Below are 57,671 nucleotides of genomic sequence, written 5' to 3' on the forward strand. Positions count from 1 at the left end.
GAAAGCATCCAAGTTCGTCGCTTTGTCCGGTATATACTAGGCGAAGATATTGAGTAATTACTGTAGGGTGCGTTAGGCGCGGCATTTAATGTTGCTACTTTGGCAAAAAATGAAAATCCGCGCCGTAACGCACCAACCTACATGGTGCGTTACACTTCGTTAACGCACCCTACTTAATAAAATAGTAAAATAGCAGCCGCAAGTTAAACCAATGATACTCTACCGTCCAGTCGGATTAAAAGAACTCGAATTAATCGCTCAATCCGACTTTAAAGCATTTCCCCCTCGACTTCCCGAACAGCCCATTTTTTATCCAGTCCTCAATTTTGAATATGCCGAGCAGATAGCAAGAAACTGGAATACAAAAAGCAATAGTTTTGCTGGCTTCGTGACTAAGTTTGAAGTCGAATCCGACTACGCCAACAAATTTGAAGTTCAAACCGTTGGTAGCCGAATTCATCAGGAATTGTGGATACCTGCTGAAGAATTGGCAGAATTTAACCGTCACATCATTGGTAGAATTACAGTTGAAGCAGCTTACTACGGCGAGAATTTTCACGGGGAGATAGACCCAGAAACAAATTTACCGACAACCATCAAACTAGCATAAAGCTTTTCCCACGGAAACGCCAATCAATTTGGAGGTAATGTTATGAGCGAACTGAAAGAAGTTTATCAAGCGATCGCGCAAGCAGTCCAACAGCAACTTGCCCAAGAATATCCCGCTGAAAAAACCTACGTATCGCCCCAAGAAATAGCAAAAAAAATCCAAACAAAAAACCAGCAAAAGCCGGATAAAACATAAAATAACTCTGGCAAAAATAACTGGGTCAGGCAGGATGCCCACCCCACAAAAATAGAAAATTTCTTGTGGGGTGGGCGTCCCGCCCGCCCTTCAAACGATCTGAACAGAACTTTTGCCAGAGGTCTAAAAATTAAGGAGGTGAACGCCATGATCGACATGCAAACCGCTTACAAATTAGCCGCAACAGCCGTGCGCCAACGGTTCTGTCCAACCTTCTGTTCATCAGGCAACCAGACACCATGGTTACTTCTAATAGCTACAATAAAATTCAGTTTTAATTCTTCTAAGCATCCTAAAAAAGTCGTTTCACTTTCTCCGGACAAACTATCTGCTAGTATCAATTCTATTTCAAATCCCATTTGCTCAGATATCATCCCTATATGCAGATGTTTAAAAGCCTCAAAACTTCTGACATCTGAAAACAGATTTCAGATGTCAGCGCCATATACATCTACAAAATTGAGGGTTGGTCGAGCTGGACGTGGCTTATCCATAAGCTGTTTTCCCTAATTATACTCTCATCAGAGTGACAGAAGAGCGATAATTACGCCCAACGTGGCTCCAATTCCTGGAATTGCATCAAGCACACCAACAACAATCGCTAGAACCAGAGAAAACTTGACCCCTAACAAAGAGAACTAATTTAACCCGGCATTACTTTCAGTATTTTTGGCATTGGCAAATCTCCATCGCTGCCCCTATAAGTGCCATTTTTTTGGAAATATTCGACAAATTCACCGATATTTTCGGATCCACTTTGTTGTAAAGCTATTAATAAATCGCTACTTTGTACAATTAATTCTTCTACATTTATATCAGCATAAATTGGCTGGTAATACCGCAATCGATTAATACCTTCTCCTAATAAAATTGCGGATCCCCGCCAGTTTTTGTTACCTAAATGATAGAGGGCAACTGCTATTTGCAAGATGCCCTGATAAAAGGTTTTATCTGGCTCTGTAGATTCCATCCACAGAGCCTCAAGTGTATCGTGACAGGCGTAGAATTCGCCTTGGTTAAATTGTTCTACGCCTTCGGAGAATTGTTGCGGCACGGTTTCGCTCATAATGAAAATTTCAGATTTCAGATTTCAGATTTCAGATTTAACATTGGCTCAATTTATTCAATCCAAAATCTAAAATCTAAAATCTAAAATTATGTCAAGGTTATCCCATGTTGCCTCTTACTTCTTTGATTGTTGCGATGCTAATTTCCTGGATTTCACCAGCGAAGTCGTTGTCTGGAGTGAGGAATAACATGCAGTGACATTCTTTGCGTTCGCGCATGGGAACGCAAGGACAGTTCCAGAAGGCGGCTTTGACTTCGGCTTCTTTGTCTTCGTAGTGACGACAGGGACAAAGGGGTGACCCAAGTTCGTCTTTGTGCTTCGCCAGTCCTTCAATTACCACCGCTGTGACGGCGGGGTCAACGCAGAAATATGTTCCGGTACTTTTGGCGTACTGTTCGGAGAATTTCCGCATTGCTTCTAGGTTTTTGTCCGTTGATACGTTGCTTTCGGTTTCGGCAGTGTTCATGGCGATCGCTTTCTCTCTCGATATCTTGAATTTTATCGTAGTACTTTTGGTTTATCTAGACCGGCCTATAGTTCGTAGGTTTAGTTACTGTTAAATAACACTTACATATTTGATTAAATTTACTAATTAAATTTCCCTGATTTTTTGTTGGTTTATGGGGGTCTACTTAGTGTATTGTGTCACACTCATAATTTTTTGGTCTTTAGCTATACTCTTGAAGCCTTTGCAGGCAAAGGTCTCTAAATATATCTGGTTAAAAAAATATTTTTTCCTACTATACCATATTCTCGGTTTTATGTAAATATGATTATAGATATTGAGTCACCAATCTACTTGCTTCAGTTTTTTTTGGTGTTTGCACAGTTGTATTTTATGGTAAAGAACAAAGAAAACGCTCTGGGTCTGCGCGCGCTACTCCTTGCGAATGATTGCAATCCTGACTGGCCTTCTATACCAGCCTGGACTTACAAGTTTGCCCGCACCATCGCTAATTACATTGATGTTGTGGTTGTTACGCAAATTCGGAATAAGCCAAACATCGACCGAGACGGAATGGGCAAGGCCAGAGTCGTTTATCTAGATACAGAAAAGATCGCTGCCCCCCTTTACAAGCTAGCGGAAGCGATGAGTGGTGGTGCGAACATGGGCATGACAATTAAAACGGCGATGGGTTATCCCAGCTATCTAGCCTTCGAGTGGGCGGCCTGGAAACACTTTCGCCAAGATTTGCGAAATGGGCAATTCGATGTCGTTCACCGGGTCAGCCCACTGTCACCAACGATACCGAGTCCGATAGCAAGCTGGAGCAGGGTTCCTTTCTTGATCGGGCCGATTAACGGCGGTCTGCCTTGGCCTGAAGAGTTCAAAGCTGAGATCGATCGCGGGCGGGAATGGCTGAGATACTTCCGCAAAGCTTACAAATTGATGCCTTACTATCAGTCCACGTATAAATGTTCGGCTGCTATTCTTGCGGGTTTCGATCACAGCATCGCCGAATTGCCGACTGTGGCGAAATTGAAGACAATCAACTTTCCCGACCCCGGCCTCGATCCAGATCTGTTTACCCTGACTTCCAGACCCAAGCAGGAGCAGATGACCATCCTGTTTGTCGGGCGGCTAGTTCCCTACAAATTGCCAGAAGTCGTTATTCGCGCTTTCGCTGGCAGCTCAATTCTGCGGCAACACAGACTTCTCATCGTTGGCTCTGGACCTGCGCGTCCAAGACTTGAGCAGATGATTGAAGCGCAAGGTCTGGGGAGGTGCGTTGAGTTACTGGGTCAAAAAACCCAAGCCGAGGTCGGAGTACTGATGCGCCAAGCTGATATCTTTGCCTTTCCTTCTATTTGTGAATTGGGCGCTGGGGTGGTTGTTGAAGCAATGGCCTGCGGCATGGCTTGCGTTGTGGTTGACTACGGCGGACCTGCGACGCTGGTGCAGCCAGATCGGGGGGTTAAAATCCCTATGGCAGACTTGAACCATCTTGTGTTGCGTTTTACAGAAGAACTAGAACACCTCGTCAAAGATCCCGACCGCGTTGCACACTTAGGACGCGCAGCACACCACCACGCCATAACCTACTATTCATGGGATGCCAAGGCTCGCAAGACTTTAGAAATCTACAATTGGGTCACTGGTCGCCAGCAGGTCAAACCTGATTTCTGGGACCAGCCTCATCTCTCTTAGGACCCAGGCAAAGAAACAAGGGTGATATGAAAAATCCTTGGTTTGGCAACCAGAGATATGCATACCCGACGCTTCGCGAACGACGGTCGAAACCGGGTTTCTGGCAATGCCCTTGCATAAGTCCTGTCTCTGTGTCAGCCTCAGCGTGAATCCCTCAGGACTTACGCAAACACCAAAGTTTCTTGGAAAAATCGTGGCTTTGTCAGCTAAAGATCTACGCAGAAACCCGGTTTCTAGGATCGTCCTCCGTAAGTCCTAGAAATATCTCGTGGTTCCACTCAGTGGTTGGTAAAACCCGCCCCTACTACCGGACGTGATATTACACCTTAAATTTTCTCTCCTCAGGGGAGAAAGACTCCCCTCTCCTTGCAGGAGAGGGTTTGGGGGAGAGGTCTTTCTGTCCCAGCTTGGGTTGGTAGCCTGTCCAAATGCTTCGCCCTTTGGGTGTATTCCACTAAGTGGCAAACCGCGATAATGGGGATTGCAATTGCAGTTGCAGCGATCGTTCTGGATCGATCGTGTAGCCAGATCGGTCTTGATGGAAGCTATTTTTATCCTGAGTTAATACTCGTGAAGGCCAAAGGATATATCGACTCCCGGCGGGAAGAGATTTAAGGGTTTGCGGGGTTTGCGTCAGCCAAATTAAGGGTTGATTGGGTAAATTATTTGCCGTTGCTTCTTCTGGTGCTTCCACAGATGCCAATGCTTCTAAAACGACGCGGTTACCATGTACTAAACCAGTTCCTGCTGTCCAGAGTTTAGCGTTTAACTGACAGCGACTGGCGTAGAAGTAAAGCGAAGCGGCGGCGATGACGGCGCTTTCAAAGTCTTCTTTCTGCCAAGCGAATGCACTATCGAGACAGATAATAGGTTCTTGTCCGCCGGTAAAGACTTCTAATTCGCGCACCCTTAATTCGCCGTAACGGGCGCTGGTTTTCCAATGGACGAGGCGGATGGGGTCGCCCCAACGGTAGGGTCTGAGCGATCGCGTCAAGTCTTCGGTGGTAGATTTAGAGCGGCGATCGCGGCTTTCATATTGCGGCGTTTCTTGTTGTCCCATTTCATCCATCAGCGGACAGCTCGTCAAGGACAATACGGTAGGATAAACGATCGCCGTCGCTGCAACTTGGCGCTGTCGCCGACACCAAAATAAACCTAAAGGCGTTGCAGTTCTTAACTGTACTGTATGCCAGCGATATACGCCCCGGCGGGTGGTGGGGTGATGGTAAACCCAGCGGTAACTTTCTTGGGGTGCTATGGTTTCGATGACTTGTTGTACCGGCTGACCCAGGATAAAAGGTATCGTATCTTGGACTTGCAGCAGGGTTTTCGGTTGGTTGCTCTGATTTTTGATTTCTAATTCAATGTTGAGGTGGTCGCCAGCGCTGATGGGTTGGATGGGATACCGTTGGATAGATATGCCTTTGAGCGATCGCGCGGGTAACACTGCCGCCATTATCAACAGCGCAAAACTAATCCCGCTGATAACATAAAGCCATCCAGCCATTGTATTGATCGCAGAACCAAAGAAGCTCAGCGCGAACCCTAAAAACACCCAACCGTTGTAAGCGGGGTTCACCCAGCGGGTTTCTAACCAGTCTGCCATCCGAGCAACGATTTTCATAGCAGATAATCAGATATAAATCTGTAATTTTTGTAACAAAATTTTTGAATAAAATGCAAAAGAAAATGCCACAACCGTGTAAACACTGAATAGAATTTGAATAGAGTTACGACTGGCCTGTGCATTGGTGCTTGAACTTTTTAGTAAGCATTACCGTTTTTATAGCTCCTCCAGGCAGGTCTACCAGTTTCAGTTTACATGCTAGCCAAAACAAAAAGACTATGAACGGTTCAACAACACCTCGCACCCGGTTTAACGAATCTGAGCCACCACCAGTACCGCCTGCTCAAGCACAGCCACAACCACCCCGCCAGCGCCAGATGGTTCCATCTATTGAACGGATGGTGAGACACGCAGCTAGTCAGCAAGCTTCTGACATTCACATCCGGGTGGGAGAAGTGCCTAGATATCGGATACGCGGTCAGATGATGCCGCTGGGAAATCACGATAAAGTGACGCCAGAGTTGTTTGAACAGTATCTAGCTGAAATTTTGACGCCTAAGCAAAGACAAACCTTTGCCGACACCCACGAACTGGATACGGCGATTTACTACCCCGGTTTGGTGCGCTGTCGGGTGAATTGTTTTGAAGCGCTGTTGGGTGGCGCGCTGGTGCTGCGGTTAATCCCGTTGGATGTGCCTTCGATTGATAGCTTGGGATTGCCGTTGGTGATGAAGGATATCGTACAGCGCCCCCAGGGACTGATTCTGGTAACGGGACCGACGGGTTCGGGGAAATCAACTTCGATTGCGGCGATGATTCGCTACATGAACGAGACGATGAGTAAACACATCGTTACAATTGAAGACCCGATCGAGTTTGTACACACGTCGCAAAAGTGCCTAATTTCTCAGCGGGAAGTAGGTTTGCACACCCACGATTTCCACGATGCGCTGCGGGCGGTGTTGCGGGAAGACCCGGATGTGATATTGATTGGGGAAATGCGCGATCGGATCACGATTGACACCGCGCTCAAAGCTGCCCAAACAGGTCACTTGGTATTCGGAACCCTGCACACCAACAGCGCCATCAATACCGTTAATCGTTTGCTCAACGTCTATAATCCAGATGAACAGCAATCGAAGCGGATCATGATTGCCGAGGCTTTGATAGCAGTCGTTGCCCAAATCTTGCTTCAGACAACCGATGGTCGGCGCTGTGCGGCGCACGAAATCTTAATCAATACCCCGGCGATGCAAGATTTCCTCGCTAAGGGTAACGATGAAGAAGCTTTCCACTTAATCGAAAACGGTTCCGATGAGGGAATGCAAGTTCTCAACCAAGCACTGTGCGATTTGGTGCTAATGGGCAAGATTAGCGGCGATGAAGCAGTGAAAGCATCTCCAGATATCGGTGACTTGCGGCGTCGGGTTCGCAACGAAGGGGTCGATCCGGCGCGCGCCAGTCGCGATTATATTCAGGATACTGGTTACAGACCTAGATAGTCAGTGTCCTGTATTCTTGACCAAATTTAGACCCCATCGGATGCTTGGGCATCGGGTGGGGCTTAAATTTGGAGATGATCCCAAATGATGTTAATTTTCGCGCCCCAGATTGGGCAATATAGTCGTATATTCATCCATCCCCAATCCCCAATGCTCTACTTTATTTTTGCTTGGACCTTACTGATTATTGCTTGCTGTTCGATAGGAACGGCTTTGCTAAATTTGTTGCGAGCAGACTGTTTTGAGCGAGTAGGCGATCGCTTTACAATTTCAGTTTGGCTGGGAGTAGTTATCCTGGCAATTTCCCTGCTGGCAACATCCCTAGTTTTTCCCTTATCTCCCTCGGTGGGGGGAATAATTATTTTGTCTCTTATTTTAGGGTCTTTTTTATTACAAAAAACCTGGAATGAACTTTTCGCGCTTATATCCAACCTATCTCCCCGGTTAATTTTCGGATATTTGATTTCAGCCCTCGGTGTCGCTGCTTTAACCACTCGACAGGTAACGTGGATTGACACGGGTCTTTACCATTATGGTGCGATTAAATGGTTAGCTCAATTTGGCGCTGTTCCAGGGTTAGCGCTGGTTCATAGCAACCTGGGTTTTACCTCATCCTGGTTTGCCTTCGCCGCCCCTTGGAATGCTGATATTTTCGATTCTCGCGTCACTGCGATCGCCAATGGTTTTGTCTTTTTAATCGCTTTATTGCATTTCCTAATTTGTCTAGCGCAAACTTTCACAAATCAAGCCCAAATCAGCGATTGTTTCGTAGTAATTTATTCGGGTATTATTTTACCATTCGTCGCTACAAATAATCTGATGGCGGTGATTTTGGTATCGCCTTCTCCCGATTTACCTATCCTTTTTTTCACTCTAGTTATAGCTTGGGCAATTTTGATAATTTCCCATCCCATAACGTTGCCATTACAGGAAGTGAAAAATATTTTAGATGCTAAAACGATACCAATAATTCTTGCAGCTGGGGCAGTGACAATGAAGCCAACTGCCCTACCTTTATTATTGATATCAGGGATTTTTTATGTTGTCGGCAAGGGATTGAATTTCCGACGAATTTTGATGGGTGTTGCTCTAACTGTTTTGCTGCTTTTACCCATGTTTAGTTTCGGAATTATTACCTCTGGATGCCCGGTTTTTCCCGCAACTTTTTTGTGCGTCGATTTACCTTGGTCTTTAACAGCAAAAGCAGCCAAGGGTGCTGCCAAAGGTACTCATGAGTGGACAAGTTGGTATGCATCACAACAACCAGAAAAAAATTCTATTTTCTGGTTGTTGTGGCAGTGGTTTAATGATGCCAAATTACACCAAGTCATGGCTTTGCTAATTATCATCTCAATTATATGTTCTATCTACATCGTGCGAAGCGCAAATCATCAAAATCGCGGACAACTTTGGTTAATAGCATTAGCCGCTTCAGGAATTACATTTTTAATGTTCACAGCGCCTTTTTTCAGATTTGCACTGGGGTATTTAATTATTCTGCCTGCTTTATCAATGGCTATCTATTGCCGAAAAAAGTTGGGTCAGATTTGGCATCAAATTGCCGAGAGATTTACTGCTTATTATCAAAGCAGAGATTTTAGGAAAGTTTTTCTGGGAGTTACTCTTTCTTTAGCGACCCTGACTAGCATTTTATTGTTTAATAAAGCAACTCAATCGCAACTTCTTTTACCACCTCAGCTACCCGAAGGAGAATTATTACGAAAACAAGTAAACGGTATAACCTATTTTTCTCCCAAGCCTGGGAGTCTATGTTGGAGATCAGAATTACCTTGTGGGTTTAAGATTGAAGACTATGTAAAACTGCGCGATCCAGAGCAGGGAATTAAAGCCGGGTTTGTGCGGAAAAACGAGAATTGATCCGACAGGACTTACGTGAAAAAGAAGCAATTAAAACTTACATTCCGCACCCTCAAGTGTCATACTACAGATTTTTAGGCAAAAGCTCATCTGGCAACAGGCAACAGGAAGAATATTTTCTAGGTTAAACAGTCTCAAAAGTTACGCGGTTCTTGCCTATAATTCCGAAAAAACCGATTGTGACAGTTGAGGGTGCGGCATGTGGGTTAGATGACACAAATCATTTTTGTATCCGCCCAACGGCCATGTGCAGGCTACTTCCAAGTATCTTCATGGTGTTATTTCTGGTTTGACAGCTCTAACTACGATTGAAACTTGGTAACTAGGGTCGCGGTAATCCAACGCTTGTTTTTTCAGTTCCTTAGCTGCCATTCCTTGCAAAAAGGCAGTAGCTGCCAGCACATTTCCATAAGTTTCCACCTGAACGTTATCCTTGGGAAAAACTTCTTCAAACAGCCGCTGTGCAGATACACTTGTGAAACCCCAGTGCCAGCAATAATTCCATTGAGAATCGCAGAGTTGGGTAATGCTTGGAAGAGTTACTAGCGCAACTCCCCCTGGTTTTAGGATGCGATAGATCGTCTTCAAAGTAGTTCGCAAATCGTAAATAAATTGAAGCGTTTGTGTCAGGATCAGGCAGTCAAAGGTATCGGATAAAATAGAGTCTGCCTCAGCTAAATCGCCGACAATAGTTGCATAGGGGTTACCTTCTACGGCGTGCAGAACGTCGCTGCGGGTGACGCGATCGCCCCCAAATTTCATTGTGTAGTAGGGGTCTCCAATCTCCAGCACGCGACCTCGAATGTCATCAGCATGACTAGCAAGAAAGTTCTCAATATAGTATCGGTCAATCGGCTGTCCTCGGTCGATGCCAAAAACTGAGCTGATGGGGGTCAAGCGTTGGAAGCTGCCCAAATTCACCCAACCCACTGCGGGCCAATTTTTATAAGTCTGTTTTTGAGTTTTTAGCCAAAGCAGGAGGGGAACTAGCTGTCTCGGCGCTATTTCTATTTGTCCTTCTAGCCAATTGATAAACTTGATGGGATCTCGGACAAGTTGTAACAAGCGAAATAGTATCGGATGTTGGCAAGCCCACAGCTGACTTTGTAGAGCTTGCCAGATTTCAGTATCCTTGACATTGCGTTCTAACAAATACTGTTCTACCCATTTGAGGAAATTCTGACGCTCCGAATAGATTTTCCCTGTTTTTACTGAGATAATCGAGCTATTCTTTGAGTGATGTCGAGACCTGTCCCAACAACTACCTGCCACAAATACAGGTTCTTGAAGATAGACTTTGGTATAAAAAACCATGTCTGAGTAGAGGTCGCGGAAAGTCTCTTCAAATTCACCGATCTTTTCAAATACTTCGCGCTTTATGAGGACACTAGAGCTAGATGCTTTGGTGCTTTCATCTTGTAAAAAGAGTTTGAGCAGATTTGGCGGCTTCACCAGTGTATTGGATTTGATCCCCAATCGGGTTAAATGGTCGCCTTTTTTGAGGCTTTCAGCATCTCCCGTCCAACTGTACCAAAATTGAGTACGCCCATAGAGCATCGCAGCCTCAGGCTGGGATTCCAGGATTGCTACCTGCTGTTCAAGTTTATTGGGCAACCAAACATCATCACCGTCTAAGAAAGCGATATACTTACCCTTAGCATGACGAACACCTAAGTTGCGCGAAGCACTCATGCCTCGATTTTGGCGACCCTCATGCTCGAGATAGTATACCTTCTCCGAGTGTTGGTCTGCATAGCGACGAGCGATCGCAGCACTCCCATCGGTAGAGGCATCGTCTACAAGCAAGAGTTCCCAGTTGTCATAGGTTTGGGCAAATACGCTCTCAATTGCTTCCTCGATAAACTTCTCTTCATTCCAGAATATAGTGATGACAGAGACTAATGGCTTGTTACTCACGATCCTGTTACCTTTTATTTCAACTTTAGCTTAACCTAACCTACACATTAATTAACTCAAGTTGCTAGGTAATAGGTTGTGACATTGGTAATTGGTAATTGGTAATTGGTAATTGGATTGATTGGCAGTCTACTCTTGAGTCATCAACCCGGTTTATGAGTAGATTTCTCCCTGTCAAACCCACGATTTTTCAGAGCGCCAAAGTTTCTTTAGCGTCAAACCCACGATTTTTCAGAGCGCCAAAGTTTCTTTGGCGTCAGCAACCCGGTTTATGAGTAGATTTCTCCCTGTCAAACCCACGATTTTTCAGAGAAACCGGGTTGATTTGCCAAGCGATGTAACTAGCAACTTGAGTTAATTAGTAAATTGCTCGTTTTAATTACAGTCAAGCCAATAATTATTCCGAAAATGAGGCAATTAAAAATGGCATAGCTGACTCTAATGACCACTGAGGAACAAAGTTGAGAACAGAAGATATTTTGGAAATATCAGCGAGTGAATGCTGGATGTCACCTAAACGTGCAGGGGCAAATCTAACTTGCGATTTCCACTGGGGAAAGTGAGCTTTTAAGATGTCAACAAGTTCGAGTAGAGTTATAGCTTTACCCGTACCTAAATTACAACTTAAGCAGGAACCAGGAGCAAGGGAGAGGGTTAAGGCTTTGGTAAATGCGATCGCCACATCCTTAACATACACAAAATCCCGCGTTTGCGTCCCATCCCCATAGATAGTAATCGGTAAATTCTGCTGCATTGCTGACACAAAAATCGAAATCACTCCAGAGTAGGGCGAGTTAGGAACTTGGCGGGGACCAAACACGTTAAACATGCGTAACCCTACAAACGAAAAATCAAAGGATTTAGCAAACAAATTGGCATACTGTTCGCACACCAGTTTTTGCAAGCCGTAGGGAGAAAGCGGGGAAGTAGGATGATCTTCTGAGATCGGCACTTGAATAGGGTTACCATAAACCGCAGCAGAACTGGCAAAAACTAGACGAGGAACCTTCAAAGCCTGAATTAGCTGCATTACAGAAATTGTTGCAGAAATATTGTTATGATGAGCCTCTAGGGGATGCAACCAAGATTCTGTTACCGAGGGAGTCGCAGCTAAATGGGCAATACCATCAATTTGCTCTGGAAAATCTTCCGGTTTACAGGCAGAAATGTCTTTTTTGAGGAATTTGCTCCGAGGATGTTTGGTTAAATTTTGTAGCCGACCTGTCGTCAGATTATCAACGACTGTGACGCTGTAGCCTTCTGATAAAAGCTGTTCGGTAACGTGAGATCCAATAAAACCGGATCCGCCAGTGACAATAAAGTGCATAATTCTATACTGATAAACTCTAGTTGACTGTTATTTGTGATTTCTTAATTTTATTATACTATTTTATAGTTCATTTTGCATATTGCCTAATCTAATAATTACTTCAATTACCACTAGATTAAAAATATAATTAATTTCCTCACAAATTTGGAATACAATAACTTGTTTGGCTGATTTAAGCAAACATAAATAATTTAAAATTGTTTATGTTTGCTTAAATCAGCCATAGCGAATTTAATATTTTCAGCTACCGCTTCCCAAGAATATTTTGATTGTACTAAATCATAAGCATTATTTGCCAATTTTTCCTGTAAGGCACGATCTAACCACAGTTTTACAATAGCCTCAGTCATACTTTCCACATCATCTCCGAGTAATAAATGCACACCATTTTCAGCGTTTAAACCTTCAGCCCCTTTAGTGGTACTGATTACCGGACAACCTGCGGCAAAGGCTTCTAAAATTTTAAACCTTGTTCCCCCTCCTTTATACAGAGGCACAATCATAACACTTGCACCAGCTAGATAAGGTCGAATATCTTCCACCTCTCCTGTGACGATAATATTAGAATTTTGTTTTGCTGCATCATACATAAATTGATTTGCACCACGTCCTACTAATAGCAGGCGACTATCTGGATAAACTTGTCGAACTTTTGGGTATATCTGGTTAATTAGTAACTCAGCCGCTTCACTATTTGGAACATAGCCAAAATGCCCAGTAAATAAGATATTTAATTGGCTTTTTTGCAATCCAATCGCCGGTTCACATTCACCCAAACCTACACAATCATAATATTTTAAATTAATCCCATTGGGCACTAAATAACTATGAGGAATTGCCCCATATAATTTTTCTAACGAATTTTTATCTTGCTTGCTGCAAACCCATACTTGAGCGGATTTTCTAATTAAATCATTTTCTGTAAACTTGATTTGCGGGAGATGCAGTTTTTTTCTAGCCCAACTTCTGACACTGGCAACAGAACATCTGAGTGTTTCAAAAAGAGAAGCCTCTACATTATGATCATCAAAAATTATTTGACATTGATATTTTTGCACAACTGATAAATAGTGATATAGCCATAATTCCTCAATGATGACTACATCAGGCTGAAAGCTTTTCATTATCTCGTTTAATTGTGCTGCCGCAGGCTGGAGATATGCCCAGTAATCATTTAATCCTAGTAGGCGTAACCACCAAATACCACGTTGTAACCTTAGCCAAAGTGAAGGATGTTTAGCAACATTATAATGATGCCAGATAGTTACACCTTCAATCGCTTCATTGCTAGAGTCTTCATTAAACACTGAAAATACCGCAACCGGGCCAAAATTCATCATTATATTAATATTTTGCCAATTACGCATCGGCACACCACCTAATGGCGGATATGTCATTTTTGTAATAAAAAGAGTCCGAATTTTAGGAATAGTCATAGATAAAGTAAAAGTAATTTGCTGGGTATTTTTAACAATTATTAGTTTTTATCCAATTTTTGAAAGCGGTATTTTTCATACAGTTTGTAAGGAACTAATTCCCTGATTTTGACCAGTTTATACATATCATTTAAATTAAGATTTATAGGTTTTTTTGGATAACTTTTTTTTATTTTTCTTGTATAAAAATTTTTAGTTAAAAAACCATATTTTATATATTGCATAAACATTTGATATAAATTTTTCATAGTTAAAATATAGATATCGTGACGTAAAAGCGTCATGGTTAAATCTAGCTGTAAAGATTTGTACAGCCAAGTTAAACTATTGGAATATTTGCTGGATTCAAAACTTTGATAAGCTAAATAAAGATAAAAATTACTGCCAGACCAATGATAAATTTGCTCAGGAATTTCTGGATGTTTTTGACGAATCATCTGCATGAGTAACTCATAAAATTTGACCATAGATGCATCCTTATAAGACGTACTCAAAGAATTTTTACGATAGCCAATCAGAAATTCTGGTACTACTCCAAATTGATAACATTCAGCAATACGCAGGTAAAGTTCCCAGTCTTCAGAACCATGAGAATGTTCATCTTTCAACTGTTCATTATTATAGCCCCCCACTTTTTCTAAACAAGTTCTGCGGATTAAAACAGCACTACCATTACCTATAAAATTGTGCCATAATAACGGCAGATAAACTTTTCCTTCCTGTGCAGAAGCATGAAAACCACCAGTGAGAAAATCATCTTCATTAATATCAACTGACCAAGAATATACAAGGCCAACTGAAGAATCAGATTTAATCATACACTTTACCTGTTTTTCTAGATTCTCAGGATACCAGATATCATCTGCATCAATTGGCGCAATAAATTCTCCTCTAGACTTTTGAATTGCTAAGTTACGCGCTGCTGCTACTCCAGCATTAGGCTGTTGCAACAGCCTAACTCGCCCATCGAGTTTCGCAATTGACTGAACTATCTCAGCAGTTCGATCTTGAGAGCCATCATCGACTACTATTACTTCAAGATTATCATAAGTTTGAGCAAGAACTGATTTTAAAGTTCTCTCAATAAATCTCTGGGCATTGTAAGCAGGGATAATTACCGAAACTAAAGGAGCATTATCAGTTGGGGAAGAATTAACCATAATAATTATTATAGCTTAAGTTTTGTAATAAATCTAAGGTTTGTTTAAGCATTTTATCCTCAGAAAAATCTTTGACTCTTAATTGGGCATTTTCAGCCATTATTTGCATTATATTATAATTGTGTAAAGCCCAACGGATTGCTTCTAGTAGATCGCAACTATCTCCCTTACGAACCAATAAACCGTGAATTTTATGTTCAATTACTTCGGGAATACCATCAGTAATAGTTGTAATTACGGGTAAGCCATAAGCCATTGCTTCGAGTAATGCAAATGGTTGTCCTTCATAATAAGTAGGAAACACAAATAAGTCAGCCGCTTGTAATAATCTCGGAATATCCGAACGATAACCCAAGCATAAAACCTGTTCTGTAATTTTATATTGTTTGAGTAAATTAAGCAGGGATTGTTTTTCTTCACCATCTCCTACCCAAACAAATTTTAGCTCGGGAAATTCTCTCGTTAAATGAGGAATAGCCGGAATTAAAAAATCATGTCCTTTTTGCTTACTTAAACGCGCGACGGTGAGAGCAATTTTAGTTTGTTCAGATAATTGCAATTCCTTTCTAACTTGATAGCGTAGCTGGCTAATATCTTCAGCTAATTCGGCTTTAATTTCAGCGCCATTATAAATACAAGATACTTGTTCTTTAGGAATTTGAAATGATTGACTAATAGACTGACAATTACTCAGAGAAACTCCAACCCATTGCTGCTTTCTCTGATGCGCCCACTGATATAATTTTAATTTTATTGGACTTAATGCTAGGGGATAAGGTACTAACTGAAAAACGACAACTGTCGGTATTTGTAAAAAACCACAAGCGAGAATACTTCCTAAGCCAAAATCAGGCCAGGGAAGAACAATCATAACAACATTGGGTTTAAGCTTAATTAACAAAAGTATAGTTTTGAAAAAATGAGGTATTTTACTTAAATCAAATTTGACACGAGGAATAATTAACTCTTTCAAAATCGGCATTAAAGACTGATGCTTGTTGCTGATTTCCAAAAAACCAGGAATATCTGTTTCTGCAATACTTAAAGGGTAATAACTAATTCCAGCTCGAGCTAAATCTCCAATCAAAGAATTTATACCTTCAGTTGGAGGAAATGCTACGTTAACTTCCCATTTGGCTTGAGTAGCAGTTTTGGCAATTTTTAAGCTATATTCTTCGACTCCACCACGTTTAGTTGAGGGAATAATTATTAATGCTTTCATATATTTTGACAAAGATATTGATAAGTAAAATCAAAAAGGCGATGATTTTGAGCAATAGTAGCTTGAGAATCTGATGAGTATGGCATATAGATTAAATTGAATAAAAAGCCTTAAGCTTTCCAAGTATATAAAAAAGTCGATATACTGGACTCAAAACGAGCCACTTAAGATCGCTCTTACTTTTCAAGATAAATTTGATATCTTCCTTGACTAAATAATACCATGCGATCGCACTACTAATCATATGTTTATCCCCACCGTAAAGCTGTTTGTAAGCCCGATGTTCGTTATAAGACCGTAAATAAACTTTTGAAAAAGATTCATTATGGGAATGGTAAACAGTTGCTTGGGGTTCATAGATAATTTTATATCCAAGGCGAAGTACATTAGCCGCCCATTCTTGATCCTCAGCATAGGATAGAGTTTCATGAAATGGTTGGGTTTCCCATATACTGCGACGTACTGCTGAATTGGAGTTAGAAAAGCAGAAGTTCGCAGGATCTTTTGCATCATTTTGCACTCGAATGCTCTCGCCATAGTATGATAGGTAGTCTCGCCGTACTGGTGGCCAAGCATCTAAATGTGGTAGCTGTTTGCCATAGGTAGCTGCCACATTCGGATCGTTAAATGGTTTTACCAGCATCTCCAACCAATCCGTATCTTTGGGAAATGCATGAGCGCTTAGAGAAATAACAACATCTCCTTTGGCTGCTTCGAAGCCAATGTTTAAAGATTTTCCATAAGTGAAATCTTCGCTCTTAATCTGGATCAAGTTAATGTTTTGCCATTGCCGCACAATTTCTACTGTTTTATCGGTAGAGCCAGAGTCAACGACAATAATGTCATAGGGTTGAAGAGTTTGACTACTGATAATATTAAGCGTCTTAGCGATCGCAGCTTCCTCGTTCTTGGTTCTGATTAGGATAGAAACTTTCATGCTTCTAGCTATTTTTGTTATAATTGTTAACTTGAAACCATATTAGCAAAGATTGTCAAATTTTTAACGAATCTCAACCAAAGCCGAGTTCAGCATTTTCCTTGCCTGTCTATATATGTCCCTCGATAAAACGAAAGGATATTGAATAGTTTTCAGCAATCTAAATAATTTTGGGTGCCTATAGGGGAAAAATGCTTGGTTAAGTTTTTTCCAAACCAGAGGATTTTTTATGTCTTGCTCAACCAAATATTTTTCTAACCAAGTTAGGTATTTGAATCGTCCAACTTGTTCTACTTCGCGTCCTTTTCCTTCTCTCCATGCAGTTCGCCAGTAACTATTCGGATGCATTCGGTATCGATCCCAACACTCGCTAGAAACGTATACAGGATATTTCAGAAAAACCTTCGAGTGGAAAACCATATCTTCATTGGCGTTTCTGAAATCTTCTTCAAACCCTCCCATATCTTTAAATGTAGAACTGCGGACTATCATGCTGCACGAACAAGGATAGATATCTCTATCTTGCAAATAGAGAATGAGCTGCGTCGGTGGCGCGATAAGTTGATCGAATTTAATGCTAGTTATTGTCATTGGATCTGGCTCGTTCTCCGCCAAAGAAAATATCGAACGGCAGGGATTATCAGTAGACCAACTGAACCAAAACTGAGTTCTACCGTATAGCATAGCAGCCTCTGGATAGTTCTCAATAATATTTATTTGCTGTTCCAATTTATGTGGCAGCCAAACATCATCAGCATCGAGAAAAGCAATGTATTCTCCTTTAGCATGGCGAATACCTAGATTGCGAGTTGCGCTCATTCCCCGATTTTGATGTTGTTCGTGTTCTAGATAATAAACTTTTTCGGGATAATTCTGGGCATATTTTAAGGCTACAGAAGTGCTTTCATCGGTTGAGCCATCATCTGCCAGAAAAAGTTCCCAGTTATCATAGGTTTGAGCGAATATACTTTCTATGGCCTCAATGAAGAATTTTTCACCGGCATTGAAAAATATGATAATGCAAGAAACTAGGGGTTTTTTATTTGTCTGTTCAAGCATAAAACCACCTCGATAGTTGTTTGGCAAATTTATCCCCATTCCAGTTTTTGACGGCAAAGCGAGGCAATTGAAAACGGTCGCTTTGTTGCCAAGCACTATCCTGAACAGTAGAACAGGCACAGTCAAACCCAAGAGTTCGGGCTAGCTCAACTGTTTGAGCAGAGCGATTTCCAAAAGGATAAGAAAAACTTGTTATGGGATAATTGAGCAAGTTTTCCAAGAAAACTTTGCTGTCTTGAATCTCATTTTTTTGAACAGTTTCTGAATGTTCAGAGAGACAGGGATGTGTAACTGTGTGAGCGCCAATTTCTATGAGATTGTTTGCGCCTAGATCGATTAATTCTTCAGGAGATAGAGGGCGATAGGATGGGAATGAACTCTGCTCAGAGTTGCTCCAGGATTGGATATCTTTGAGGATGCGGAACTGTTCATTGTCTGAGAGCGATCGCATCTTATCCCAGACACAGTAAAAGAAAAATAGTCGAGAGCCTGGTTTTGCTTTCCAAGGATCGAACTTACTATCTCGTAGATAGTCTTTTTGACTATAATTACTAGCTTGACCTACATCCCATTGATGAATCTTGCCATCAATACTCAGACTTAGTTTTTCTGGTAAATTTGTCGGTTGTAGCAGCAAACGTTCTAATTCATCCCACCAAAACTCACGCTCTCCTCCAATATAACCAGTCGTGACAAAGATAGTTGCTGGTATACCATAGGACTCTAGAATTGGTTTGGCATGATAGAGATTATCTGCATAACCGTCATCAAAGGTGACAACTACTGCTCTTTCTGGTATATTGCCATCCCGATGCGCTTGAACGAATTGTTTGAGGCTAATGGGGTGGGCATATTTAGTTAAAACTTCTAGTTGTTGGGCGAAGTGTTCTGGTGTGACACAAAGACACCAGGGATCAAAATCTACTTTGGCGATTCTGTGATACATCAAGATCGGTGCTTTTTGGGCTGAGAATCGCTTTTGGATTTTGTAAACAGCATTCTTAAAGAAATTCATGTTAATGCCTCTGGCTTCACTGCCCGAATAGCGATCGCTACTGGATAACTAGGGTCGCGATAATCTAACTCATCGGTTCGGATTTCTTGGGTACTCAATCCCTGTAGAAATGCTGTGGCTGACAAGACATTGCCAAAGCTTTCAATCTCAATGTTTTCCGGTGGAAAAACTTCTTCCAACAGTCGTTTTGCCGATAGAGTGGTAAAATTCCAGCACCAACATTTACTCCAATCACTATCGTTTAATGAAGTGATGCCAGGAATAGTAACGAGCAAAACACCACCGGGTTTCAAAATTCGATAGGCAGTTTTGATTGCTAGGCGAACTTCGTATATTAGCTGAAGAGTTTGCACTAGGATAAAGCAGTCAAAAGTATCGGAAGGAATTTGGGGGGCATCAGTTAAATCTCCCACAATCGTTGCTTCTGGGTTCCCTTCTTCGACGTGAAGCACATCACTTTGAGTTACGTTTGTGGCACCAAATTTGTAAGTGTAGTAGGCGTCGCCAATTGCCAACACGCGCCCGCGAACATCCTGAGAATGGCGGGACAAAAAGTTCTCAATGTAGTAGCGGTCAATCGGCACTCCACGGTCTAAGCCCCAATTTGAACTGATCGGTGTTGTGCGTCGCAAATCGCCCCATCGCACCATTCCCAAAGGCGGGCTGACGCTATAAACGTGCAATTTATTTTTGAGCCATTGGTAGGCAGTGTCTGGTAATGTCCGCTTTGCTATTCGATCTAAATTCACGCCAAAAATCTCCTAATAATTAATTGATGGAACCTAATATTTTGGGATCAGCGATTTCACTAACCCTCGGATTTGTCCGTTCGAGCGATCGATCATTTTTTTGAACTTAAACAATGTGGGATTGCGATAGGCTAATAATGCGTTGTTAAGGGCCTTCCAGACTTGAGCATCTTGGATTTTCTGAGCGGATAAATAATTTTCTAGCCAGTTCAAGAAAAACTGACGGACAATCTGATAGTTTCCAGATTTGTTCACAACTGAACCGCAAGAATCTGGGTGCAACCGATATTTATCCCAACACTCACCTGAAACAAAAACGGGATATTGAAGATAAAGCTTAGCAAAAAAAGCTTGATCTTCGTATAACTGATAAATTCCCTGATACCCCGCCTCAAATCCGCCCAGAAGTTCGATAATTTCCCGTCGTAACATAATATCAGAAGGTGGTGGGGGCGTAGCGTGTCCCAAAGGATAGCATTGGGTTAACAGCGTTGGTGGGTGATAGATTTGCGGTGAAAGATAAGCATCGGGAATGTAGTCTCTTTGAATATCTTCAGGGTTACCTGTCCAGCTTAACCAATATTGACTGCGCCCATAAACCATCCCTACATCAGGCTGGGATTCGATGATTTCTACCTGCCGAGCTAATTTGTGAGGTAACCAGACATCATCGGCATCCAGAAAAGCGATGTATTGACCTTTGGCGTTACGAATACCTAAGTTGCGGGTTGCACTCATACCGCGATTTTGATGGTTTTCGTGTTCAAGATAGCGCACTTTGTCAGGGTATTTTTGAGCGTAGGCTTGAGCAATGGCGGTACTGCGATCGCTTGAGCCATCATCGGCTAGTAAGAGTTCCCAGTTGTCATAGCTTTGAGCGAATACGCTTTCAATGGCTTCCTCAAAAAACTTCTCACCATTGAAAAAGATAATGATACAAGAAACTAGGGGTTTGTTCATCAGGGCATCCTTACTCATTACTTGCTCAAAAACATTTTCTCAAAAAGTCAGGATTGCACGGAAATTGTTTTTTACTTCCCTAAGTATTAATTGTTTCCCCATCCGCAAAATCAGGGGTATTAAACTCCGAATCACTTTTAAGGAACGACTACATTTTAGGGCTTCTTGAATTTGAATGGTTGCCGCAGCTAAATCTTCTCGATCGAGCATTTGGGGGACGGTGTATCCAATGGCGTCTAATGCCCAGTTTACTCTGGCTTGATTGACGAGTTGGTTAGCATTTGTTTGGGGCAGATAGGATTGAAAAATCTCAATTGCCCGACGCACGTCCCGCATGTTTTCACCTGTACGCATGTGACGTCCGCTACTGGAATTGGAGTGCATTCGGTATAGCGCTAGCGGCTCGACTTCGTACCAAACTGGGTAGTTTGCGGCAATGCGTACCCACATTTCCCAATCCTCACTCCAGGATAAACGATTATCAAACCCACCAAGCTTTTCGTATACCTCGCGTCGCACAACAATTGAAGGGGTTTGAATGCGCTGTTCAACTGCGATTCGCTCTAACCAATTACTGAGAACACCACTTTCTTGTTGCTCCAACCAAGTGGGATTTTGCCAATGACTTTGCTCATCCATCAAAATTTGGCGACAGAAGGCAGCGCCTATTTCTGGCTTTTGCTCGAATGCTTGTTGCAGCTTGCGATAGAAACCACGGCGCACGCAGTCGTCACCGTGCAGAAGATGAATTAGGTGTCCGCGCGATCGCTCTAAGCAAGTTTGAAAATTCTTGACATGGCCTACATTTTGTGGTTGCTGATAGAATCCCACGCGCCCCCGTCCCAGTTCTTCCACCACTGCAGCTGGATCGTCCTGAGTCGAGCGATCGTCAACCACCTCAATTTGCATCACTTCAGCGCCAGGATCTTGGGCGAGAACGCTAGCCAGTGTTTGGCGCAGATACTTGGCACAATTATAGGTGGGAATCATTACCGACCACAGGGGGCGAGATACACCCTCTGGGACGGGTGGAAGCGTTGCGCGATAGGGATGTTGTTCGTTCATTGCTTCTGGGGGAGGATGCGATAAATTAGCCAGTCTGGGCTTTCTTGTTTCAGTTCGCAAGTACGCTGGATGTACTTTACAAAGATGGGGTTGTTTTGCCAAATTTTACTTTTTTGCTTGTTAACAATTCCTAGCCAATCAGCTCCCTGAGCGCGAAGTTGATCTAAATCTGCAATTAAAGCTTTATCCTCACCCTGGGGTAGGTCATCCCACCAAGGAATGTTTGACCAGGCAGGTGGAAAAACCCACCCACGACGCTGGCTGTAGTAGATGGCAATCGGATTGCCAATTTCATTGGGTATGGTGGCAACAAGGTCGCCTGGTTGGCTGATTTGGCGCAGTGCTAGTCCCAGTTTGTAGCTTTGCTCAGCATAGGGGTAGTACATAATCCACAAATTGCGATGCCCAAGTCCACCGATAATCAGCAGGATGGCTGCGATGGTTGCAACTGAAGCGGGCGTTCGCGCGATCCGATGGGTCAACGATGCGATCGCCAGAATGGCATGTCCTGCCAGTGCTGCTGCTGCCGGGTTAATCAGGTGAAAATTATAGGGCTGATCGACAAGATGCTTCGCTCCAATCAAGTAATACATCGCCAACCCAAACACCCACCAGTGAAACAGCCACGTTGCACCAGAATTATCTCCTAACGGTCGATCGGACTCAGCCTTGGGTACTAAGTTAATCGTTTGAGCCGACGCGGAGAGGGCCAAACGCGGCAACCCGGAGAGATTTTGAGCAAAAATTTCCGCCTCTCCCCGCGTCCTTGCGTCCTCGTGTCTGCTTATCTGAGCGACATTCGATTCAGAATTACCATTCCATTGGGGAGGGCGAAGCACGAGACCAACAAAAACAAGCACAATTACAGGTTTTGTCCAGAGCCAGCTGTTCAAACTCTCGTACAATTTTGGCAGGTAATATTGTTCGCTCAACCATTTAGCCAAGCCGTGATCCCAAAGCCAACTACCCGCTCCCGCAAAGTGATGTGGCGGATAAGTCAGATAAAGATATCTTGCCCAGAGATAGTAGGCAATAACTAACGCAAGGCTGAATACTGCCGCCATACCGATTGCCAACAGCTTCTTCGGTTGCAGGATGCGTTTCCAACCCAGGATGGCGAGCATCGCGTAGATCATTGGAATCGCGACAACTAAGCCAGTCAGTTTTGTTAAGAAGCCCCAAGTACCGATCGCAGTAGCAAGTAACAAATATTGCAGGCGTTCCGTTTTGCAGTAAGCAACTAAAAGCCAGCAGCCAGTTGTAACCAGGGCAACCATTGCGGGATCGGGGAGAAATTGACGTTCGATATAGATACTTCCAGGTAACAGCGCCATCACTGCCGCCCCCATCAATGCATGTTCTTGATCCCAAACACAACTGATGAGTTTATAAAGGGCAAAGATACCCCAGACACCAAACATTACTGCTACAGAACGCCCAACCCAGTCATGTTGACCCACAACAACATAAAGCAATGCAGCAAGATAGCTAACAGTTTGAAACTCGCGTCCGTTGTAACTAGGGCCAGGGCCATCCCAGCTAATTTCCGGGTAAAAGATATTCCAGTTCCGGCGGTAGAAGTTATCCGCCATCATCGCCGTGCTGGCTTCTCGCCAACTGAAATAATCTATGAAGGGTTGGTTGATATGACGGAACCGCAAAATTGCCGCAACAATCAGGATTGCTATCAGCAGATAAGATTGGGTTCGGGAAGATATTTTCATTTAGCTTGCTGCTACCTCCAAAGTTTCGTTACCCACCCGATTTCAAGATCAAGTCCCGTAATTGCCCCCCAACGACCTCCAGGGAAAAGTACTCCTCCACTCGCCGTCGGGCTCGCTTGCCCAACTCGCGCCCCCAATCCGGGTCGTCTAGGATACGACCCAAAGCCAGTGTAAACGCTGCTACATCAGAGCGCGGCACTACTAGCCCGCCTGAAGCTTCGCCGTGCTTCAAGATATCCGGAACTCCAGAGGCGGCGGCGGCAACCAAAGGCAAGCCGCAAGCCATTGCCTCAATCGGTGCGACTGGAAAGCCTTCATAAATCGATGGAAAGGCATAAACATCGCCAGCACAGAGAAAACGTTGGATTTCGGTGCGGTCAGTGACATATTTATCCAGCCATAAGACATTCTTCATGGGCAGCGCCTCGATGCGATCGCGCAATTTTTCTGCGTCTTGACCCGTTCCCATTAAATGCAGCCGCAAATCTCGATTTGTCCGTTGGCGGCAAATCTGCTCCCAGGCATCTAACAATAAATCTAAACGTTTTGTAGAAAACTCAATCCGTCCATGCCACACTACTACCTGAGCCTCAGCTGGGATACCTAGCTTTTCTCGTGCCTCATTGCGATCGCTCCCATTCCATAGACCCAAATCTATCGGGTTGAAGATTTGGGCGGTTTTGTCGGATGGTAAATTATAAGTTTGGCAAACTCGTTCAATTTCCGTTTGCGGCCCAATCGCTAAACCACCACAAGCTTGCACAGTCAAGCGTCGCAGCAAAAAGCGTGCCAACAAATTCGGATCGTAAGAACCTCCCTGAAACGTTGCCAACACCGGCAAACCCATTAGCCGCCCCAATAATACGCAAGCGTCGAAGCGTGCAGACTCGTAATCCTGGCAAAAAATAGCACTGCAATTGTAGCGCCGCAATTCTTGAGCCACCAACCCTAATGGTGTAGCGAGATAGGGTGCTAATTGATTCAGAATTTTCAACCAAATACGGCGAACTCCGCCCACGTCGCCGAAAACCTCTGCAAAACTCCCAGAGGATAAATAAGGATTGGGGTTGAGCATCTGGCGGCGAATGGCGCGGTAGCCCTTGGGAACCGGCAGAACGACAATTGTAGAGTCTGTGGGGGCGTATTCATAGCGCACTGGTGCATCCACGCGAGCTGAGATTAAGATCAGTACGGTTCGGACTCCGACTCGCCGCAAGCCATCCATGTAACCGAGCATCCAGCCACCTGGGCCATCGGTGCAGAAAGTTTCCAGGGAAACGCCGATGCTGTCTAAAAAATCTTCCCACACATCGCCCCAAGGCAATAGAGCGATCGCTGGTTCCATTTTGTCAGCCATAGGGTTAACATCCCCCTGCAAGTCCGACTCAGTTAGCATCATGGCATTTAATTTCTTCTTGTGCAAATTTTGTTTTGGGTTTGAATAACGATGCTTCGAGTACCGTCTGTTGCAGCCACTTTTTACTTGCCCTGAGCATTAACCAAACTGCTAAGGCGATTTCTGCCGGATTATGGCTGCACAAAAGTCCTTCACGAATCTGAGCGATCGCTGCAACGACATCGCCCTTGTCAATCATCTGCCCTGCGATGTAAAAAGCCCAATCAGCCCAACTCGATCCGGCTTTACGGGATAGTTCTCCAGCAATATGTGGGGGTAAATAAGCGCGAGTAATCTCTGTCGCCATACGAACATCGCGAATATTTTGACCCGTGCGGATCGAGCGTTTGGTGATCGAATTCGAGCGATCGCGGTAAAGTACTAATGGCTCGACTTCGTAAGCGATTGAGTATTGGGCGGCAATTCGTACCCACATTTCCCAATCCTCGCCGCAGCTTTTCATGCGACAATCAAACCCACCGAGTTGTTCGTAAACCTCCCGCCGGACAACCATCGCGGGAGTTTGCAGCGTTAGTTCGGTAGCAATTCGCTCTAACCAATTATTCAGAATGCCGCTTTGGTTTTGCTCCAGGGGGATGAAACGCTGCCAATGCCCCCAATCGTCCATAATAATTTGGCGGCAAAAGCCAGCGCCTATCTGTGGATATTGCTCGAATAGAGCTTGGATTTTGCGGTAGAAGCCATCCATCACGCAATCGTCACCGTGGAGCAGGTGGATTAGGTGTCCGCGCGATCGCTGCAAGCAGGTGGCAAAATTTTTGATATAGCCTACATTCTGCGGCTGTTGATAGAACTCCACGCGCCCCCGTCCCAGTTCTTCCACCACTGCTGCTGGATCGTCCTGGGTCGAGCGATCGTCAACTACCTGAATTTGCATCACTTCAGCGCCAGGATCTTGGGATAACACGCTCGCCAATGTCTCGCGCAGATAATTGGCACAATTATAGGTTGGAATCATCACCGACCACAGGGGGCGCGATACGCCCTCTGGAACTGGTGGAATCGTTGCCCGATCAGGATGTGGTTCGTTCATAAAAATTAGGCTGTTACATAATCGCTATTTGGTTTTTTGCAATACCAAAACGTTTTTTTGTGTAAAAGGCATCCAGCTACTAAATGGATATCGTTTGATTTCTTGATATCCGTTTATCGGTCTAAATGCCATCACGTAATCTTCATTTTTTCCTCCCCACAAGCAGGAAAAGTTGATATATTTATCCCGACTGATGCGTCTCTTATGATTGCATAAATACCAGCCATTAAATTCAAATCCCCCGTTGATCCGCTCAGGCGCTATCTGAGATTCTTGCACCAAATTATTTAAGGCTTGCCACAATGCTCGGTTCGATGATAAGTAATCGTGAGTTGCTGGAATGGTGAATCCACTGCCGATTAACATCATTATCAAGACTAGAGGCATTAGCTTATAATTCATTATATTTTGGCTATTGTTTGAGGTACAAACCAAAACCGTCACTATCAAGAACGGCAATAAAGCAATCACATAGCGGTCATAAAAACCCTGCCAGGATAACCCAAGCAACCCCAGAGGAAAGAAATAGATAACTACAACAGCAAGAACGAGCGTTGTTATCCACGTTTTGTCTCTGGTTTCAGCATTTGAATCTCCAGCAAAAATTTGACCCACAGCCAAACATAAATACATCAGTAATAAAGCAGCACCAACTACCCCTATAACTGTTACGGCTATCCATACTCTGGGTGCTTGCGGTAGATAACTGTTCATTAATCCTACAGGGCCAAGCCCAAAATCAATCAATATATTTCCCACAAACGGCATGATTAGCTTTCTGGAGATTAATACCTGAATCGTTACAACGCAAAAAAATGATGCTGCTATCAGAAAAAACGTCCTTTGTCGATTAGATAAACTCTTGAATTTTTGCGAAAACGATACTATCAGTAATGGTAAGATAAATAGACCTAAATAAATTAAAGAAAATAAGGTTATCTTGCTATAATTGATAAATATATTATAAAATCCTAAAGAAACTTCTTTAACTAAAGTATTGATTTGATCGCCGTAAGAGTGGGGCGATCGCATAGTCAATTGCAGCCATTTTTGATAGGTGAATTGAATGGCAATACCACCTAATGTTGGTAAAAACCCTCTAACAATATTTGATATATTGATTCCTTTTTTTACGATGTACGCGCAGCCAAATGCCATAGGAATCGCTAATCCTGCTTGCCTAGCTAGGATAGCAACAGCAGCCATTAAAAAGCCAACAGTAATTTCAAGTTTTGATTCATATTTAAGCCCACGCAATAAAAAATATAACGATACAGTTGCAAAAGCGAAAAATGGAACATCATTCATAAAAGTATTAGAGAGTTCAAAGTAGATGGGATTGATTGCTACCAGCAAAGCTCCCAGAAGAGAAATTTTATAACCTGACTTGACTTCTCTTAGCAGTCCATAAGTTGTCACCACACCAATTAAACCCAAAGTTAAAGTAGAAAATCGCAGTGCGGTGAAGGAAAATCCAAATGGCAAGCAAAATAATGCTCCCCAAAAAACCTGAGAAAATAGATTAGTAGCAGTCCAGTCGGCAAGTTGAAAATCTCCTTTTTCAATTAGAGACTGTACGGAACGCGCATAAGCCCAATCGTCATTCAGCGGAAAATCTCCGATAGGATTTACGAGGATTACCATAATAATCCAGATAGCAACAATGACCAAAACATTAATAATATCTGCTTTGGTCAGCGTCCTAATATAATTAAAAGCCAAGAAGTTTTTATTCATTTGAATCTCTGGTAAAAGGTTTAGATAATTATCAGCTTAATTCACTTTTTGGTGAAGGTTTACTTTTGATTGAGTTTTTGTAATTTTCGATTAGAAATGTTCCGCAATATTTTTCAGAGTGCAAGACTCGCATCACATATTTGCGATTTAACTCGCCTTGCGTATTGGAATCGCAGTTTACAATAACTTCACCAGCCCGAAAAACTTGAGCCGATGGTTCTTCCCATTTAACTTCAAGCGGATATTGGCTGTTTAAATTTGCAACTTGAGTATAGAAAAGCAATGGAAGATTGTAACTAATACTATTTACTACCAGCAACTTATTATTTTTAACATCAATACGAGTGATTGCGAGTTGTTTAAAATATTTACTATAATCAAGTGCTAAAAATGATATAGCGGCATCGTTCTCGCGGAAGGGAACTCTGTTTATAGTAATTTCTAGAATGACGTTGTTTAAAAACGGCAGGATAAAAATACTAATAATCAGCAACATATAAGCCAACTGACGTTTAATCAAATCATCATATTTTTTAAATTTGAACCAACTTTTATAACAATAATCTGCAACTAACTTAACAACCATAGAAACTCCTAAGCCTGTAGTTAAAGCAGCGATAGGATACAGGGGAGCATCATACCAATTAAACTTTGATTTTGCATAAGAGATGATTAGAAAATAGGTGCCTAAATAGATGAAGCTAAATAAACTAAATTTTTGTGCTGCCTTGTCTTCACTTAAACTAGCGATCGCCAAGCAGAATGGAAATAAGTAAATCCAAGGGACAAATCTGTATGACAGTATATTAACTAAATAGTAAGAAAAGCCTCTAGGAGTCCCGCCTGGAACTATATCTCCATATCTACCTGTAATTTCATTAACCATAACTGCTGACAAAAAACCCGGTTTATAGCTCTCCCTTACTAGATAATAACCTATGGTTAATACCATAAAAATAATGGCTGAGTAATAAACTTGAGGAGACAGTAGCAGTTTTCTGACCTGTTTTTGCCATGCTGCATATATCAAAAGTCCAGGTACAGCGAGAATACCAGCTATTCCTTTAGTCCACACAGCAAGAACTAGGGCAAATGTTATTACAGTTGCATAAAAATTTTTATTTTTTTCTGCTGAATGCAAGTACATAAAATAGGCAAGAGAATAAATAGTTATCCAAAGTACAAGCAGTGCATCATAATCACCGTTTCTAGCTACATGTTCTCCTGTAAATCCAATAGAGGTTATTAAGACAAAACACCCCATTAAAGCAGCTTTAAAATCCTGTAGATATTTTATACCAAAAATATAAATTATAATAACTGTAATCAACGCTGAAATTGCCGAAGGTAATCGCAGGGCAAATTCGTTATAACCGAAAAATTTCATGCAGCCTGCAATTAGCCAAATAGCTAGGTTTGGCTTAGTATTAATTAGGTCAGGCTTGCCATCAAGATATTTAACTATCCAGTCGCCATTCAGCGTCATTTCTAATGCATTTACTGCTAGGCTTGATTCATCCCATTGGCGAATAGGGCCTTCACCAAGACGCCAAAAGAATACCAAATAGCACGCGATCAAAATCATCAAAATAGCAACTTTGTATCTGTAACCATATAGCAATTGTAAAATTTTTATAAAATTGTTTTCAATCCGCTCTTGATTCATATTTCTCCCGGTGTTAATGGTTACGATAAAACTTATAAAAGCAAAAAACGCAACTTATTATTTAATATCGTATACCACCATCTCCTGGTAGTTTAGGTTTAGCAGTTATGGCAATCTGCAATTCATTTTTATCTTCAAAGCCTTCTCGATCTTTAACTATATATAGAGGACGTTGTTTGACCTCATCAAAAATTCGTCCTAAATATTCACCAAAAACTCCTAAAGTGAAAAGTTGAACTCCACCAATAAACAAAATTGCTAGAATCAAGGTAGTAAATCCGGGAACATCTTGAGGAGCAAGACCAAAAATTTTCCGGTTTAGCATCCGGTGTACAAGATAAAACACAATGCCTGAAAATGACAAGAAACAGACAATTAAGCCAAAAGCTCCTGTCAGTTGTAAGGGTCGGTAGGAAAAGTTAATAATACCATCAAGGGCAAGACGTAAAAGTTTTCGGAATGTGTATTTAACATCTCCAGCCAAACGTCTATCTCGCTCGTAAGGAATGCCAATTTGTCGATAACCTATCCACGAACGCAATCCCCTGACAAAACGATTTCGTTCGGGCATACTATTTAAACAATCTACTATAGTTCTATCCATGACGCAAAAATCTCCTGAATCAAGGGGAATCTCAATTGATGAACACCATGCTAATAGGCGATAAAAGAGATAGTATGCAGATCGTTTAAAGATATTTTCTTTTCTCTTAGTGCGGATACCATAAACGACCTGATAACCTTGACGCCATTGATGGAGGAAGCGATGAAGTTCTTCAGGAGGATCTTGCAAATCGGCATCCATCACAGCTACCACATCACCTGATACATAGCGAAGACCTGCACTGACAGCTGTCTGATGACCAAAATTACGGGAAAAGCTAATGAACTTGAAACGAGAGTCTTTGCTATGCAGTTCTCGTAAAAGAGAAAGGGTTCTATCACTACTACCATCGTCTACCAGGATAACTTCAAAAGGGGAATCCCAAGTAGGGGAAGCAGCAACAAGACGCTCGTAGAGTTTGGGAATATTCTCTTGTTCATTAAAGACTGGTATGACGATTGACAACATAATAAATTTAAAGCTCCCAAAGGTTAAGGTAAATGCCTGAGCAACTTATTTTTTACGTTTTACAATAAATAATTCCAGAGGACTCCATGCACCTTGATCGGCAATTACTAAGGATTTTACTTCATATTTAGGGTTATTTTTAATTTTCCATTCAAACCATTTTTGATCTGTTTCATTTAAAACTAAGAAACGATCGTATTTTTTAAGAAACTCTTGGCTCTGAATAGTATTAATAACAGGATACTGACGTTTGAGGGCTGACAAATGGGTATAATCGCCAGTTGCAAATGCACTGTCTGTATTCTTTAAGGCAGTTTCCCAATCTAAGATGTGAAAATATCTGTTGGGATGGGAAGAATAATGAACCCGAGGTAGGAAGTCATGTCCAGCTTCCATAGCAATCGGTAATTCAGTATATCCATAGCTAGCATCATTAATTCCAGGTTTTGGCGAAGAATGCCCTAATTTTTTAGCATGATAAATTGGATGAATAATCAGAAGTGCAGTTAAAATAAAAAAAATTAATTTATTTTTACATGTAAATAAATTATTCCAGCTTAACTTTTCCTCTTGTCTATGCAAAGTGAAATTCGGGAACAGCCTGGAGGATAGATATGCTAATAAAATGGGCCAACCGATTGCAATAGTAGGGATGATATACCGATCGTTTAGCATGGGCTTTATAGTTAGAGTAATCGCCCAAGCTAAAACAGGAACTCCTATAAAAGTACCAGCTAATATTAGAAGAGAGATTTCAGCAACTCCCTTGGATGTCGCCAAATTTTTTGGTTCTGAGTCGTGGCTGATATAGAAAAATACTGAAAGCAATATTAAAGCGAAGATAAAAAATGAAAATTTATTTGACAATACAAAATAATTAATAAAAGTTATGACATCGATAACAGAGAACCATTTGGCCTGATTATTTGATTGATTAATCAGAGTAGGAATCAAAGGCAGCAAAAATAGCCAACCTAATATCACAGACAAATAAAGATTTTTTCGTATAATTTTAAAGTATCTGTCACGCAGGATAAAAGCAGCAAGAATAGCTCCACTGTAGAAAAGTCCATAGAGATGGGTTACAACAATAGCGCCATGAATCAAGCTGTTTGCAACAAGAAGCTTCCGCGAGCATTTTTCTTGTCTGTTGATGGTATCAAATGCTAGCAAGGCCAAAGCGCAAACAGCGGAGAATAACCCATACATTCTGACTTCAACATTATGATATAAAATCAAATCTGAAAAACTAAATACACTTAAAGTTGCAATGGAAGCTAACCAGAAGTTATAGGTACGCCGTAGGACGATCCAAACCAGTGTCAACGTCACGCATATCGCTAAGCTAGAGAACAGGCGCAGCGACAAGTCTGTGTTACCAAACACTTTAGCCCAGAACCATCCAAGTATGAAGTATAAAGGAGGCGATTGATTGAAGGTGTCCCCCCAAGCAGTCATCAGGTGTGGTAAGGATGGATCGGTAAGTAAGTAGTAGGATAACAGTTCATCGTTCCAAAAATACTTTTTAGGAGAAGCGATCGCGCAGCTAATGAGGAGGGATACACTAGCAAGTAGGGGAACTAGATATTCCCACTTATTCAGTTTTGAAACCTGATTTTCGAGATTCATAAATAATCACCTTATGGAGGGTAGATGCAGCCCTAATTTTTTGAGCAAAAAAGTAAATGTTTGCAGCAAAGAAATGTCCTCCCCCATCACAGCTGCTTATGTGGCGCTAGGGATTTTTTACCTTTAGGGTAGTATCCAATCCCAAAGACAGTTTTGAGCCACAGTCGAAATAAAACCTGCCAATAGCCACCACCAACCTTAACTAAACGGAACGAAGATACGCCCATATCTGGAGTTCGATTGATCCAAGAGATCGGCACTTCTTTTACCGAGTAACCCATTAAAAGAGGCTGAAGTCCTGTTTCGGCATTGACAGCAAAACCGGGCTGGGTTAATTGAATATTCTCCACCACTTCTCGACGCATGAGCTTCAGGTTATTGGTCAAGTCTCGAAAAGAACGAAGGAACAGAATTTGAGCCAAGGCATGAAATCCGCGATTGACCACGATTTTTGGCAATGGATAATTGAGCAGCACGCTATGGCGAGAAAAACGGCTGCCAACAACGACATCGTATCCTTCTGCCGCCGCATCAAACAGGTCCCGTATTTCCGGTAAGAGGTGCTGGAAGTCGCAATCCATTGACAATATGTATTTGCCTGTGGCGACTCGATAGCCATCTGCGATCGCTCTACCTACACCATTTGGCGGCGTCCGAAACACAGGTTTAATTATCGGATCTTGATCGGCTAATCTTTCAATCACCTCACGAGTGCTGTCGCGGCTATTATCATCAACGGGGATAATTTCGTGGAGATATTCGCCAAAAAATCCCTTCAATCGAGTAACCAAAGGTTCGATATTCATTTCCTCGTTGTGACAAGGAATTACAACAGAAATAGCTCCCCGCAATTGCTCGTGTTCGCATAAGGAAATTTGGGGTCGCTCAACCACACGGGGTGGCTTTTGAGCATGGATCAGAATCGAGCCTGCTAAGGTTTTGATCCCGGAGGCATTTTCCAGGATAATTGAAAGGTTCCGCAACAACCACACCATTTGGCGCGTCAGCGGTGCATAGACAAAGTCATTGAAGACGGCAAAATTTCTGATGAAGCCAATCTCAGAAATTAACTCGTAAAGTTCAGGACGATTCAGCAGTCGCCGGGGATCTTTTTGTCCGAAAAATTGCGAAATGAATCGGCGGACTTTCAGCACGATATTCCAGGGGTTGCTCTCGTAAAAAATCACTTGACCACCGGGTTTGAGCAATTCGTAAACGTTCTGGAGAACCCAGGCAGAATTGCGTTTATCTAAAAGATCCATCGCGACTATAAAGTCAAAACTTCTCCCGTCTAATGGGCCCGGAATCGAGGAAGCGTGGAGGAACTCTACGGATGAAGGCAAATCTTCTGGCCTGGAATTATCGGGATTGAAGGTTACCGCAGTAATAGGATTTTCCCCGCGAGAAACATGGAGTAGTTGTCGAGTAAAAAGACCCTGACCGCAGCCTAGTTCTAAAATTGTCTGGTTCGGCAGCAGATGAACCATATGCCGGAAGCTTTGCGCTCTCCAAAGCAACCTATCCTTCAGAATTGGATCTCGTCTTTTCCAATAGCGATCGCGATACTGTTCGCGGATTCCCAGAATGTTGGTTGCTTGAGTATTTTGTTCCGCAATCATCAATTTTTTGCTCATATTGCTTGCCTTTCACTCGTCGGTTAATTTGCATCAATTCTACTTGCTTGTTTCTATTGCTTTTTTACTAGCAATAGTTTTCTGTCCTCAACCTGACCAATAACTGTCAGTTTGTATTTAGGATTGCTGATAATTCTCATTTCCAACCATTTTGGACAGCTAATATTATCCCATTGGGGATCTAAGGTACATTTTTTCTCATAATCTAAATCATCTAGCACTAAAAATCGAGTGTATCTATTTAAGAAATCTTCACTTTTTATCACATGCTTAAACAATTCAGGGTAGTTACGTTTTAGCGCCTCCATATGTTTATATTCCTGGGTCGTAAATAATCCGCTTGAATTATCTACAGCAGCCTGCCAATCTAAAATAAAGAAATATCTATTCCGCTCAGGAGAGTAATGTAAGCGCTTGAGGAAATTATGGGAAAATTGCACAACAATCGGTAAATCTTTGTAGCCATATTTGTTATCGTTTAATCCTGGAATAGTTTCTTTTGGTAAACTGTTTGCGTATCTAATAGGGTAAACAACAATAATTGTCGCGAGCAATAATAAGAATATCTCTTTTTGAGATTTTATTAAAAATCTGAATAAAATAAACTTGCTATAAATAAACTGCTTAAAACTAGGGAAACCAACAATCCGTGAAGTGAAACCAGCTAATAATATTGACCAGCTTATAACAGTAGGAATCATGTACCTGTCTATAAATATAGGTTTGACAAGCCATGAAATAATCCAGATTAAAACAGGAACTAATAGAAAAGCATAGGTAAATATGAGAAGATATTTTTCGTGTTTGAGGTTCTGTTGATTCTGTATATTTGGCCTAGCAGCTTGAGTTTCATCATTTTTGGTTAAAATAATTTGCAGTGCAAAAAATAAAATTAAAAGTGGTAAAACAAGAATTTTGATATAAGATGAGGGTGAAAAAATCAGTAAATCAATTAAATCTTGAAGCAAAGGAATCGGAATCCATGTACGGGGATTGCCAGCATCAGCCTGGTTAAGAAAAGAGGGAATGTATAGAATCAGTGAAAGCCAACTTAAAACGATAGACAGGTAAAGTTTAGGTCTGAATATCTTAAAGTATCTGTCTATAACTATGTGGGAACAAACAATTGCTCCACTGTAGAACAGCCCAAAAAGATGCGTCTGAACCATAGCAGCATGGATAAAAGCATTTGAACAAATTATCCAGCTTGAAGATTTTGAACTGCTGTTATTGATATCGAATAGAAGTAAAGCAAATGAGCAAATAGCCATGAATAATCCATACATTCTGGCTTCGGCATTCTGAGATAGGATAAGCTCTGAAGTACAAAATACCGATAAAGTTCCAATAGAAGCTGACCAGAAATTATAAGTCCGACGTAATGTTACCCAAACAGTTACGCATGCCATACACATGCCTAAAGAAGAAAATAACCGAAGTGATAGCTCAGTCGAACCAAATGCTCTCGCCCAAAGCCATCCTAAAATGAAATATAGAGGCGGTGTGTTATTGATTTTGTCGTGAAAAGCACCCAACATATGGGTAAAAGATGGGTCAGCAAGCAAGTAATAAGAATAAAGCTCATCATTCCAAAAAAACTTTTTTTCAGAAACGAGAATACAGGAAATTAGCAGGGATGCAACAGCAAGAGCAGGGACTACATACTCCCACTTATTGGGTATTAAAAGCTGCTTGGTAAAAGTCATTGCGATCGCATCCTATTCTATGCTGTTAACCAAATTGAATTCGTGCTATTTGTTACTTAGTTTTAAACACTAATCGGTCGCTCATTACATAGTTCATAGCAGAGCCAATTACTATTCCCACTAGGGTGTTAATTAAATAATTAACACCTAACCAATTTAAAAGAGGAAACAAAATTAAACTCCGCATTGCTACAACAGAACCACAGGATAACTGGTAGAGAGGAATCTCTCGCCACAAAACTTCTTTAAATTTCCATTGACTTTTTGACCAAACCCAAGTCCGATAAACGAAAAAACTAAACAGCAGCGACACTTCAATTGCTATGACGTTGGCAATGTTATGCAGTACAGGTTGATCGAGCTTGAAAGACTTGATGATGACATCGATCGCTAAAATATTAAATGCTGCTGTCACAACCCCGCAGATCAGGAACCGGACTATTTTATTTTGTGATAATTTGGCTAACATGTTTGGGAAACTCTTCAAAGACAAATGGCGAGAAATCAGATCCTAGAAACTTCATCCGTCTCTATACCCATCGCTCAACGTTTTGGGTATAAATCTCTTTTAAGATATCCTTAACTGTGTAGGTTAGCTCCCACTCCGGATAGTGATTTTTGAACTTCTGGACATCCCCAATCCACCAAATGTGGTCTCCAATTCGGTTGGATTCAACATAGTTCCAGTTCAGTTTTTTCTCAGCAATGGCTTCGCAATGTTGAATTGCTTCTAACATGGAGCAATTGCTAAAACGACTGCCACCAATGTTGTAAACTTCAGCAACACGTGGAGCTAGATAAAAATGGTAGAAAGCATTCACCAAATCGTAGCTGTGGATGTTGTCGCGAACCTGCTTGCCTTTATAGCCGTAGATTTGATAAGGTTTCCCAGTCATGGTGCATTTCATTAAATAAGAAAGAAATCCATGCAACTGAGTGCCAGAGTGACTCGGACCTGTTAAACATCCACCCCGGAAGCTAGCCGTTTTCATGCCAAAATAGCGACCGTATTCCTGAACCAATACATCAGCTGCTACCTTAGAAGCACCAAACAAAGAGTGTTTGCAGTTATCGATACTCATTGTTTCATCAATTCCCTGGTAGTAGGGATGGGTTTCCTCAATTTCCCAACGGAATTCTTGTTCAACGAGTGGCAATAAATTGGGAGTGTCACCATACACTTTGTTGGTGGAGCAAAAAATAAAGACCGCTTCTGGGCAATGTTGACGGGTATTTTCTAGTAATACTAGAGTGCCGTTTGCATTGACAGTAAAATCAGTGTAAGGATCGCTAGCTGCCCAGTCATGAGAGGGTTGAGCTGCTGTGTGAATAATTAGACTAATGTCCTTGCTATAGGTCTTAAATATTTGGGAAATTGCCTCTTGATCGCGAATGTCAACTGTATGATGAATATAGCGATCGCCATACTCCTGTAGCAAGCGATCGCGATTCCATTCGGTCGAAGCATCTGCACCAAAGAAAACCTGGCGCATGTTGTTGTCAATGCCAACAATCTTATAGCCGCGTTCGGCAAAAAATCGCACTGATTCGGAACCAATTAATCCTGCCGATCCTGTCACCAAAACAATGCTCATAGTTTCATGCTTCCTAAATGTTTTACCCGTTCTCAATCCGTCAGACTCAACTAACTAATTGACTGACAAAATCTCAAAATCACATGTCACGCAACCATCAAAGGGCGGTCTCATGCCAAACCCTTCTGCTTCAAGATTAACCACCTCAATTTCACATGCATATTCGATAAAATCAAACACCTCGCCTCCTAAAGGATCGGCAAGCCAAAATCCAATTATATAAATATCAGGCTTGAGGTGTAATTCTTTCAGCCTTAGCCTCACTATATTACGTCCCTTTTGCAAAGATATAACTTTACCAATTGATAGGGTATCGGCATTAACTAACTTGGTTCCAGATTTGTTATATATAATAACGGCAAGACTCCCAACATATCTAGATGAGTCTGAATCAATCGCTAATAAAAATTCAAGCGAGCCATTTGAATATGGTTGAAACCCAATTGATTCATTCAGACTGCTGTATTGAACTTCCGCGAAGCGAGCCTCTCCCGTCCCAGTTCGGATCAGGTCTGATACATTAATCCAATTATTAGGGGAGGTTTGATAAAAATTGTTGGCTATATATCTTTCAACAGTACTCGCAGTATCACCTTGCGCGGTTAACTGTCCGCGTTCAAGCATTAAACACTGGGAGCATAACCTTTGGATGGCTTCCATATTATGACTGACGAACAACACTGTCCGCCCCTGACTCTTCGAGACATCCTGCATCTTTCCAAGACATTTTTTCTGGAACTGTATGTCACCGACTGCTAGCACCTCATCCACAATTAAAATTTCTGGTTCCAAGTGAGCAGCAACGGCAAACGCCAGTCGCACGTACATTCCGGAGGAATAGCGTTTAACAGGTGTATCTAAAAACTTTTCTACTTCCGCAAATTCAACAATTTCATCAAACTTTTTTTTAATCTCTACCTTACTCATGCCCAAAATAGCACCGTTGAGATAAATATTTTCCCTCCCTGTGAGTTCTGGGTGAAAACCCGTGCCGACTTCCAAAAGGCTTGCTACTCGTCCATTAATAGCAACTTCACCCGTAGTAGGTTCTGTAATTCTGCTCAAAATCTTTAATAAAGTTGATTTTCCAGCTCCATTGCGACCAATAATGCCAACCCTATCTCCCTGTTTTATCTCAAAAGACACATCCTTCAACGCCCAAAACTCTTCTCGATTAGAAACAGGGTTGCTGTTGCTAGAAAACCTGAGCAATCGGCTCAGATATTTCGCTCCATTGGTCAGCTGATCTCGCAAGGTTGCATATTCTCCCTGCATCTGGTGACCAATAATATATTTTTTTCCCAGGTTTTCGACGCTAATGACAGTCTCAGACATCTCCAAGTCCCCGCTCAAATCACATCAGCAAATTTACGCTCCATCCTTCGGAAGTACCAGATGCCAGTAGCAAGGACTATAACCACTAAAGCAACTGATAATAAAAATCCTGACCCATAAAGTTTTGATTCCCCCCCTAAAATCGCCCAACGAAACCCATCAATCACTCCCACCATTGGGTTTAAAGAATATAGTAATCGCCACTGTTCTGGCACAACGCTACTGCTAAAACCTACAGGTGAAATATACAAGCCAAACTGCACAACAAAAGGTACAACGTAGCGGAAATCTCGGTATTTTACATTCAGTGCGGCAAACCAAAGCCCTGCCCCCATAGCGAGAGCAAAAGCAATCAGGATAAAAAACGGTAATGTCAGGATACGCCAATCCGGTACAAAGTTATACCAAGCCATCAACGCCAACAAAATCATGCCAGCGATTAAAAAATCCACAAAACTGACAATCACAGCACTGGCAGGAACAATCAAGCGCGGAAAATAAACTTTAGAAATCAAATTAGAGTCGTTAATTAAGCTGTTGCTGCAATCCATCAGCGCATTGGCAAAAAATTGCCACGGTAGCATAGCCGCAAATACTAAAATTGGATACGGCGTCCCCTCTGAGGGCAATTTTGCTATATTGCTGAATACTACAGTAAACACAACCATTGTTACAAAAGGTCGCAGCAGCGCCCAAGCAATGCCTATGGCAGTCTGCTTATAGCGCACCAGAATGTCACGCCATGCCAAAAAGTAGAATAATTCCCGATAATGCCACAAATCTTGCCAATACTGGCTACTTGTATTACCCGCCTTAAGTATAATTTTTTTTGTATTCATTTCTCCTCTAATGACAACAAACTTTATTATTCTACCAGATTAAGGTTGATTAATAGGTTGACAAATCCCGTTGGGTTTTTTAAGAATTGTTAACCAGGTTTTTGGAGTGCCAAATATCATAGGAGCCAATCGATGCAAGGTGCTTTCCGCTAAAACTTTAAAGTTTGTATTCAATAGTCGATTGTTGAGATCGGTAATTGTAATTGCTTGCTTATTAGATTTAAATCTTTCCTTGAAATTTACCCAAGCATTATGATCTTTCCAAATTAAGGCTGTCACTGGCTGAGCCATAATTTTTAACAGGCTTTTAATTAACAATATATAAAACCCTAGACGTAAAAAAGGCGTAAAAAATTCTGTTTCTAAAGATTTATATATCCAAAATAGAGTACTCTTGTGTTTACCGTGAAGGCTACTTTGACGTGCCAGGTTCATATAAAAACTACTGGTAGACAATCGATAAATAGCAGCTGGAATATTTGGATATTTTTCTCGGATAGATTGCCAGATCAACTCACGAGACTTTGCCATTGAAGTGTAGTCGCAAGACATGCTGTTAGCGAGCTTACGATAACCAACGAGAAACTCTGGTACAAATCGAAAATGATAATGTTCAGCGATTCTCAGGTAAATATCCCAATCTTCACACCCCTGACCATTCTGTTCTTTCAAGCTGCGGTCGTAACCACGAACTTTATCGAAGCAAGACCGACGAATTAGAACCGAACTGGCGTTGGCTATAAAATCATGGCACAACAGAGTTGTATAGACTTCTCCCTCGATCCTAGAGGCACGAAACTCTCCAGTTGGTGAGTCTGCTTCATCAATATCTACTGACCAAGAGTAAACTAATCCAACTGACGATTCCGACTTTAGGATACACTGCACTTGCTTTTCAATATTTTGGGGATACCAGATATCGTCAGCATCAATCGGAGCAATAAATTCTCCCTTAGACTTTTGAATTGCTAAATTTCGAGCTGTTGCTACCCCTGAATTGGGTTGTTGCAACAAGATAACCCGCTGGTCTTGTGCTGCGATTGATTTGACGATTTCCGCTGTTCGATCCTGGGAACCGTCATCCACAACCAAAACTTCTATATTTTTATAAGTTTGAGAAAGGACTGATTTTAACGTTCTTTCGATAAATTTTTCGGCATTGTAAGCTGGAATAATGACTGAAACTAAAGGCCGCTCAAGATTGACTACATTATCCATAAATACTGATGATTGTTTTAATTGAATCCGCTGGTTTTAGAATGACCTCCTGCCGAAATTAAAATTTTTAGGCAGGAAGTACCTTGAATTTCTAAATTTTTAGCCCGACTTCGAGCTTAGATATGACTTACTTTTCTTTTTCGAGGGGTCTGTCGTAAACTCCTCATAGTAGGAGCGTTCTGTATTCACCTCCCACAAATCGTGGTTTTCTCCCAAAATGTTTCTGACTGCTAGCATTGCTGTCAGCATGGAATGATCCTGATTGTTATAGCGATGCATCCCGTTGCGACCGACGGTTTGCAGGTTTTCAATCGGACTGAGAAAACTTTGAATTGTTTTCAGATGTTGACGATATTCGCTGTCGTAAACTGGGTAAGCTTTGGGTTGGCGAATCACAACACCATCTTCTACATCGCTCTCCGACGCCAGACCCAATCTAGCCAGTTCGCGAGTAGCTAAATCGATCAGTTCTACATCGGATAATTTCCAAATCTCATCGCCTTCGGTACAGAAATACTCCATTCCCAAGCAGGTTTTATTTGGATCTGGAACCATTGCAGGACTCCAGTTTTTGAAGTTCTGGATGCGTCCCACTTTTACTTCTGGACTGTGAATGTAAATCCAATTGTCGGTAAATAGATGGGGGCGATTAACCATTAGCGACACAATCATAAATGCCCGATAATTGAGACTATTCGCCGCCTGCACTACCTCGTCGGGTGGGAGCGGATCGAGGCGATGAATCAGTGCGGTAACGGGCATTGTGGAAATGAAATGGTCTCCATAAATTTGACGGGTTTTACCATCGTGCTGGAGCGTGATACTGCTAATCCGATTACCCTGACGCTCGATGCGAACGACTTTGGTATCGAGTTGCACTTTCCCGCCTTTGTTCTCTACTAATTCCTGGCACCGCTCCCACATCATCCCTGGTCCCAGAACCGGGTAATCAAATTCTTTGATTAAGGTTTTGGTGTTGTTGGTTTTAAACAGAGCGTTGAGGATTGCAGCTTTTAAAGAAAGTCCTTTGATGCGTTGTGCTGCCCAATCTGCTTGGATTTTGTCGCAAGGTATTCCCCAAACTTTTTCGGTATAGGTTTTAAAGAACGTTTTAAAAAGACGTTCTCCGAAGCGATTAGTAACCCATTGTTCTAAGTTTTCTTCTTCAGGTAAAGGCCATAATTTGGCTTTGAAATAGCTTAATAAAATCTGTAAGCTCTCCAGTAAACCCAGATTGGATAGAGTATTATAAGCATCGAGGGGGTAATTAAAAAATTTCCCTCTATAGTAAATGCGCGACTGACGGGGTACTTTGATGAAATCTTTACCCAACACCTCTTGCCACAGCTGCTGCACGGCTTCGACTTTGGTGTAAAAGCGGTGACCGCCTATGTCGAAGCGATAGCCTTTGTATGTTTCGGTGCGGGAGATTCCACCAACTTTGTCTGCTTTTTCTAAAACAATGGGATGAATGTCTTGTTTGACCAACTCATAAGCAGCGGTTAAACCAGCAGGACCCGCCCCTATAATAATTGCAGGATAACGTTCCACAGCAGCTTCCTCTAAGTCGCTTGTCTTGTCCAACCGTTTCTCCGCCCAATCTAATCGACGTTCTGAGTGAAACATAATGCTAAAAACACTGAAATGCTGCCTTGACTTGTAGCGCGTATTCCGTTTTTTTTCAGTCAACTACCTTGTAGGTGGAACTTAGGTTCCCCTGCTGCCTAATCGGTATTTTTTGGCTAGGGAAGGAGTCACTTCACGCACTCTGGACTGGTAGAACAGGTGGTGGACTGTGCCGATGACAAATGCTAGTCCGCTGTAGAGGTAGTAAAGCCAGTGCCAAGGGATGGTTTTTAGGGCAAATTTTTTACCGCGCTTGTGATAAAAGAAGCGATAAACTGGCGCGTTGAGTGCTAACAGCAATAAGGCTAGTACAGCAGCGATCGCTCCTGCTCCCCACCACCATGCTGAAATCATACCAGCGAGCGCTACCCCGTAAGCTAACATGACGCTGATGCGACTCTCCACTTTCAGGTTGAGGTCATTCATCGGGTTGCGATCGCGCATAATTAATTCAGTCCACGGCAGCGCCCGATAAAAGAAGTCGGCTTTCAACATCGAAACCGCGCCCCAGCGCTTTAAGTGCTTGACTTGCACTGTCTTGCACAGCCGAATTTTGTATCCCGCCTTTTTTAACCGATAGCCCAATTCAATATCTTCAACCGAAGGATAGCGATAATTCTCGTCGAATCCACCCATTTTGAGGAAAATATCGCGACGAATTGCGCCGCAAGCCCCCCAAAAGGTAGATGCTTCCTCGGAAGCTGTTTGGTGAGTGTAGTGGTGAAATAAATTTCTGTACTGCGAAAGGAAATTTGCCGCACCGGGTTTATCATCATAAGAGCCGATCATAGCTGCTATATCCGGCTCGCTGTCGAAAATCCTCGCTACCTGGTCTATGGTATCGGGAGCGATTTCCACATCAGCATCGACAAAAAACAGGATATCGCCTGTGGCGGCACGCGCTCCTATATTCCTCGCCTTGGCTGGCCCTTGCGATACGGGGAGTCTAAATACCCGCGCACCAAATTGCTTGGCGAGTTCGCTGGAACCATCCGTATCTCCATCGGCTACGACGATGATTTCAGTTGGTTGGGGGACGGCTTCTGCTAGTCTGGAAAGACATCTATAGAAGCTTGCACCGCCATTGTAAACTGGTATAATTACAGAAATTTTCAACTTACTTCCCTACCGTCGCTAGCTAATTTCTTGTCCATACTAATTAAGAGTTCCCTCCTGTTGCTATGAGGGAAACACCGTTTTCACTAAATCTTTAATACTCTCCGGCTATTTTGCGGCTTTTATGTAAACTTTTTTAATTTGTATACTACGATACATATTTTTAAATGCTTTTATAGTATTAAGCCCCGGCTAACCTGAAGAGGGTTGCGGGGGCTTAAGTCTCTCGTTGGTGTAGCGACAGCATTAATCGGGACTTACGCACGACGATGCCAGAAACCCGGTTTCGACCGTCGATCTCTGGTTGCAAAACCAACGATTTTTCGTATCACCTTAGTTTCTTTGCGTAAGTCCTGTTAATGCTGCTTGCACACCAAGGTGTACCTCATAGGGGTGCAAACCGCTATAAAATTCGCGTTTAGCGCTTCGCTAACTTTTTCGCCATTTTCCGCAAGCGAATGGACTTGGGCGTTACTTCGACTAATTCATCGGATCCGATGTATTCCAAAGCACGCTCTAGGCTCATTTCTACGGGGGCTTGCAACTGCACCAATTCTTCGCCGCTGGAGGCGCGGTGGTTGGTTAGCTGCTTGGTTTTGCAAATGTTGAGGTCTAGGTCTTGGGGGCGATTGTTTTCTCCAACGATCATGCCCTTGTAAACTTTAGTACCGGGAGTGATGAAGAATACGCCTCGGTCTTCGGCATTTTTCATGGCGTAGAAGGTGGAAACTCCTTCTTCAAAGGCGATTAAAACACCGTTGCGACGCAGTTCGACTTCGCCAGAGAGGGGGCGATAGTCGAGGAAGCTGTGATTCATGATGCCTTCGCCGCGGGTCAGGCGCATGAATTCGCCCCGGAAACCGATTAAACCACGGGCGGGGATGACAAATTCTAGCTGGGTGCGTCCGTTACCGCCGACTTGCATGTCTTGCATTTCGCCTTTGCGCTGTCCCAGGCGTTCGATGCAACCCCCGACGCTATCTTCGGGTACGTCTAGTACTAGGAACTCAAATGGTTCGCAGGGTTGTCCGTTGACTTCGCGGTAGATAACTTGGGGTTGGGAGACTTGGAACTCGTAGCCTTCGCGGCGCATGTTTTCGATTAAGATACCCAGGTGCAATTCGCCGCGTCCGGAGACGAGGAATTTATCGGGGGAGTCGGTTTCTTCGACGCGGAGGGCGACGTTGGTTTCCAATTCTCGCATCAAGCGATCGCGCAATTGCCGCGAGGTGACAAATTGCCCTTCCTGTCCTGCAAATGGCGAATCATTTACCGAGAAGGTCATTTGCAAGGTCGGTTCATCGACTTTAATCAGCGGTAACGCTTGCGGTTCGTCGGGACAGGTAATAGTTTCCCCGATGTTGGCATCGGCAAAACCAGCAACTGCGACAATATTTCCCGCTGTCGCTTCAGTGAGTTCAATTCGCTTTAACCCTTCAAACCCCATTAATTTGGTTACTTTGGCTTTGACGATTTCGCCGGTTTCTTTTACCAATGCGGCTTGTTGACCCATTTTGATCGTACCGTTGTGGATGCGACCGATAATAATCCGACCCAGGTAGTCGGAATAGTCCAGGGTTGTCACTTGCAGTTGCAGCAGTTTATTGACATCGCCTACTGGTGGCGGTACGTGGCGCAGAATCGCTTCAAACAAAGGCTGCATGTCTTTGCCTTCGTCATCTAGCTTGTCTTTGGCGTAACCTGATAAACCGGACGCAAATAGATAGGGAAATTCGCACTGGTCGTCGTCTGCGCCTAATTCTAGGAACAAATCTAATACTTTATCGATAGCGCCGTAGGGGTCGGCTTGGGGTCGGTCGATTTTATTAACGACGACGATGGGGCGCAGTCCTTTTTCTAGGGCTTTTTTCAGTACAAACCGCGTTTGGGGCATTGGGCCTTCGTTGGCATCGACAATTAAAATACAACCATCGACCATGCCTAACACTCGTTCGACTTCGCCGCCAAAATCGGCGTGACCGGGAGTGTCTACAATATTAATTAGGGTTTCTTTGTACTTGACTGCTGTGTTCTTAGCCAAAATTGTAATGCCGCGTTCCCGCTCAATGGCGTTGGAGTCCATGACGCAGGTGGGGACTTCTTCCCCTTCGCGGAAGATGCCGGATTGTTTGAGTAAGGCGTCAACGAGGGTTGTTTTGCCGTGATCGACGTGGGCGATGATGGCGACGTTGCGAATGGGGAGGGTCATAGAACCTTCTGAGGGCCAGGAATGGGTCAGTTTATGTGTAATAATTCTTTAATAATCTTAGCTGATTTTGCGCCGCCACGGTCAAATTATGTGAAGAACACATGACAGCTCGATCGTCATCCCCCGAAAGGTAGATTTATAGAGTCATAACAAAATTTCTCTTGATTAACCAGAACTTAACTTTAATGGGAATATTTACCAGGTGGCATTTACTCGACTTGGTAAGGGAAAAGTTTAACCACATAGAAGCAATTATTTTGCAACTTAGGGCAAGGGCTTTTGTGGCAATGGGGCGCGTAGGCAAACTGCTGCACTCGCCCCGAGCCAAAAAACGCTCTATACCTTGCGTTCAAAGGTTTTTAGCCCATCTGTATTGATATTTTTATCCCTCAAGCCTGATTGTAGACATAGCTAAGCCAGAAATTTTTAACGGGATCAAAAGAAATCTACCGTTGGGTTTATGATCAAAATAGAAATTTGCTATAAAAGATTTGCCCTAAGCAAGAGATTCTGTGCTAAACTACTAATCAGTTTTTGATTTCGGTGCAGTGTTTTTTTCAGTCTTGACAGTTGTTATGGAAAGGCGGCTCTCCGAATCAAAATTATTAACATGTCCGTCTGATTTGGAGAGAGTCAATGTCGATTTACGTAGGCAACCTGTCCTATAAGGTTTCCCAACAAGATTTAAGCGACGTTTTTTCAGAGTACGGAACCGTCAAACGGGTCCAGATACCCACAGACCGCGAAACAGGTCGCTCTCGCGGCTTTGGTTTTGTGGAAATGGGATCGGATGCTGAAGAGACAGCCGCGATTGAAGCGCTTGATGGAGCCGAGTGGATGGGCCGAGAGCTTAAAGTTAATAAAGCTAAGCCCCGCGAAGACAGAAGGCAACCTTCTGGTAACTGGGGTAACAATAATCGGGGTGCCCGTCAACCTCGTTACTAAAATCGTAACAGCTTCCCTATTTCGAGTTAAATTCCGTCCCTGTAGTTAAGACTGGCGCTTCTAAGGGAAAAACCCTGGTGAGGCGAAACAGTTTGAGCGAAAGGTAATTAAACCAACTTGAGATAAAAACGAAAGCAGCCATTCAACCCGAATGAGTGACATATCCCTGTAGTTGCCATGCATACTACAGGGTTTTTAGCTAATGGCTAATGGCTAATGGCTAATGGCTAGCTTGCCAGTCTGACAAGAATAGCTAGGTGAATGACTTGATCGCCAAGTCGGCTAGGGTTATGGTGTAACTTTGTTGCTGTTTGGAAGAAACAAAGGCGATAGTGACTTCACAAGCAACGGCGACGGTTAGGGTTACCAAGTTGCGTGCGAGGGGGTAGTCGCAGACATCATCGTTGGCGGGTGAGGGGACGCGATAAACTTCGTTCCAAATTACTTCGGCGTAGTCACGCGCTAATCCAACGTGCAAGCAAGGCAGGTTGGCAGTTTCGCAATAATCCTTTACAGCCAGTCGGGCGACGCTGTTATCAAAAGTGTCGATAATTAAAGAACTATCGCGCAGCAGTTGTGGGGAATTGCCGGCGGTGAGTTCTTTAGATTGTGCGTCTACATTGACTCCCAAGGCGCGATAGAGGGAATTTGCCAGCATCTTGGCTTTCATTGCACCGATATCTGAGCGATAGTAAGGTTGGGTAGAAAGGTTGCGTTCTTCGATGCGATCGCGGTCAATTACTTTGAGTTTCCCAAAGCCAGATCTGGCGAGACTTTCGGTGATATTCGCGCCTAATGCACCCGCACCGCATACCGTTACTGGGAAGTCTTTTATTTTCGCCATCACTTCAGATGTGCGATAAAGTTGTTCGTGGAAGAAGATGGACATAAAATTTGGTAATTGCTAATTGCTAATTGCTAATAAGTTTGTTCTATGACCAATGACCAATTACCAATTACCTATTCAGTAATCTTGCTGTTCGATGACGCCGACTAGAGATTGCAAGTCAAAGTCGCGATCGCGTCCGCTTAGACATATGCCAGAACTGATGACGGTGAGGTCATTTTTGTCAATAGCAGAGGTGTGACGAAAGCCATCTGCGGTTGTCCATTCTACTAGCCAGTGGTCGGTGCGAGCGCTAAATTTTTCCAAATTGCCGCCACCTTGCTTTAAGGCGGCTGCTAGGCGCTTCTCATCGCGTTTTTGCTGCCAGTTTGCTATCCGTTGCGTTGCCAAATCGTAGGTAGTACGCATTTCTCTTGTTATGCCTTTAAAGCGTAATTCTTCGATTGGCGTTTGCTTTTTGAAGGCTTGGCGCAGGTTTTCGGCTACGATTGGATCGGCGCGACGGTCGAGTTCTTCAAACCAAAATGTGCGTCCGTCATAGCGTGCGATCGCGCACTCAAATGCTACCCCCTCTGTCACTAAATGCACCGCCACTGGTTTTACATGACCAATGCGTTGTTTAGCATCTGATTCATTAATAGGATAAGCCAGCCAAGTTTTGCCTTGCAAACTATAAGCTAATCGCAAGCGCATTGCAGGAAGTAACTTGAGATATTCTGCCAATTGTGGCAAGCTGGGTTCATCAACTAATTCAGCAGTTTTTTCATCGATAGGTTGAAAGATACCCCACCCTTCAAAGTTACGCGGTTTGGGTGCAAAAGTGTAGATAATTCCAGATACTTTTGTACGTACTAATCCTTTAGGAACGCAAGCCGCAAGGAATTGAGTATTGCTGAGTTGTGCTTCTTGTTCAGCAATTTGATTTATTAGCTTGCGGATATCTGCCACAACATCACCTCAATTTTGTAGTTTTTGAATGTAGGGTGCGTTAGGCGCATTTTTTAGATAAATGCTGGGGTATTAATTACTATTATGCGCCGTAACGCACCCTCTGGAGGCGGTGCGTTACACTTCGTTAACGCACCCTACGGTTTAAGATTAATTTATATAATCCCGTCGGTAACGGTAATTTTGTTATCAATTTTTTGCCATATTGCTGACTCATCGCTACTATTGCTTGGATTATAACTGTAACAGCCATCGTTGCGATCAGATAAAACATAACCCGATGGGTCAAATAGCAGCCACTAGTCTGTCATAGGTTGGTAGCAGTCATTGCTGGTAATTTCCAGTAAGCCACCCAAATCGAATGTAAAGCTACAACTCTTGTTGGCTGAATCGATTTCTAGGCTGACAATTTTTTGACCATCTAAGTGACTTAAGGCTTTGTCAATAGTTTTATCGCTGGACTCACAGTGAGCATTTTCATAACCGTTTTGAAATATTTTACAATCGCAACAATAAATCAATAAATGCCATTCACCATGCACATAAATCTGCCGTTCATGTATATTCTTTGGTTCTTGGTTAAATTCGTAACAGTTTAATTTTGGTTCTCCAAATTCAAAAGTTATAAATGAAAAGTTGCGGCAATTATTCCCCAATTGTTTGGCTTTTGCTTGGTTTGATCGAGCCAGGTTTCAAGGTCGCGAACTTACTTAATTCGCGTACCGACTGGGAAACCCGCTACTTTCAGTCGAATGTCATCCGCGCCTACATATTTGTACGTTCTTGCCATACCTCGATTATTTTGTTGTTGGGAAATGACTTTTCCTTAAACAAATTTGTGATTAAATTCGCAGATAAAATCTACTCTCCCTTTTCGTAAAACTGCCGGATCTAATCGTTCAGTTGTGTTGCAAGTCATCAACACGACGAATTTTTGCTGCTCTTGAATCCCTCCTTCTTCAATTACGCTTTGGTACACGGTTCCATCTAACAAACTCAAAATATGTTCGGTTTTGTTACTGTATTGAGCGGCTTCGCTGGCTCGATTTTGAGCTAAGTTATCGGCTTCGTTGATAATGATGCAAACCCGCTGCAAGTAAGTTGGTGGAACAAAGTTTTGCACCCCATCGTGATCGAGGATAAAAAGGACAAATCCCAGCGGTACTAAAATTTCTTTAGCTACGGCTTGCGTCCAGGCTGTTTTACCAGTTCCTGGTTCTCCATGTACTAAAACGGCTAGCTGATTTTGGTCTAAAATTGCTTGTTGAACTTTGTCGGTAAAGCTTTGAATATCATCGGGAAATGACCGAATTGGATACTGACTGTTAACCTGTCCGACACGGCATTTGTAACCGCTGAGTATGACTGCCATATTGTAAGTCGCTTTGTTAATCAGCGGGGCTAAATCCTGGGAAATTAGGCTATACCAGCGGCGTCCTTTTTCGTAGGTTTCGATTTGCAGCCAAACTTGATATTTTGACCAATAGGCATAAACCGTGCCTAATGTTTCGAGACGATTCCAGCTAACAAACCGCTCTACAGGATAGTAAAAATGTCGTTCCAAACAAGACTGAGTAATTAAATCGGGACGGCCTAATAATTCCAGGACTTTGAGTACTGTAATTTCGCGCAATTTGTTGAGTACGTAATCAATGGGAATGCTGTCGCGGCTGACTAATTGAACTATAGGTGTTTCGGTACACAGAACGTCTCTGTAGCGATAATCTGGGATGGGAGGTTCAGGGGTGATGAAATTCCAAAACTCATCAATGCGGTAGCGCGTATCGTCAGAAAAGACATGGAGTATATTAGCCCACCAAGAATATTGGTTGCGCCCTAAAGCATCGCCAAGATTGCTGATTAAATCGAGGGCTTTATGGGAGAGTTCCCAAGTATCGTTAGTGGCGAGGTGGAACAAATACTCCCAGTTAATTTCTCGGTTTAAAGGTCGCCACCCAGCGCCGAGTAAGCCTCGGTTTTGCGGGTTGTTTTTTGCTGAATTGTCGTCGTTGTTGCCAAATGCTGAGAACATAATTTATTTTTGTTATGCTTGCTGTGGTGGTTGTTATGAGGAAGCGATCGCTAAATATTCCGGTGATACCATATCCACTAGCCACACCCCGTTTTCCGAACAGTAAAACGTATAACCCGCCTCGTGCATCGCTGCTGCATTAACAGCAAAAACCACCGGACGACCATGTCTTTTGCCTACCGTTCGCGCCGTATTTATATCTTTAGACAGATGTACGTGGTGTCGCGACATTTTGTTAAGACCCGTGTTAAGAATCGATTCAACTGCACCCTCTCCTGTACCGTGGTATAGCACATCTGGAGGAATCGCGGGTTCCAATTGTAAATCAATTTCTACACTATGCCCTTGGTTAGCGCGAATTCGATCCCCTGTCGTGTCGAATGAAAAGCGTTTTTTATCATTGCGTGCAACAACTTCATTTAATTGGTCGCGGGTAATGGGAAAATTGTGTTTTTTACAAGCATCTAAAAGTTCATCCACTCTAATCCAGCCACCTTCAGCAAGTTTAAGACCAATTCGATCCGGTGCGTGCCGTAGATGTTTGCTGAGATATTTGCTGATTTTAACTAAACGAGTATCGTTCACAAGCTAATTTTTATAGTTTATTGAACGCTGGCGTGCAAGTTACACGCCAGTCCTTGTTTTATATTATACTACAGCTTCAAGCCGACAGATTTCTGATGGGTGACTGCACGGACACAGAGTTGGGCTACTAATTCTGTTGAGGTGGCTGCACTTTGGCTGTGAGCAAAGTTTAGCGTATCTGGCTTGATGCCTGCTTGATGCAGAACTTTTTCGACGCGTTCATCGCTTAATTTCATGCCAGTTTTGAGCAAGTCGGTGCAGGGGGCTTGGTGGCGGGGTGTGGGGGTGCGACTTCGCTTGCACCAAAAGTGGCTAATGACGTGGAACACATGCCCTTTGCCCCCATCAAAGCTTACCGCAACGACGGGCGCGTTGTAGCGTACCAATAGCTCGTGACTGGCTGCTTCTATCCGCACTTTCTCAAAGTTCAGCACTTCGATGGGATGGCTGCTGGTTTCTAACCACCATTGGGGTTCTGCACCCAGTACGACGACTGCCGACCACAGGCTATTTAAACTTGGTTCTACAGCGATAACTTCATCGCCTGTGGAACGCCAGGTCCACTGCACCTTGTTGGGAAACGCCTTCGCCATCAAGTGACCATTAGCCCAGTCGGAACTTACCAGCCACTTTGAAGCTTCCACCTGTCGCGCCAGATGGGAAATTAAATCTTGGTGGTAGGAACCAAAGCAGTTTACAAAAATAATTTTTGCTTCTAGTTTCTTGGCATCCGGGTTCATAGTTACTGGTACATCCAGACAGTGCAGAATATCTTCTACTCGGTCGAAGCTACCGGAGTAAACTGCAACTTCATCTTTGCCAATTTTGTTAAGTATTTGCAAATCATCTGGATGTTGTTCTGCCAACCGTTGGCGCACGGCTGTTGCGGCTACTTTGTAAGCAGTTTGCATGTCGATCATGGCGTTTACCTCTTTAATTTTTAGACCTCTGGCAAAAGTTCTGTTCAGATCGTTTGAAGGGCGGGCCCGACGCCCACCCCACAAGAAATTTTCTATTCAAGGGGGGGCCCGACGCCCACCCCACAAGAAATTTTCTATTTTTGTGGGGTGGGCATCCTGCCTACCCCAGTTATTTTTGCCAGAGTTATTTTATGTTTTATCCGGCTTTTGCTGGTTTTTGGTTTGGAGTTTTTCTGCTATTTCTTGGGGCGATACGTAGGTTTTTTCAGCGGGATATTCTTGGGATAGTTGCTGTTGGACTGCTGGCGCGATCGCTTTGTAAACTTCTTTCAGTTCCCTCACTCTAATTAATACAACAGTAAATTTACGGTAACTCAGTTTCACCACATCAAATTGATGGATAGATCTACAGATGACCCCCGCTGAAAAAATGTGCCAAAACTGCTAATAATCAAGCAAATCACCGCAAAAGAGTTGGTTAAATATGAAGAAACGTCTAGGAATTTTTGCCCTCGCTCTGGTTTTAGCTGAAGGGTTAACAGGGGGTGCTGCTTTCGCAGCTCTTGATAACTATGGCGCGATCGCTACATCAGACTCTGGTGCTTGGGGTTATGGCTACAACTACCCCACCCGCGCACAGGCTGAAAGGGCTGCCTTAGAAGAATGTGGGGAAGCTGGTTGCGAAATTCAAGTATGGTTTAAGAATGCTTGCGGGGCTGTCGCGAAAGATGGCACAAACCTCGGTTGGGCATGGGCCCAAAGCCGCGAAGAAGCCGAAGCAAACGCTGTTTCCGAATGCGGCACGGGAGCTTGCCAGGTCGTTACCTGGGCTTGCACCGATCGATAGTTTGTCTGAAGGTGCGATGCGCCGCGTCTATACAGGTTTTACCAACCCTGTGAGTAACTGCTCAATCGGGTCATTTTCCAGGCTGCTTGCCAAACTTTCCTCACCGCTGCGCCAGTCTGCACGGGCAATTCCAAAGGGTAAAAGCTCTCTTCGTAAGGCTTGTCCCACCTTGCGTAACTGGTTGAGTTGATTGGTAATCTGGGGATGAGCCGCTAACCATTGCTGCAATCTGGGAACATTCTTCGCGGAGCGTTGCATCTGACGCAGCGCAGCATATAAAGCTTGATTAGAATCTTGAGCGCATTTATAAAGTATAACAGGCATCGTCATTAAAGTAAACATCGCGAGTCACCGCTCGCACATTGGCTTGAACTTGGGGGTCATCTATCCAGCACAAACTTACCACTTGACCGACTAAATGCTGATACTGAGGTTCAGCATGGTAAACTTCAAACCAAACACCTTTAATGGGATTGCGTTCTGATAGATTCGGTAAAATCAACCGTCCCATCCAAGGCGCAATCGGTTTGTACAACGTCGGGGAAAGAGAGTGCTTAATGGAGTAGTAATCAGGGCGATTAAATGCTACTTCTTGCCAACTTTCATAATTACTTTGTTTGCGGATCGGTAGGGATTCAGGATGTGGTAAAGTCCCCTGAATAATGCCGGATATCCACTCAATGGTTTGTTGCATATAGCTGCGTCTATCGGGTAGAAAAGCATTCGAGTCCATTCACCCCCCTGGAATCTCGTGTCCCACAATTCCCATCGATATAATACTCACTTGCCCTTGTTGTTTAGCACGATTCCAATAGGAGAGGAAAAACAGTTTCCAGCGTCGAGGAAATAACAGCGGGCCTACTCGTTCAACTGTATCTTTTTCCCCAAATAAGCGAGCGATATGTTCAAGCCTTAAAATCTGGTTTCTGCCGCAAAAAAATACCCCCTAGGAAATAATATCAATGGGGGCATCTAGTGCCTCTTTAACGAAAGCTGCCGAACCCATTGCAATTTGTCTGCCCCCACTAAAGCCAATTAAAGTAACAGGTATACCGCTGCCATGTTTATAGCCGTGATTAATTAAACTTTCGTACATCACTTGTGCAATACCCCGATTGTAAATCGGGCCATAGGGCAAATCCGCCGAAACCGACACAATTAAAATATTGTGGATGTTAATTAAAAAACTGATGATTCTGGACGGCGAACCCTGCCGTTTCTGATCTAAGAACCGCCAAAACCAAGCAAAAGAGCGTTCGCTACTGGTTAAAGAAAGATGCAGCACTGAATAAGGCATGATTCCCCGAATAATGGCAATATCGTTCGGCAGAGCTTGAGCCAATAAATCTAGAAATTCCTCCGCTTCTGGGAGATAGCGTAAGTCCTGTTTCTATGAAAAATCGTCGCTTTGTCACCAGAGATCGTAGCTTGAAACAAAGGTGATAGGAACGCCCAAGCGTAAGTCCTGCTACTGAGAAAAGTTCCAGTAAAGCAAAGTCCTTAGCTCAAAGTTATCAAAGTGTCTGAAGTTAAAACCTGACCGCTTCAACAGGTTCAATTTATTAATTAATACCTTCAACAGTTCCGTTAGTTGTGTATCGTTCAAAGTAGGCAACTATTTCAGCAAACCATCGTTTAATTGTCAGCCCACAAGGGGGGACTAAGCAATCATACTTACAGAGATTGCCACAGACTCTCAGAATCATTTATTAGATTTTATTATGATTTCAAATACGGGAGAGCCACCCGGTTTCTGGGAGATGGGATCTATCACTCAAATACACAAAATAAGTATTTTGTCAAGTTATAACACTCTACCAGAACAAATCATTGAAGTTTGCAGTCTAAGCTATTATCCTGCTTAAAGCTCTTTGTTCTTAGGCTAGTACGATCCATGATGCCATATGGTAGATTGCCCAAAAACTGGTTGCGTCGCCTGGGTATAGCCTTGATAATTCCGGCTGCCTTAACGGGTGCGATCGCCATGCCCAACGTCTCCAATCGAGCGCTCGCTCAAACAGAGGAAGCCTCCCGCGCCTTGCGGGTACTATCCGATCAGCAATTTTACGATGCCCGCACCGGCATTGTCACCGCGATCGGCAACGTCAGAATGTCCTACCCCGCCCGTCAAATTCAAGCCACCGCAGCGCAAGCACAGTATTTTAGCCGCGAACGCCGCATCGTTCTCAGCGGCAACGTATTTGTTTTGCAGCAGGGCAACAGCATCCGGGGCGAAACCATCGTCTATCTGATTGATGAAGGGCTATTTCAAGCTGTGCCCCAACAGAATCGGCAAGTCGAATCGATCTACATCGTTCCCCCCAGTGCCGAACAACCTCCAACCCCAGCACCCGCAACGCCAAACTTTAGAACGCCCCAGGGTCGCCCCCGCTAAAATTAGTCACTGGTCAAGGATCGGTGGAGTACAACTGCGGGGGCGGGTTTAAATAAACTGTCGTTATTGCATAGATGATTCGCCCCTACACAACAGAAAATTAACTTTGTGGGGTAAACGGCGTGAGAATTGTTCTGCAAAACATTCATAAGTCATACGGAAAAAGGGCGATCGTCAATCGCGTTAATCTTTCTGTTGGTCAAGGGGAAGTGGTAGGACTACTTGGCCCCAATGGTGCCGGAAAAACCACAACGTTTTACATCGCCACTGGGTTAGAAAAACCCGATCAAGGCACAGTTTGGCTTAACGACCAAGATATCACCGCATTGCCAATGCACGATCGCGCCAAGTTGGGTATTGGTTATTTAGCGCAGGAAGCGAGTATCTTTCGTTACCTGAGCGTTCGGGAAAACATTCTTTTGGTGCTAGAGCAAACTAAAGTGCCTCGTAGGGAACAAAAGCAGCGTTTAGAGTCCTTACTGCAAGAATTTCGCTTGGAAAAAGTTGCCCATACTAAAGGAATTCAGGTATCTGGGGGCGAAAGGCGGCGGACAGAACTGGCGAGGGCATTGGCGGCGGGGCGGGAAGGGCCGAAGTTTTTGTTTTTGGACGAACCGTTTGCTGGCGTTGACCCGATTGCCGTGGCGGAAATTCAGCAAATTGTGGCAGAATTACGCGATCGTTACATGGGTATTTTAATCACCGACCACAACGTGCGGGAAACCCTAGCCATCACAGACCGAGCTTACATCATGCGCGACGGACAAATCCTAGCCTCTGGCAATGCTGAAGAACTTTATAACAACCCCCTCGTGCGTCAGTACTACCTGGGCGACAACTTCCAGATCTAGTTATTAGTCCGTATTGACTCTTTGGTTATGAAAATACTTAGCAAATCTTTTAATTTGTCTGGCTGGCTGGTTCCTGGCGTATCGGTCATGGATCGCTACATTGTTAGCGAGTTATTTGGGCCGTTTTTGTTCGGCGTCGGGGCTTTTTCTTCGTTGGGGATAGCCATCGGGTCGGTATTTTACCTAGTACGGAGGGTAACCGAATCCGGTTTACCGATGGCGATCGCCACCAAAGTATCCCTGTTGCAGATGCCCTATTACGTCTTTTTTGCCTTGCCGATGGGGATGCTGCTAGCCGCCTTGATCGCCTACAGTCGGCTTTCTTCCGACAGCGAACTGATCGCGTTGCGGAGTTGTGGCGTTAGTATCTATCGGCTGCTAGTGCCTGCCATAGTGATGAGTTTGATCGTGACTGCGATCGCGTTTACATTAAACGAATTCGTCGTACCCGCCGCTAATTACGAAGCCAGGCAGACGCTAGATTCAGCTTTAAAAGAAGACCGATCTGACTTTGAAGAAAGTAACATTATCTATCCCGAATTCCGCGATATAAAACAACCAGACGGCAATAAAGCCAACGTCCTCACCCGCTTGTTTTATGCCGAGCAATTTGATGGTCAAGAAATGAAAGGTTTGACCATTTTAGATCGTTCCCAGTCGGGGCTAAACCAAATTGTCACCTCAGAAAAAGCCAAGTGGAATCCTGTCGAAAACACCTGGGATTTTTTCAACGGCACAATTTACGTTGTATCTCCCGATAGTTCCTACCGCAGCATTTTGCGGTTCGACCACCACCAATTGCAACTTCCCCGCGCTCCCTTAGATTTAGCTGAAAAAGGGCGAGAATTCCAAGAAATGAACCTCATTCAAGCCCAAGAAGAATTGCAGTTATTGCGACCGAGCGGTAATAAACGGAAAATTCGCAAACTGGTAATCCGAATTCATCAAAAAATCGCCTTACCTTTTGCTTGCGTCGTCTTCGGTTTGGTCGGTTCGGCTTTGGGAATCAGACCCCAGCGCACCAACAAGGCCACGGGTTTTGGCATCAGCGTTTTGGTAATTTTTGCTTACTATTTATTGATGTCAATGGGAGATGCTTTAGGATTAAGCGGTGTCATGCCTCCCGAGTTGGCAGCTTGGCTACCGAACCTATTCGGTGTGGGAGTGGGTATATGGCTGTTGTTCCGACTCAATCGGTGACATCCTCCTATATAGATGCACTCAGGCTTGTCAACAAACTTTGTTAAAGTAACAACCATTTCAGCACTGTAAAAGTTATCCTGACAGTAGAAACTACAGCATTCTGTGCTAGGACAGCCAGCACCCTAACCATGCCGATTCGTCCTCAACTGCCTGCATCGGTTCGCTATTATTTCAGAGCAAAGTTGCGTCCCTTTACGCGACCCGCTTTTTGGGGATCTCTATCAGTACTATCCCTGATCGGTCTTTTTATGTGGGAAGCTTGGCAGCACCCGGAGTGGCTGTTTAAGAACCCGGAGAATGAAACCCCCATCACCGATACCACGCTGTCAAAAGAAGACAGTGCTGTTGCCGCTGACATTGATAGCTTGCCGGTACTGATGCAAGAGTTGGCTCAAGCTGATGTCAGCATAGCTGCCTTAAAGTTAAATCAACAACCGCAAATACAGAGTTTTCTGGATGAATTCCTCAAACAGCAGGCAGCTGATGCCGAAAAAATATCCGATGACGCACAAAAAGCAACGCAGCAACCTACAGCGCCGATAAGCGCTTACGATCCCTTGGGGGTTGAGACACAAGCGCCATCTGATTATTCATCTCCTTATAGTGGTGGTCTATCAACGATGGGAAACCAAGCCGCACCACAGAATTCCAGCCTTCGTGGTACTAACCTTGCTGGTTCAACCCTTCCAACTGCCACCGCGACTCCGGTAAACCCGTTACAA

General features: G+C 43.2%; 53 protein-coding genes and 1 pseudogene (1 of these 54 running past the window's edge). 11 read left to right on the forward strand and 43 right to left on the reverse strand.

The window, feature by feature from the left end:
• Nucleotides 1–211 precede the first annotated feature (211 nt).
• Nucleotides 212–610: a hypothetical protein gene (locus ACE1CM_RS47580; RefSeq protein WP_374886629.1), complete on the forward strand. Its 399-nt coding sequence runs from the start codon at nt 212–214 to the stop codon at nt 608–610.
• Between the two features lie 42 nt (nt 611–652).
• The gene (locus tag ACE1CM_RS47585; protein ID WP_226573879.1) at nt 653–805 is read left to right on the forward strand and encodes a hypothetical protein; all 153 of its coding nucleotides are present in this window, start codon (nt 653–655) and stop codon (nt 803–805) included.
• Nucleotides 806–999: 194 nt separating this feature from the next.
• Here the strand turns inward: ACE1CM_RS47585 and ACE1CM_RS47590 are convergent.
• The 3 genes and pseudogenes from ACE1CM_RS47590 to ACE1CM_RS47600 form a co-directional block, all read right to left on the reverse strand.
• Nucleotides 1,000–1,179, reverse strand: a pseudogene (locus ACE1CM_RS47590) (IS701 family transposase); the annotation flags it as partial.
• Between the two features lie 269 nt (nt 1,180–1,448).
• The gene (locus tag ACE1CM_RS47595; RefSeq protein WP_374886630.1) at nt 1,449–1,871 is read right to left on the reverse strand and encodes a DUF309 domain-containing protein; all 423 of its coding nucleotides are present in this window, start codon (nt 1,869–1,871) and stop codon (nt 1,449–1,451) included.
• Between the two features lie 100 nt (nt 1,872–1,971).
• Nucleotides 1,972–2,340, reverse strand: a complete 369-nt coding sequence (locus ACE1CM_RS47600) for a ferredoxin thioredoxin reductase catalytic beta subunit (RefSeq protein ID WP_374886631.1) — start codon at nt 2,338–2,340, stop codon at nt 1,972–1,974.
• Nucleotides 2,341–2,712: 372 nt separating this feature from the next.
• On the opposite strand from ACE1CM_RS47600, the gene ACE1CM_RS47605 reads away from it, so the two are divergent.
• Entirely contained in the window at nt 2,713–4,023 is a 1,311-nt protein-coding gene (locus ACE1CM_RS47605) for a glycosyltransferase family 4 protein (protein WP_374886632.1), read from the forward strand.
• 454 nt (nt 4,024–4,477) lie between these two features.
• On the opposite strand, the gene ACE1CM_RS47610 is transcribed toward ACE1CM_RS47605, so the two are convergent.
• On the reverse strand, nt 4,478–5,647 hold the full coding sequence (locus tag ACE1CM_RS47610; RefSeq protein ID WP_374886633.1) for a DUF58 domain-containing protein: 1,170 nt from the start codon (nt 5,645–5,647) through the stop codon (nt 4,478–4,480).
• Between the two features lie 221 nt (nt 5,648–5,868).
• Between ACE1CM_RS47610 and ACE1CM_RS47615 the strand changes: the two genes are divergently transcribed.
• Nucleotides 5,869–7,092: a type IV pilus twitching motility protein PilT gene (locus ACE1CM_RS47615; protein WP_373872737.1), complete on the forward strand. Its 1,224-nt coding sequence runs from the start codon at nt 5,869–5,871 to the stop codon at nt 7,090–7,092.
• An 84-nt stretch (nt 7,093–7,176) separates the two neighbouring features.
• Nucleotides 7,177–8,970, forward strand: a complete 1,794-nt coding sequence (locus ACE1CM_RS47620; protein ID WP_374886634.1) for an LIC_10190 family membrane protein — start codon at nt 7,177–7,179, stop codon at nt 8,968–8,970.
• A 270-nt stretch (nt 8,971–9,240) separates the two neighbouring features.
• Here ACE1CM_RS47620 and ACE1CM_RS47625 read toward each other — a convergent pair whose 3' ends face one another.
• The 28 genes from ACE1CM_RS47625 to typA all read right to left on the reverse strand — a co-directional run bounded on the left by ACE1CM_RS47625 (nt 9,241) and on the right by typA (nt 45,376).
• On the reverse strand, nt 9,241–10,887 hold the full coding sequence (locus tag ACE1CM_RS47625; RefSeq protein WP_374886635.1) for a glycosyltransferase: 1,647 nt from the start codon (nt 10,885–10,887) through the stop codon (nt 9,241–9,243).
• 397 nt (nt 10,888–11,284) lie between these two features.
• Complete coding sequence (locus tag ACE1CM_RS47630; RefSeq protein ID WP_374886636.1) at nt 11,285–12,214, reverse strand: NAD-dependent epimerase/dehydratase family protein; 930 nt, start codon at nt 12,212–12,214, stop codon at nt 11,285–11,287.
• Nucleotides 12,215–12,408: 194 nt separating this feature from the next.
• Complete coding sequence (locus tag ACE1CM_RS47635) at nt 12,409–13,653, reverse strand: glycosyltransferase family 4 protein (RefSeq protein WP_374886637.1); 1,245 nt, start codon at nt 13,651–13,653, stop codon at nt 12,409–12,411.
• 41 nt (nt 13,654–13,694) lie between these two features.
• Entirely contained in the window at nt 13,695–14,813 is a 1,119-nt protein-coding gene (locus ACE1CM_RS47640; RefSeq protein ID WP_374886638.1) for a glycosyltransferase family 2 protein, read from the reverse strand.
• Nucleotides 14,806–16,035, reverse strand: a complete 1,230-nt coding sequence (locus tag ACE1CM_RS47645) for a glycosyltransferase (RefSeq protein ID WP_374886639.1) — start codon at nt 16,033–16,035, stop codon at nt 14,806–14,808. Before ACE1CM_RS47645 ends, ACE1CM_RS47640 begins: the two co-directional genes overlap by 8 nt.
• A gap of 91 nt (nt 16,036–16,126) precedes the next feature.
• On the reverse strand, nt 16,127–16,972 hold the full coding sequence (locus ACE1CM_RS47650) for a glycosyltransferase (protein WP_374886640.1): 846 nt from the start codon (nt 16,970–16,972) through the stop codon (nt 16,127–16,129).
• A 63-nt stretch (nt 16,973–17,035) separates the two neighbouring features.
• Nucleotides 17,036–18,031, reverse strand: coding sequence for a glycosyltransferase family 2 protein (locus ACE1CM_RS47655; protein ID WP_374886641.1), 996 nt, complete (start codon nt 18,029–18,031; stop codon nt 17,036–17,038).
• Nucleotides 18,024–19,046, reverse strand: coding sequence for a polysaccharide deacetylase family protein (locus tag ACE1CM_RS47660; RefSeq protein ID WP_374886642.1), 1,023 nt, complete (start codon nt 19,044–19,046; stop codon nt 18,024–18,026). Before ACE1CM_RS47660 ends, ACE1CM_RS47655 begins: the two co-directional genes overlap by 8 nt.
• Nucleotides 19,043–19,795: a methyltransferase domain-containing protein gene (locus ACE1CM_RS47665; RefSeq protein WP_374886643.1), complete on the reverse strand. Its 753-nt coding sequence runs from the start codon at nt 19,793–19,795 to the stop codon at nt 19,043–19,045. The genes ACE1CM_RS47660 and ACE1CM_RS47665 overlap by 4 nt, the downstream gene beginning before the upstream one ends.
• A 33-nt stretch (nt 19,796–19,828) precedes the next feature.
• Complete coding sequence (locus ACE1CM_RS47670; RefSeq protein WP_374886644.1) at nt 19,829–20,773, reverse strand: glycosyltransferase family 2 protein; 945 nt, start codon at nt 20,771–20,773, stop codon at nt 19,829–19,831.
• Nucleotides 20,774–20,794: 21 nt separating this feature from the next.
• Nucleotides 20,795–21,820: a glycosyltransferase family 2 protein gene (locus ACE1CM_RS47675; RefSeq protein ID WP_374886645.1), complete on the reverse strand. Its 1,026-nt coding sequence runs from the start codon at nt 21,818–21,820 to the stop codon at nt 20,795–20,797.
• Entirely contained in the window at nt 21,817–23,544 is a 1,728-nt protein-coding gene (locus tag ACE1CM_RS47680) for a glycosyltransferase family 39 protein (RefSeq protein WP_374886646.1), read from the reverse strand. The genes ACE1CM_RS47675 and ACE1CM_RS47680 overlap by 4 nt, the downstream gene beginning before the upstream one ends.
• Nucleotides 23,545–23,572: 28 nt before the next feature.
• Nucleotides 23,573–24,943 (reverse strand): glycosyltransferase family 4 protein, encoded by a 1,371-nt coding sequence (locus tag ACE1CM_RS47685; RefSeq protein ID WP_374886647.1) that lies wholly within the window; start codon nt 24,941–24,943, stop codon nt 23,573–23,575.
• The gene (locus tag ACE1CM_RS47690; protein ID WP_374886648.1) at nt 24,930–25,994 is read right to left on the reverse strand and encodes a glycosyltransferase family 2 protein; all 1,065 of its coding nucleotides are present in this window, start codon (nt 25,992–25,994) and stop codon (nt 24,930–24,932) included. The genes ACE1CM_RS47685 and ACE1CM_RS47690 overlap by 14 nt, the downstream gene beginning before the upstream one ends.
• Nucleotides 25,995–26,018: 24 nt before the next feature.
• Nucleotides 26,019–27,731, reverse strand: a complete 1,713-nt coding sequence (locus tag ACE1CM_RS47695) for a glycosyltransferase family 39 protein (RefSeq protein WP_374886649.1) — start codon at nt 27,729–27,731, stop codon at nt 26,019–26,021.
• Nucleotides 27,732–27,762: 31 nt separating this feature from the next.
• Nucleotides 27,763–29,397, reverse strand: a complete 1,635-nt coding sequence (locus tag ACE1CM_RS47700) for an ArnT family glycosyltransferase (protein ID WP_374886650.1) — start codon at nt 29,395–29,397, stop codon at nt 27,763–27,765.
• A 61-nt stretch (nt 29,398–29,458) separates the two neighbouring features.
• Nucleotides 29,459–30,469 (reverse strand): glycosyltransferase family 2 protein, encoded by a 1,011-nt coding sequence (locus ACE1CM_RS47705; protein ID WP_374886651.1) that lies wholly within the window; start codon nt 30,467–30,469, stop codon nt 29,459–29,461.
• Between the two features lie 45 nt (nt 30,470–30,514).
• A complete protein-coding gene (locus tag ACE1CM_RS47710) occupies nt 30,515–32,098 on the reverse strand; it encodes a glycosyltransferase family 39 protein (protein WP_374886652.1) in 1,584 nt (527 codons plus the stop codon).
• Between the two features lie 86 nt (nt 32,099–32,184).
• Nucleotides 32,185–33,732 carry a glycosyltransferase gene (locus ACE1CM_RS47715; protein ID WP_374886653.1) on the reverse strand — a complete coding sequence of 516 codons (1,548 nt, stop codon included), beginning with the start codon at nt 33,730–33,732 and terminating at the stop codon, nt 32,185–32,187.
• A 53-nt stretch (nt 33,733–33,785) separates the two neighbouring features.
• Complete coding sequence (locus ACE1CM_RS47720) at nt 33,786–35,438, reverse strand: hypothetical protein (protein WP_374886654.1); 1,653 nt, start codon at nt 35,436–35,438, stop codon at nt 33,786–33,788.
• A 52-nt stretch (nt 35,439–35,490) separates the two neighbouring features.
• Nucleotides 35,491–35,907, reverse strand: a complete 417-nt coding sequence (locus tag ACE1CM_RS47725) for a GtrA family protein (protein WP_374886655.1) — start codon at nt 35,905–35,907, stop codon at nt 35,491–35,493.
• A 61-nt stretch (nt 35,908–35,968) separates the two neighbouring features.
• Nucleotides 35,969–37,033 carry an NAD-dependent epimerase/dehydratase family protein gene (locus tag ACE1CM_RS47730; RefSeq protein WP_374886656.1) on the reverse strand — a complete coding sequence of 355 codons (1,065 nt, stop codon included), beginning with the start codon at nt 37,031–37,033 and terminating at the stop codon, nt 35,969–35,971.
• 54 nt (nt 37,034–37,087) lie between these two features.
• Nucleotides 37,088–38,368 carry a polysaccharide ABC transporter ATP-binding protein gene (locus ACE1CM_RS47735; RefSeq protein WP_374886657.1) on the reverse strand — a complete coding sequence of 427 codons (1,281 nt, stop codon included), beginning with the start codon at nt 38,366–38,368 and terminating at the stop codon, nt 37,088–37,090.
• A gap of 14 nt (nt 38,369–38,382) precedes the next feature.
• Nucleotides 38,383–39,207: an ABC transporter permease gene (locus ACE1CM_RS47740; protein ID WP_374886658.1), complete on the reverse strand. Its 825-nt coding sequence runs from the start codon at nt 39,205–39,207 to the stop codon at nt 38,383–38,385.
• Between the two features lie 39 nt (nt 39,208–39,246).
• On the reverse strand, nt 39,247–40,425 hold the full coding sequence (locus ACE1CM_RS47745) for a glycosyltransferase family 2 protein (RefSeq protein ID WP_374886659.1): 1,179 nt from the start codon (nt 40,423–40,425) through the stop codon (nt 39,247–39,249).
• A 99-nt stretch (nt 40,426–40,524) separates the two neighbouring features.
• Entirely contained in the window at nt 40,525–41,976 is a 1,452-nt protein-coding gene (locus ACE1CM_RS47750) for an NAD(P)/FAD-dependent oxidoreductase (protein ID WP_374886767.1), read from the reverse strand.
• A 156-nt stretch (nt 41,977–42,132) separates the two neighbouring features.
• Nucleotides 42,133–43,167 (reverse strand): glycosyltransferase family 2 protein, encoded by a 1,035-nt coding sequence (locus tag ACE1CM_RS47755; protein WP_374886660.1) that lies wholly within the window; start codon nt 43,165–43,167, stop codon nt 42,133–42,135.
• A gap of 418 nt (nt 43,168–43,585) precedes the next feature.
• The gene (gene typA, locus ACE1CM_RS47760; RefSeq protein WP_374886661.1) at nt 43,586–45,376 is read right to left on the reverse strand and encodes a translational GTPase TypA; all 1,791 of its coding nucleotides are present in this window, start codon (nt 45,374–45,376) and stop codon (nt 43,586–43,588) included.
• Between the two features lie 636 nt (nt 45,377–46,012).
• Between typA and ACE1CM_RS47765 the strand changes: the two genes are divergently transcribed.
• Complete coding sequence (locus ACE1CM_RS47765) at nt 46,013–46,321, forward strand: RNA recognition motif domain-containing protein (protein WP_374886662.1); 309 nt, start codon at nt 46,013–46,015, stop codon at nt 46,319–46,321.
• A gap of 253 nt (nt 46,322–46,574) precedes the next feature.
• Here the strand turns inward: ACE1CM_RS47765 and ACE1CM_RS47770 are convergent, their stop codons facing one another.
• The 7 genes from ACE1CM_RS47770 to ACE1CM_RS47800 all read right to left on the reverse strand — a co-directional run bounded on the left by ACE1CM_RS47770 (nt 46,575) and on the right by ACE1CM_RS47800 (nt 52,037).
• Nucleotides 46,575–47,210: a ThiF family adenylyltransferase gene (locus ACE1CM_RS47770; RefSeq protein ID WP_374886663.1), complete on the reverse strand. Its 636-nt coding sequence runs from the start codon at nt 47,208–47,210 to the stop codon at nt 46,575–46,577.
• A gap of 75 nt (nt 47,211–47,285) precedes the next feature.
• Nucleotides 47,286–48,116, reverse strand: a complete 831-nt coding sequence (locus ACE1CM_RS47775) for a hypothetical protein (RefSeq protein ID WP_374886664.1) — start codon at nt 48,114–48,116, stop codon at nt 47,286–47,288.
• Between the two features lie 299 nt (nt 48,117–48,415).
• A complete protein-coding gene (locus ACE1CM_RS47780) occupies nt 48,416–48,658 on the reverse strand; it encodes a heavy-metal-associated domain-containing protein (RefSeq protein WP_374886665.1) in 243 nt (80 codons plus the stop codon).
• 284 nt (nt 48,659–48,942) lie between these two features.
• The gene (locus ACE1CM_RS47785; RefSeq protein WP_374886666.1) at nt 48,943–50,148 is read right to left on the reverse strand and encodes an AAA family ATPase; all 1,206 of its coding nucleotides are present in this window, start codon (nt 50,146–50,148) and stop codon (nt 48,943–48,945) included.
• Between the two features lie 33 nt (nt 50,149–50,181).
• The gene (locus tag ACE1CM_RS47790) at nt 50,182–50,733 is read right to left on the reverse strand and encodes an RNA 2'-phosphotransferase (RefSeq protein ID WP_374886667.1); all 552 of its coding nucleotides are present in this window, start codon (nt 50,731–50,733) and stop codon (nt 50,182–50,184) included.
• 68 nt (nt 50,734–50,801) lie between these two features.
• Complete coding sequence (locus ACE1CM_RS47795) at nt 50,802–51,653, reverse strand: hypothetical protein (protein WP_374886668.1); 852 nt, start codon at nt 51,651–51,653, stop codon at nt 50,802–50,804.
• Nucleotides 51,654–51,842: 189 nt separating this feature from the next.
• Nucleotides 51,843–52,037, reverse strand: coding sequence for a hypothetical protein (locus ACE1CM_RS47800; protein WP_374886669.1), 195 nt, complete (start codon nt 52,035–52,037; stop codon nt 51,843–51,845).
• A 100-nt stretch (nt 52,038–52,137) separates the two neighbouring features.
• On the opposite strand from ACE1CM_RS47800, the gene ACE1CM_RS47805 reads away from it, so the two are divergent.
• Nucleotides 52,138–52,500: a DUF4189 domain-containing protein gene (locus tag ACE1CM_RS47805; protein WP_374886670.1), complete on the forward strand. Its 363-nt coding sequence runs from the start codon at nt 52,138–52,140 to the stop codon at nt 52,498–52,500.
• Nucleotides 52,501–52,527: 27 nt separating this feature from the next.
• Here the strand turns inward: ACE1CM_RS47805 and ACE1CM_RS47810 are convergent, their stop codons facing one another.
• The 4 genes from ACE1CM_RS47810 to ACE1CM_RS47825 form a co-directional block, all read right to left on the reverse strand.
• Nucleotides 52,528–52,824, reverse strand: a complete 297-nt coding sequence (locus tag ACE1CM_RS47810; RefSeq protein WP_374886671.1) for a hypothetical protein — start codon at nt 52,822–52,824, stop codon at nt 52,528–52,530.
• Nucleotides 52,805–53,233, reverse strand: a complete 429-nt coding sequence (locus ACE1CM_RS47815; RefSeq protein WP_374886672.1) for a hypothetical protein — start codon at nt 53,231–53,233, stop codon at nt 52,805–52,807. The genes ACE1CM_RS47810 and ACE1CM_RS47815 overlap by 20 nt, the downstream gene beginning before the upstream one ends.
• Nucleotides 53,234–53,446: 213 nt before the next feature.
• The gene (locus ACE1CM_RS47820; RefSeq protein WP_374886673.1) at nt 53,447–53,842 is read right to left on the reverse strand and encodes a hypothetical protein; all 396 of its coding nucleotides are present in this window, start codon (nt 53,840–53,842) and stop codon (nt 53,447–53,449) included.
• Nucleotides 53,843–54,062: 220 nt separating this feature from the next.
• Nucleotides 54,063–54,206, reverse strand: a complete 144-nt coding sequence (locus ACE1CM_RS47825) for a transposase (protein ID WP_374886674.1) — start codon at nt 54,204–54,206, stop codon at nt 54,063–54,065.
• A gap of 188 nt (nt 54,207–54,394) precedes the next feature.
• Here ACE1CM_RS47825 and ACE1CM_RS47830 point away from each other — a divergent pair, with 188 nt between their 5' ends.
• The 4 genes from ACE1CM_RS47830 to ACE1CM_RS47845 all read left to right on the forward strand — a co-directional run.
• Nucleotides 54,395–54,895 (forward strand): LptA/OstA family protein, encoded by a 501-nt coding sequence (locus ACE1CM_RS47830; protein ID WP_374886675.1) that lies wholly within the window; start codon nt 54,395–54,397, stop codon nt 54,893–54,895.
• Nucleotides 54,896–55,017: 122 nt separating this feature from the next.
• A complete protein-coding gene (gene lptB / locus ACE1CM_RS47835; RefSeq protein WP_374886676.1) occupies nt 55,018–55,746 on the forward strand; it encodes an LPS export ABC transporter ATP-binding protein in 729 nt (242 codons plus the stop codon).
• Between the two features lie 27 nt (nt 55,747–55,773).
• Complete coding sequence (locus ACE1CM_RS47840) at nt 55,774–56,946, forward strand: LptF/LptG family permease (protein WP_374886677.1); 1,173 nt, start codon at nt 55,774–55,776, stop codon at nt 56,944–56,946.
• Between the two features lie 131 nt (nt 56,947–57,077).
• Nucleotides 57,078–57,671, forward strand: partial view of a hypothetical protein gene (locus ACE1CM_RS47845; protein WP_374886678.1) — the start only. The gene runs 639 nt beyond the window's last position; the window shows 594 of its 1,233 coding nt (coding positions 1–594); its start codon is at nt 57,078–57,080; its stop codon lies beyond the right edge, outside the window.

The organism is Microseira sp. BLCC-F43, assembly GCF_041929235.1.
Classification (GTDB): domain Bacteria; phylum Cyanobacteriota; class Cyanobacteriia; order Cyanobacteriales; family Aerosakkonemataceae; genus Microseira.

What these genes read in the sequence shown, in the direction of transcription:
- ACE1CM_RS47740 (WP_374886658.1), bottom strand. Translation starts at nt 39,207, where the DNA reads ATGAATACAAAAAAAATTATACTTAAGGCGGGTAATACAAGTAGCCAG.
- ACE1CM_RS47810 (WP_374886671.1), bottom strand. Translation starts at nt 52,824, where the DNA reads ATGCCTGTTATACTTTATAAATGCGCTCAAGATTCTAATCAAGCTTTA.
- ACE1CM_RS47825 (WP_374886674.1), bottom strand. Translation starts at nt 54,206, where the DNA reads ATGATTCTGAGAGTCTGTGGCAATCTCTGTAAGTATGATTGCTTAGTC.
- ACE1CM_RS47630 (WP_374886636.1), bottom strand. Translation starts at nt 12,214, where the DNA reads ATGCACTTTATTGTCACTGGCGGATCCGGTTTTATTGGATCTCACGTT.
- ACE1CM_RS47605 (WP_374886632.1), top strand. Translation starts at nt 2,713, where the DNA reads ATGGTAAAGAACAAAGAAAACGCTCTGGGTCTGCGCGCGCTACTCCTT.
- ACE1CM_RS47635 (WP_374886637.1), bottom strand. Translation starts at nt 13,653, where the DNA reads ATGACTATTCCTAAAATTCGGACTCTTTTTATTACAAAAATGACATAT.
- ACE1CM_RS47795 (WP_374886668.1), bottom strand. Translation starts at nt 51,653, where the DNA reads ATGATCGACATGCAAACTGCTTACAAAGTAGCCGCAACAGCCGTGCGC.
- ACE1CM_RS47595 (WP_374886630.1), bottom strand. Translation starts at nt 1,871, where the DNA reads ATGAGCGAAACCGTGCCGCAACAATTCTCCGAAGGCGTAGAACAATTT.
- ACE1CM_RS47580 (WP_374886629.1), top strand. Translation starts at nt 212, where the DNA reads ATGATACTCTACCGTCCAGTCGGATTAAAAGAACTCGAATTAATCGCT.
- ACE1CM_RS47730 (WP_374886656.1), bottom strand. Translation starts at nt 37,033, where the DNA reads ATGAGCATTGTTTTGGTGACAGGATCGGCAGGATTAATTGGTTCCGAA.
- ACE1CM_RS47620 (WP_374886634.1), top strand. Translation starts at nt 7,177, where the DNA reads ATGATGTTAATTTTCGCGCCCCAGATTGGGCAATATAGTCGTATATTC.
- ACE1CM_RS47735 (WP_374886657.1), bottom strand. Translation starts at nt 38,368, where the DNA reads ATGTCTGAGACTGTCATTAGCGTCGAAAACCTGGGAAAAAAATATATT.
- ACE1CM_RS47785 (WP_374886666.1), bottom strand. Translation starts at nt 50,148, where the DNA reads ATGTTCTCAGCATTTGGCAACAACGACGACAATTCAGCAAAAAACAAC.
- ACE1CM_RS47680 (WP_374886646.1), bottom strand. Translation starts at nt 23,544, where the DNA reads ATGAAAATATCTTCCCGAACCCAATCTTATCTGCTGATAGCAATCCTG.
- ACE1CM_RS47610 (WP_374886633.1), bottom strand. Translation starts at nt 5,647, where the DNA reads ATGAAAATCGTTGCTCGGATGGCAGACTGGTTAGAAACCCGCTGGGTG.
- ACE1CM_RS47770 (WP_374886663.1), bottom strand. Translation starts at nt 47,210, where the DNA reads ATGTCCATCTTCTTCCACGAACAACTTTATCGCACATCTGAAGTGATG.
- ACE1CM_RS47765 (WP_374886662.1), top strand. Translation starts at nt 46,013, where the DNA reads ATGTCGATTTACGTAGGCAACCTGTCCTATAAGGTTTCCCAACAAGAT.
- ACE1CM_RS47615 (WP_373872737.1), top strand. Translation starts at nt 5,869, where the DNA reads ATGAACGGTTCAACAACACCTCGCACCCGGTTTAACGAATCTGAGCCA.
- ACE1CM_RS47690 (WP_374886648.1), bottom strand. Translation starts at nt 25,994, where the DNA reads ATGAACGAACCACATCCTGATCGGGCAACGATTCCACCAGTTCCAGAG.
- ACE1CM_RS47640 (WP_374886638.1), bottom strand. Translation starts at nt 14,813, where the DNA reads ATGGTTAATTCTTCCCCAACTGATAATGCTCCTTTAGTTTCGGTAATT.
- typA (WP_374886661.1), bottom strand. Translation starts at nt 45,376, where the DNA reads ATGACCCTCCCCATTCGCAACGTCGCCATCATCGCCCACGTCGATCAC.
- ACE1CM_RS47815 (WP_374886672.1), bottom strand. Translation starts at nt 53,233, where the DNA reads ATGGACTCGAATGCTTTTCTACCCGATAGACGCAGCTATATGCAACAA.
- ACE1CM_RS47695 (WP_374886649.1), bottom strand. Translation starts at nt 27,731, where the DNA reads ATGAATAAAAACTTCTTGGCTTTTAATTATATTAGGACGCTGACCAAA.
- ACE1CM_RS47700 (WP_374886650.1), bottom strand. Translation starts at nt 29,397, where the DNA reads ATGAATCAAGAGCGGATTGAAAACAATTTTATAAAAATTTTACAATTG.
- ACE1CM_RS47655 (WP_374886641.1), bottom strand. Translation starts at nt 18,031, where the DNA reads ATGCTTGAACAGACAAATAAAAAACCCCTAGTTTCTTGCATTATCATA.
- ACE1CM_RS47675 (WP_374886645.1), bottom strand. Translation starts at nt 21,820, where the DNA reads ATGAACGAACAACATCCCTATCGCGCAACGCTTCCACCCGTCCCAGAG.
- ACE1CM_RS47710 (WP_374886652.1), bottom strand. Translation starts at nt 32,098, where the DNA reads ATGAATCTCGAAAATCAGGTTTCAAAACTGAATAAGTGGGAATATCTA.
- ACE1CM_RS47650 (WP_374886640.1), bottom strand. Translation starts at nt 16,972, where the DNA reads ATGAAAGTTTCTATCCTAATCAGAACCAAGAACGAGGAAGCTGCGATC.
- ACE1CM_RS47840 (WP_374886677.1), top strand. Translation starts at nt 55,774, where the DNA reads ATGAAAATACTTAGCAAATCTTTTAATTTGTCTGGCTGGCTGGTTCCT.
- ACE1CM_RS47830 (WP_374886675.1), top strand. Translation starts at nt 54,395, where the DNA reads ATGATGCCATATGGTAGATTGCCCAAAAACTGGTTGCGTCGCCTGGGT.
- ACE1CM_RS47685 (WP_374886647.1), bottom strand. Translation starts at nt 24,943, where the DNA reads ATGATGCTAACTGAGTCGGACTTGCAGGGGGATGTTAACCCTATGGCT.
- ACE1CM_RS47645 (WP_374886639.1), bottom strand. Translation starts at nt 16,035, where the DNA reads ATGAAAGCATTAATAATTATTCCCTCAACTAAACGTGGTGGAGTCGAA.
- ACE1CM_RS47705 (WP_374886651.1), bottom strand. Translation starts at nt 30,469, where the DNA reads ATGTTGTCAATCGTCATACCAGTCTTTAATGAACAAGAGAATATTCCC.
- ACE1CM_RS47745 (WP_374886659.1), bottom strand. Translation starts at nt 40,425, where the DNA reads ATGGATAATGTAGTCAATCTTGAGCGGCCTTTAGTTTCAGTCATTATT.
- ACE1CM_RS47715 (WP_374886653.1), bottom strand. Translation starts at nt 33,732, where the DNA reads ATGAGCAAAAAATTGATGATTGCGGAACAAAATACTCAAGCAACCAAC.
- ACE1CM_RS47805 (WP_374886670.1), top strand. Translation starts at nt 52,138, where the DNA reads ATGAAGAAACGTCTAGGAATTTTTGCCCTCGCTCTGGTTTTAGCTGAA.
- ACE1CM_RS47725 (WP_374886655.1), bottom strand. Translation starts at nt 35,907, where the DNA reads ATGTTAGCCAAATTATCACAAAATAAAATAGTCCGGTTCCTGATCTGC.
- ACE1CM_RS47600 (WP_374886631.1), bottom strand. Translation starts at nt 2,340, where the DNA reads ATGAACACTGCCGAAACCGAAAGCAACGTATCAACGGACAAAAACCTA.
- ACE1CM_RS47585 (WP_226573879.1), top strand. Translation starts at nt 653, where the DNA reads ATGAGCGAACTGAAAGAAGTTTATCAAGCGATCGCGCAAGCAGTCCAA.
- ACE1CM_RS47720 (WP_374886654.1), bottom strand. Translation starts at nt 35,438, where the DNA reads ATGACTTTTACCAAGCAGCTTTTAATACCCAATAAGTGGGAGTATGTA.
- ACE1CM_RS47660 (WP_374886642.1), bottom strand. Translation starts at nt 19,046, where the DNA reads ATGAATTTCTTTAAGAATGCTGTTTACAAAATCCAAAAGCGATTCTCA.
- ACE1CM_RS47670 (WP_374886644.1), bottom strand. Translation starts at nt 20,773, where the DNA reads ATGAGTAAGGATGCCCTGATGAACAAACCCCTAGTTTCTTGTATCATT.